This window comes from Geodermatophilus sp. URMC 64 (assembly GCF_053502555.1).
Window position 1 is genome coordinate 5,616,276 of record NZ_CP199955.1, and the last position, 41,244, is coordinate 5,657,519.

The 41,244-nt window shown below is 74.7% G+C and carries 47 protein-coding genes (1 of these 47 cut by a window edge); 28 read left to right on the forward strand and 19 right to left on the reverse strand.

Annotated elements, in window-relative coordinates; all coding sequences use genetic code 11:
• From ACWIYF_RS27530 to ACWIYF_RS27545, 4 genes are all read left to right on the forward strand, one after another.
• Positions 1 to 1,250 carry the 3' portion of an HD domain-containing phosphohydrolase gene (locus tag ACWIYF_RS27530; RefSeq protein ID WP_448626012.1) on the forward strand. It extends 304 nt beyond the left edge of the window, so only the last 1,250 of its 1,554 coding nucleotides appear in the window; its start codon lies beyond the left edge, outside the window; its stop codon occupies positions 1,248 to 1,250.
• A 91-nt stretch (positions 1,251 to 1,341) separates the two neighbouring features.
• Positions 1,342 to 1,761, forward strand: a complete 420-nt coding sequence (locus ACWIYF_RS27535; RefSeq protein WP_448626013.1) for an ester cyclase — start codon at positions 1,342 to 1,344, stop codon at positions 1,759 to 1,761.
• Positions 1,762 to 1,814: 53 nt separating this feature from the next.
• Complete coding sequence (locus ACWIYF_RS27540; RefSeq protein WP_448626014.1) at positions 1,815 to 2,324, forward strand: PH domain-containing protein; 510 nt, start codon at positions 1,815 to 1,817, stop codon at positions 2,322 to 2,324.
• On the forward strand, positions 2,321 to 3,775 hold the full coding sequence (locus tag ACWIYF_RS27545) for a PH domain-containing protein (RefSeq protein WP_448626015.1): 1,455 nt from the start codon (positions 2,321 to 2,323) through the stop codon (positions 3,773 to 3,775). Before ACWIYF_RS27540 ends, ACWIYF_RS27545 begins: the two co-directional genes overlap by 4 nt.
• On the opposite strand, the gene ACWIYF_RS27550 is transcribed toward ACWIYF_RS27545, so the two are convergent.
• From ACWIYF_RS27550 to ACWIYF_RS27560, 3 genes are all read right to left on the reverse strand, one after another.
• Positions 3,765 to 4,994, reverse strand: coding sequence for a glutamate mutase L (locus ACWIYF_RS27550; RefSeq protein WP_448626016.1), 1,230 nt, complete (start codon positions 4,992 to 4,994; stop codon positions 3,765 to 3,767). The genes ACWIYF_RS27545 and ACWIYF_RS27550 overlap by 11 nt on opposite strands.
• Positions 4,991 to 6,091: a saccharopine dehydrogenase family protein gene (locus ACWIYF_RS27555; RefSeq protein WP_448626017.1), complete on the reverse strand. Its 1,101-nt coding sequence runs from the start codon at positions 6,089 to 6,091 to the stop codon at positions 4,991 to 4,993. The genes ACWIYF_RS27550 and ACWIYF_RS27555 overlap by 4 nt, the downstream gene beginning before the upstream one ends.
• A gap of 62 nt (positions 6,092 to 6,153) precedes the next feature.
• Positions 6,154 to 6,846, reverse strand: a complete 693-nt coding sequence (locus ACWIYF_RS27560) for a response regulator (protein ID WP_448626018.1) — start codon at positions 6,844 to 6,846, stop codon at positions 6,154 to 6,156.
• Positions 6,847 to 6,908: 62 nt separating this feature from the next.
• Here ACWIYF_RS27560 and ACWIYF_RS27565 point away from each other — a divergent pair, with 62 nt between their 5' ends.
• From ACWIYF_RS27565 to ACWIYF_RS27580, 4 genes are all read left to right on the forward strand, one after another.
• Positions 6,909 to 7,637, forward strand: a complete 729-nt coding sequence (locus tag ACWIYF_RS27565) for an ATP-binding protein (protein ID WP_448626019.1) — start codon at positions 6,909 to 6,911, stop codon at positions 7,635 to 7,637.
• A gap of 124 nt (positions 7,638 to 7,761) precedes the next feature.
• On the forward strand, positions 7,762 to 8,316 hold the full coding sequence (locus ACWIYF_RS27570) for a hypothetical protein (protein WP_448626020.1): 555 nt from the start codon (positions 7,762 to 7,764) through the stop codon (positions 8,314 to 8,316).
• A 293-nt stretch (positions 8,317 to 8,609) separates the two neighbouring features.
• Positions 8,610 to 9,212, forward strand: coding sequence for a hypothetical protein (locus ACWIYF_RS27575; protein ID WP_448626021.1), 603 nt, complete (start codon positions 8,610 to 8,612; stop codon positions 9,210 to 9,212).
• A 270-nt stretch (positions 9,213 to 9,482) separates the two neighbouring features.
• The gene (locus ACWIYF_RS27580; RefSeq protein WP_448626022.1) at positions 9,483 to 10,343 is read left to right on the forward strand and encodes a manganese catalase family protein; all 861 of its coding nucleotides are present in this window, start codon (positions 9,483 to 9,485) and stop codon (positions 10,341 to 10,343) included.
• A 107-nt stretch (positions 10,344 to 10,450) separates the two neighbouring features.
• On the opposite strand, the gene ACWIYF_RS27585 is transcribed toward ACWIYF_RS27580, so the two are convergent.
• Together ACWIYF_RS27585 and ACWIYF_RS27590 are read right to left on the reverse strand one after the other, a co-directional pair.
• Positions 10,451 to 12,085, reverse strand: coding sequence for a solute symporter family protein (locus tag ACWIYF_RS27585; RefSeq protein WP_448626023.1), 1,635 nt, complete (start codon positions 12,083 to 12,085; stop codon positions 10,451 to 10,453).
• Positions 12,078 to 12,452 carry a DUF485 domain-containing protein gene (locus ACWIYF_RS27590; RefSeq protein WP_448626024.1) on the reverse strand — a complete coding sequence of 125 codons (375 nt, stop codon included), beginning with the start codon at positions 12,450 to 12,452 and terminating at the stop codon, positions 12,078 to 12,080. Before ACWIYF_RS27590 ends, ACWIYF_RS27585 begins: the two co-directional genes overlap by 8 nt.
• A 144-nt stretch (positions 12,453 to 12,596) precedes the next feature.
• Here ACWIYF_RS27590 and ACWIYF_RS27595 point away from each other — a divergent pair, with 144 nt between their 5' ends.
• Positions 12,597 to 13,904, forward strand: a complete 1,308-nt coding sequence (locus ACWIYF_RS27595) for a Rieske 2Fe-2S domain-containing protein (RefSeq protein ID WP_448626025.1) — start codon at positions 12,597 to 12,599, stop codon at positions 13,902 to 13,904.
• A 3-nt stretch (positions 13,905 to 13,907) separates the two neighbouring features.
• Here the strand turns inward: ACWIYF_RS27595 and ACWIYF_RS27600 are convergent, their stop codons facing one another.
• Both ACWIYF_RS27600 and ACWIYF_RS27605 read right to left on the reverse strand, forming a co-directional pair.
• Positions 13,908 to 14,063 carry a hypothetical protein gene (locus tag ACWIYF_RS27600; RefSeq protein ID WP_448626026.1) on the reverse strand — a complete coding sequence of 52 codons (156 nt, stop codon included), beginning with the start codon at positions 14,061 to 14,063 and terminating at the stop codon, positions 13,908 to 13,910.
• A complete protein-coding gene (locus ACWIYF_RS27605) occupies positions 14,060 to 14,527 on the reverse strand; it encodes a MarR family winged helix-turn-helix transcriptional regulator (protein ID WP_448626027.1) in 468 nt (155 codons plus the stop codon). Before ACWIYF_RS27605 ends, ACWIYF_RS27600 begins: the two co-directional genes overlap by 4 nt.
• Before the next feature lie 142 nt (positions 14,528 to 14,669).
• Between ACWIYF_RS27605 and ACWIYF_RS27610 the strand changes: the two genes are divergently transcribed.
• The 3 genes from ACWIYF_RS27610 (at position 14,670) to ACWIYF_RS27620 (ending at position 17,828) form a co-directional block, all read left to right on the forward strand.
• Positions 14,670 to 15,206, forward strand: a complete 537-nt coding sequence (locus ACWIYF_RS27610; RefSeq protein WP_448626028.1) for a 2,4'-dihydroxyacetophenone dioxygenase family protein — start codon at positions 14,670 to 14,672, stop codon at positions 15,204 to 15,206.
• Positions 15,207 to 15,290: 84 nt separating this feature from the next.
• Positions 15,291 to 16,568 carry a cytosine deaminase gene (locus ACWIYF_RS27615; protein WP_448626029.1) on the forward strand — a complete coding sequence of 426 codons (1,278 nt, stop codon included), beginning with the start codon at positions 15,291 to 15,293 and terminating at the stop codon, positions 16,566 to 16,568.
• Positions 16,569 to 16,676: 108 nt separating this feature from the next.
• Positions 16,677 to 17,828: an MBL fold metallo-hydrolase gene (locus ACWIYF_RS27620; RefSeq protein ID WP_448626030.1), complete on the forward strand. Its 1,152-nt coding sequence runs from the start codon at positions 16,677 to 16,679 to the stop codon at positions 17,826 to 17,828.
• Here the strand turns inward: ACWIYF_RS27620 and ACWIYF_RS27625 are convergent.
• The 4 genes from ACWIYF_RS27625 to ACWIYF_RS27640 form a co-directional block, all read right to left on the reverse strand.
• On the reverse strand, positions 17,812 to 19,236 hold the full coding sequence (locus ACWIYF_RS27625) for a purine-cytosine permease family protein (protein ID WP_448626031.1): 1,425 nt from the start codon (positions 19,234 to 19,236) through the stop codon (positions 17,812 to 17,814). The two genes, ACWIYF_RS27620 and ACWIYF_RS27625, sit on opposite strands and share 17 nt — an antisense overlap.
• A 95-nt stretch (positions 19,237 to 19,331) precedes the next feature.
• Positions 19,332 to 20,069, reverse strand: coding sequence for a haloacid dehalogenase (locus tag ACWIYF_RS27630; protein ID WP_448626032.1), 738 nt, complete (start codon positions 20,067 to 20,069; stop codon positions 19,332 to 19,334).
• On the reverse strand, positions 20,066 to 20,920 hold the full coding sequence (locus ACWIYF_RS27635; protein WP_448626033.1) for an Fpg/Nei family DNA glycosylase: 855 nt from the start codon (positions 20,918 to 20,920) through the stop codon (positions 20,066 to 20,068). The genes ACWIYF_RS27630 and ACWIYF_RS27635 overlap by 4 nt, the downstream gene beginning before the upstream one ends.
• A 58-nt stretch (positions 20,921 to 20,978) precedes the next feature.
• On the reverse strand, positions 20,979 to 22,475 hold the full coding sequence (locus ACWIYF_RS27640) for a malic enzyme-like NAD(P)-binding protein (RefSeq protein WP_448626034.1): 1,497 nt from the start codon (positions 22,473 to 22,475) through the stop codon (positions 20,979 to 20,981).
• 143 nt (positions 22,476 to 22,618) lie between these two features.
• Between ACWIYF_RS27640 and ACWIYF_RS27645 the strand changes: the two genes are divergently transcribed.
• Positions 22,619 to 23,512, forward strand: a complete 894-nt coding sequence (locus ACWIYF_RS27645) for a CPBP family intramembrane glutamic endopeptidase (RefSeq protein ID WP_448626035.1) — start codon at positions 22,619 to 22,621, stop codon at positions 23,510 to 23,512.
• A 4-nt stretch (positions 23,513 to 23,516) separates the two neighbouring features.
• On the opposite strand, the gene ACWIYF_RS27650 is transcribed toward ACWIYF_RS27645, so the two are convergent.
• Genes ACWIYF_RS27650 through ACWIYF_RS27660 form a run of 3 tightly spaced genes read right to left on the reverse strand, consistent with a single transcriptional unit; the run spans position 23,517 to position 25,261 of the window.
• A complete protein-coding gene (locus ACWIYF_RS27650; protein WP_448626036.1) occupies positions 23,517 to 23,960 on the reverse strand; it encodes an SRPBCC domain-containing protein in 444 nt (147 codons plus the stop codon).
• Positions 23,961 to 23,973: 13 nt separating this feature from the next.
• Positions 23,974 to 24,777, reverse strand: a complete 804-nt coding sequence (locus ACWIYF_RS27655) for a class I SAM-dependent methyltransferase (protein WP_448626037.1) — start codon at positions 24,775 to 24,777, stop codon at positions 23,974 to 23,976.
• A gap of 19 nt (positions 24,778 to 24,796) precedes the next feature.
• Positions 24,797 to 25,261: a DUF309 domain-containing protein gene (locus ACWIYF_RS27660; RefSeq protein WP_448626038.1), complete on the reverse strand. Its 465-nt coding sequence runs from the start codon at positions 25,259 to 25,261 to the stop codon at positions 24,797 to 24,799.
• A 174-nt stretch (positions 25,262 to 25,435) separates the two neighbouring features.
• Between ACWIYF_RS27660 and egtA the strand changes: the two genes are divergently transcribed.
• The 10 genes from egtA to egtE all read left to right on the forward strand — a co-directional run bounded on the left by egtA (position 25,436) and on the right by egtE (position 34,159).
• Complete coding sequence (egtA, locus tag ACWIYF_RS27665; RefSeq protein ID WP_448626039.1) at positions 25,436 to 26,698, forward strand: ergothioneine biosynthesis glutamate--cysteine ligase EgtA; 1,263 nt, start codon at positions 25,436 to 25,438, stop codon at positions 26,696 to 26,698.
• Positions 26,695 to 27,993, forward strand: a complete 1,299-nt coding sequence (gene egtB / locus ACWIYF_RS27670; RefSeq protein ID WP_448626040.1) for an ergothioneine biosynthesis protein EgtB — start codon at positions 26,695 to 26,697, stop codon at positions 27,991 to 27,993. The genes egtA and egtB overlap by 4 nt, the downstream gene beginning before the upstream one ends.
• 2 nt (positions 27,994 to 27,995) lie before the next feature.
• A complete protein-coding gene (gene egtC, locus ACWIYF_RS27675; RefSeq protein WP_448626041.1) occupies positions 27,996 to 28,688 on the forward strand; it encodes an ergothioneine biosynthesis protein EgtC in 693 nt (230 codons plus the stop codon).
• A 2-nt stretch (positions 28,689 to 28,690) separates the two neighbouring features.
• Positions 28,691 to 29,659 carry an L-histidine N(alpha)-methyltransferase gene (gene egtD / locus ACWIYF_RS27680; protein ID WP_448626042.1) on the forward strand — a complete coding sequence of 323 codons (969 nt, stop codon included), beginning with the start codon at positions 28,691 to 28,693 and terminating at the stop codon, positions 29,657 to 29,659.
• A gap of 138 nt (positions 29,660 to 29,797) precedes the next feature.
• A complete protein-coding gene (locus tag ACWIYF_RS27685) occupies positions 29,798 to 30,115 on the forward strand; it encodes an EthD family reductase (RefSeq protein ID WP_448626043.1) in 318 nt (105 codons plus the stop codon).
• An 87-nt stretch (positions 30,116 to 30,202) separates the two neighbouring features.
• Entirely contained in the window at positions 30,203 to 31,012 is an 810-nt protein-coding gene (locus tag ACWIYF_RS27690) for a DUF4397 domain-containing protein (protein WP_448626044.1), read from the forward strand.
• Positions 31,013 to 31,023: 11 nt separating this feature from the next.
• On the forward strand, positions 31,024 to 31,671 hold the full coding sequence (locus ACWIYF_RS27695; protein ID WP_448626045.1) for a class F sortase: 648 nt from the start codon (positions 31,024 to 31,026) through the stop codon (positions 31,669 to 31,671).
• A 44-nt stretch (positions 31,672 to 31,715) separates the two neighbouring features.
• Positions 31,716 to 32,300, forward strand: a complete 585-nt coding sequence (locus ACWIYF_RS27700; RefSeq protein ID WP_448626046.1) for an RNA polymerase sigma factor — start codon at positions 31,716 to 31,718, stop codon at positions 32,298 to 32,300.
• Positions 32,281 to 33,012, forward strand: coding sequence for an anti-sigma factor (locus ACWIYF_RS27705; protein ID WP_448626047.1), 732 nt, complete (start codon positions 32,281 to 32,283; stop codon positions 33,010 to 33,012). The genes ACWIYF_RS27700 and ACWIYF_RS27705 overlap by 20 nt, the downstream gene beginning before the upstream one ends.
• A gap of 28 nt (positions 33,013 to 33,040) precedes the next feature.
• Positions 33,041 to 34,159 (forward strand): ergothioneine biosynthesis PLP-dependent enzyme EgtE, encoded by a 1,119-nt coding sequence (gene egtE / locus ACWIYF_RS27710; RefSeq protein WP_448626048.1) that lies wholly within the window; start codon positions 33,041 to 33,043, stop codon positions 34,157 to 34,159.
• 36 nt (positions 34,160 to 34,195) lie between these two features.
• Here egtE and ACWIYF_RS27715 read toward each other — a convergent pair whose 3' ends face one another.
• From ACWIYF_RS27715 to alc, 5 genes are all read right to left on the reverse strand, one after another.
• Entirely contained in the window at positions 34,196 to 35,578 is a 1,383-nt protein-coding gene (locus ACWIYF_RS27715; protein WP_448626049.1) for an 8-oxoguanine deaminase, read from the reverse strand.
• Between the two features lie 21 nt (positions 35,579 to 35,599).
• A complete protein-coding gene (locus ACWIYF_RS27720; protein ID WP_448626050.1) occupies positions 35,600 to 35,917 on the reverse strand; it encodes a DUF4333 domain-containing protein in 318 nt (105 codons plus the stop codon).
• A gap of 87 nt (positions 35,918 to 36,004) precedes the next feature.
• Positions 36,005 to 36,172 carry a hypothetical protein gene (locus ACWIYF_RS27725; RefSeq protein ID WP_448626051.1) on the reverse strand — a complete coding sequence of 56 codons (168 nt, stop codon included), beginning with the start codon at positions 36,170 to 36,172 and terminating at the stop codon, positions 36,005 to 36,007.
• 6 nt (positions 36,173 to 36,178) lie between these two features.
• Positions 36,179 to 36,598, reverse strand: a complete 420-nt coding sequence (locus ACWIYF_RS27730; protein WP_448626052.1) for a DUF6529 family protein — start codon at positions 36,596 to 36,598, stop codon at positions 36,179 to 36,181.
• A gap of 74 nt (positions 36,599 to 36,672) precedes the next feature.
• Positions 36,673 to 37,791 (reverse strand): allantoicase, encoded by a 1,119-nt coding sequence (gene alc / locus ACWIYF_RS27735; protein WP_448626053.1) that lies wholly within the window; start codon positions 37,789 to 37,791, stop codon positions 36,673 to 36,675.
• A 60-nt stretch (positions 37,792 to 37,851) separates the two neighbouring features.
• Here alc and ACWIYF_RS27740 point away from each other — a divergent pair, with 60 nt between their 5' ends.
• From ACWIYF_RS27740 to ACWIYF_RS27760, 5 genes are all read left to right on the forward strand, one after another.
• Positions 37,852 to 38,007: a hypothetical protein gene (locus ACWIYF_RS27740; protein WP_448626054.1), complete on the forward strand. Its 156-nt coding sequence runs from the start codon at positions 37,852 to 37,854 to the stop codon at positions 38,005 to 38,007.
• 287 nt (positions 38,008 to 38,294) lie between these two features.
• Complete coding sequence (locus tag ACWIYF_RS27745) at positions 38,295 to 39,053, forward strand: PadR family transcriptional regulator (protein ID WP_448626055.1); 759 nt, start codon at positions 38,295 to 38,297, stop codon at positions 39,051 to 39,053.
• Positions 39,054 to 39,148: 95 nt separating this feature from the next.
• Complete coding sequence (locus ACWIYF_RS27750) at positions 39,149 to 39,511, forward strand: GntR family transcriptional regulator (RefSeq protein WP_448626056.1); 363 nt, start codon at positions 39,149 to 39,151, stop codon at positions 39,509 to 39,511.
• Entirely contained in the window at positions 39,508 to 40,413 is a 906-nt protein-coding gene (locus ACWIYF_RS27755; RefSeq protein WP_448626057.1) for an ABC transporter ATP-binding protein, read from the forward strand. Before ACWIYF_RS27750 ends, ACWIYF_RS27755 begins: the two co-directional genes overlap by 4 nt.
• The gene (locus ACWIYF_RS27760; RefSeq protein ID WP_448626058.1) at positions 40,410 to 41,111 is read left to right on the forward strand and encodes a hypothetical protein; all 702 of its coding nucleotides are present in this window, start codon (positions 40,410 to 40,412) and stop codon (positions 41,109 to 41,111) included. The genes ACWIYF_RS27755 and ACWIYF_RS27760 overlap by 4 nt, the downstream gene beginning before the upstream one ends.
• The last annotated feature ends 133 nt before the right edge of the window (positions 41,112 to 41,244 follow it).

Consider the following 41,244-nt stretch of genomic DNA (forward strand, 5'->3'; position numbering starts at 1 on the left):
TGGTGCAGCAGGTGGCGGCGGAGTCGCCTGTGCCGACCCGCCTCCGGCGGCTGGCGGAGTTCGGCGCGACGTCGCGCCGCCGCTTCCTCCAGGGCGTGCTCGGGCACTGCGAGGTCGCCCGGATGCTCGCGGAACAGCTCGGGATCGACACCGAGATCCAGGCGTTGCTGACCCAGGTCTTCGAGCGCTGGGACGGCCGCGGCATGCCCGCCGGCCTGCGCGGCGAGGAGATCGCGCTCCCGGCCCGGATCATGCACATCGCGCGCGACGCGGCCGCGGTCCATTTCGCGGCCGGACGTCCTGCAGCGGTGGAGGTGGTGCGTCGGCGCGGCGGGGGCGGGTTCGATCCGCGCCTGGCGGCCACGTTCTGCGCCCACGCGGCACACATCCTGGAGCCGCTGGACCGACCGTCGGTCTGGGATCTGGCCATCGGCGCCGAGCCGGGCGGCAGAGCGGTGCTGGACGACGCGGCGATCGACCGCGCCTGCGCCGCGATGGCCGACTTCACCGACCTCAAGTCCTTCCACACGCCCGGGCACTCACGCGCCGTCGCCGATCTCGCCGCCGCCGCCGCCGAGCGGCTCGGGTTGCCGGCGCAGCAGGTGTCGGCCGTCCGCCGGGCCGGCCTGGTGCACGACCTCGGCCGCGTCGCGGTTCCCGTCACCGTCTGGGACAAGGCCGGTCCGCTCACCCGGGACGAGTGGGAGAAGGTCCGGTTGCACGCCTACCTCACGGGGCGGGTGCTGGAACCCTCGCCATTCCTGCGGTCGCTCGCCACGACGGCGTCGAGCCACCACGAGCGGCTCGACGGCTCGGGGTACCACCGCGGCAGCCGGGCGGACGCGCAGCCTCTCGTCGCACGGCTGCTTGCGGCGGCCGACGTGTACCAGGCGATGACGGAGACCCGCGCGCATCGGCCACCGGTCCCCAGGCAGGCCGCGGCGCGGGGACTGCTGGACGGGGTGCGTGGGGGAGCCCTGGACGGCTCGGCGGTCGACGCCGTGCTCGCGGTCGCCGGTCATGTCTCCGCCAGCCGCCGGACGGCGCACGTCGCGGGGCTCACCGACCGCGAGACGGAGGTGCTCGTCCTGCTCGCCCACGGCCTCACCACCCGGCAGATCGCCCGCCGGCTGGGCATGGCGCCGAAGACGGCGGACCACCACATCCAGCGCATCTACGCGAAGCTCGGGGTCTCCACCCGCGCCGCCGCCACCGTGTTCGCGATGCAGCACGACCTCGTCCCGGCCTGATCGGGAGAACTCCCGATGTGCCGGCGTCCCCGCCGCCGCACGGTCGGGACGTCCCGGACGGGACATCCCGCGGGCGGATCGGGGAGGCATCGTGTCCATCGACGACAACAAGGCGCTCTACACGCGGTGGTTCGACAGCGTGGTGAACACCGGGGACCTGGCGCGGGCGGAGGAACTGCTCGCCTCGGACTACGTCCTGCACTTCCCGGGACTGCCCGGCCCGGCCGACCGGCGGATGCACCAGCAGCTCGTCGCGATGTTCCGGACCGGCTTCCCCGACTGGGTGGAGACCGTCGAGGACGTCGTCGCCGAGGGCGACCGGGTCGTCGTCCGGCTCGTCGGTCGCGGCACCCACCTCGGGGAGTTCCAGGGCATCCCGCCGACCGGACGGCGGGTCGAGGCGCAGGGAATCGGGATGGGCCGGATCGCCGACGGCCGGATCGCCGAGGCGTGGGCCGCCTACGACGCCCTCGGCCTCCTGCAGCAGATCGGGGCCCTGCCCGGCACCTGAGGCGCCGTCGCGCCGCGGCCGAGCCGCCGCGCGGCACTGCGAGGATGGGGCCGATGACCAGCACCTCCGCCCCCGTCCGGAAGCCGGCCTGGCCGCTGTCCCGGTCGGCGATCTGGCTCTGGGTGACCGGCGGGATCCTCGGCTCGCTGTTCGCCGGGGTCCTGGTGGCCGCCTTCCTGCTCTTCGCGCCCGCCGAGGGCGGCCCGCTGCCGCTGCTGCGCCGGCTGCTGCCCGCGCTGGCGGTGCTCTACGCCGTCCTGGCGATCGGGGTGCGGCCGGTCGTCCGCTACCGCGTGCACCGCTGGGAGGTGACCGACGAGGCGGTCTACACCCTCACCGGATGGCTGACCCGGACGTGGACGCTGGTGCCCATCGCGCGGATCCAGACCGTCGACGTCACCCGCGGCGTGCTGCAGCAGCTGTTCGGGCTGGCGTCGATCGCGGTGCTCACCGCGTCGTCGCAGGGCACCGTGCGGGTGCCGCACCTGGAGGTCGGCGTCGCCGAACGGGTCGCCGAGGACCTCGCCCGGCGCGCGGAGCAGGTCCGGGACGAGGCGACGTGACGGAGGCGCCGGGCCGGCGGACGTCGCCGCTGATCGTGCTCGTCCACACGGTCACCTTCCGGCAGGCGCGGCAGTTCGTCCCCGCGGCGATCGGCCTGGGTGCGGCGGTCGGGTTCAACGGCGGGACGCCGGCCGTCGTCGCCCTCGTCGTCGGCGTCACCCTCGTCTCCCTGGCCACGGCGGCCCTGTCGTGGTGGCGCTTCGGCTACGTCGACGGGCCGACCGCCGTCGTCGTCACCCGCGGCCTGCTGGCCCGGTCGGTGCGGACGGTGCCCAACGACCGCATCCGCGGCGTCGAGGTGGAGACGCCGGTCCTGCACCGCCTCTTCGGCCTGGTGCGGGTGCGCATCGACGCCGCCGCGGGCGCGGTCGCGGGCAAGGAGGAGGAGCTCGTCGTCGACGGCGTCCCCCGGGCCGAGGGCGACCGGCTGCGCACGAGGCTGCTGACCCGCCGGCCCGCGCCCGTGCCCGACGCCCCGGAGCCGCCGCCGGAGCCGGTCGAGGAGGAGTTCGCCCGGTTCGAGAACCGCTGGCTGCTCTACGCGCCGCTGGTCGGCAGCTACCTGGTCCTGCCGCTGGCGGCGGTCGGTGCGCTCTTCCGGCTCCTCGACGAGCTGCCGGAGCGCCTCCGGCCCGACCTGCCGGGCCCGGACGTCGTCGACGGCCGCGTGGTCACCGTCACGATCGCGGGCGCGCTGGTGCTGCTGGCCGTCGGGGCGGTGGTCGGCGCCGCGGTGGTCAACTGGGGCTTCCGGCTGGTGCGGCGTGGCGGTTCGCTGATCGCCGTCCGCGGGCTGGTCACCCGGCGGCACACCGAGCTGGAGATCGACCGGATCCGCGGCGTCACGCTCGCCGAGGGCCTGGGCATGCGGCTGGTCCGCGCGGCGCGGGCGAGCGCGCTGGTGACCGGGCTCGGCGACGCCACCCGGCGCGGGCAGCTGCTGCCGCTGGGCCCGCGATCCGAGGCTCTGGCGGTCACGCACCGGCTGGCCGAGGACCCCGGACCGCTCCTCCGGCATCCTCTCGCCGCCCGGCGCCGGCGGGTGGCGCGGGCGCTCGCATCCGGCGTCCTGGTCACCGTTGCCGGCGCGGTCACCACGCCGGCCCTCGGCTGGTGGTGGCTGCTCGCCGCCGGCGTCGTCCTCACCGTGCTCGGGGTGCCGCTCGGGCTGGGCCGGTACGCCTCGCTGGGCCACGCGGTCGGCGGGACGACGTTCAGCGTGCGCAGCGGCTGGCTCGTGCGAGAGCAGGCGGTGCTGCAGCGCCGCGCCGTCGTCGGCTGGACGGTGCGGCAGTCGTTCTTCCAGCGCCGGGCCGGCCTGGCCACCGTGGTGGCGTGCGTCGGGGCGGGCAGCGGCGGCTACGCGGCCGTGGACATGGCCGCCGACGAGGTCGTGGGGTTCGCCGTCGCCGCATCCGACGGCGGGTGGGCGGCGACGCTCAGGGGATGAGGCCGGCCACCAGGCGTTCGGCCGCGGCCGGGTGGTCGGGGGCGAGCAGGCCGGCGGCGGCCAGCACGTAGCGGCGGTCGAGGACCACCTGGCTGCCGGCCAGCACGCTGCCCGCACCGCCGGCGTCGGCGGCGATCCGTTCGACCACCGCCTCGACGGCGCCGGCTTCCGCGTGGCGGAAGACGCCACCGGAGAGGACGACGAGGCGGGCCGACCGCGCGCTCGCGCCGCCGGCACCGTAGGCGGCCTCCGCGCGCAGGTGCCGGCGCAGCGCGACGGTCGCCGCCGCCTCGCCCAGCGCGAGCGGGTCGTCGCCGGGGTCGGGGAGGGCCTCGGCGCGGGCGGCGGCCCGGAGGTCGTGCACGCTCGCGCTCACCCCCAGGTCGCCCTCGACGGTGCGCCGCCGGGCCGGGACGCCCACGGCCTCCCGCTCCAGCGCGGCCTGCTCGGCGTCCGGGTCGGGGACGGAGTAGACGTCGGTGGTGGCGCCGCCGACGTCCAGGACGACGACACCGCCGGGCGCCGCCCCGGCCAGGACGGCCACCCCTTCGAGGACGGCGTCCGGCGTCACCGCCCGGACCCAGGTGCGCAGCCGCGGATCGGCCGACAGCCGCGATCCGCCGATCACGTGCTCGAGGAAGACCGCGCGGATCGCCGTCCGCGCCGACTCGGGCTCCAGCCGGCCGATGTCGGGCAGCACGTTGCCGGCCTCGGTGACCGGGAGGCCGCCGTCCCGCAGGATCGCGGCGACCTCGTCCCGGACGGCGGCGTTGCCGGCGAGGACGACCGGGACGGACCGGTCCGCCGCCGCGAGCACCGCCGCGTTGTGCCGCAGCACACCCGCCTCGCCGCCGTCGGTGCCGCCCACCAGCAGGACGACGTCGGGGGCCACCTCCTGCAGCCTGGCCAGAGCGGCGTCGTCCAGCCGGCCGGCCGCCACGTGCACGACGCGGGCGCCCGCCGAGAGCGCCGCCCGGTGCCCGGCCTCGGCGCTGATCAGCTCCTCGTAGCCGACGACCGCGAGCCGCAGCCCCCCGCCGGCGCTGGAGCAGGCCACGACCGGCGCGTCCCAGCCGGCCGTGGCGGCGAGCACCCCCGCGACGACGTCGTCCTGGGTGGTCGGGGACTGGGCGGTCGCGAGCAGCTCGCCGTCCGGGAGGCCGACCAGCGCGGCCTTGGTGTACGTGGAGCCGATGTCGACGCAGGCCAGGCGCGTCACGCGCGCACGAGCCCGGCCTCGGCCGCGCCGGCGGTCAGCTCGTCGAGCCCGAAGGCCCGGACCGGCCCCGCGGCTCCGGTCGCACGGACGCCGCCGTCGGCGGCCGTCGTCGCGCCCCACGCCAGCATCGCGGCGGTGAAGCCGTAGGGCTCCGGGCCGGTCAGGACGACGCGGGAGACCAGGTCGCCGCCGGCGTCCCGGACCTCGGCGACGGTGACGGTGCGGGCGTGCGCGACGCTGGCCTCCGACGGGGCCTCGCCGACGCGCCGGCCGACCGCCTGCGCCAGCCGCTGGGCGGCTCCGGCGGCGCCGGGGATGCGTGCGGTCAGCCCCAGCAGCGGCGACAGCGCGCTGGCCGCGGCGGTCGCCGGGCCGAACCAGTCCAGGTGGACGGCGACTTCCCGCAGGCCCGGTGCGAGGGCGGGCAGCGTGAAGTGCTCGGAGCCGCCGATGGAGAGGCCCAGCCTGCTGCGCCCGCCGGCGTCGAAGCGCCAGGTGCGCCGGCCGGGGGTCTCGGTGGTCAGCCGGCCGCCGGTGAACGCGAACCCCGGCTCCAGGAAGACGCCCATCGCCGAGAGCATCGTGCCGCGCGAGAACGCCTGGCCGGAGCCGCCCTGCAGGCTGTAGCCGACGTCGATCCGGCGGGCGCGGTCGCCGGCCTCGCGCAGCGCCAGCGCGCCGGCGAGGTTGCCGGGCACGTAGTCCAGGCCGAAGGCGGTGACGAGCGTCGCGCCGGTCGCCGCCGCGCGCGGGCCGAACTCCTCGAACACCCGCCGCACGAACGGCGGCTCGCCGGTGGAGTCCAGGTAGACGGCGCCCGCGTCGGTGGCGGCGGCGAGGGCGGGCTCACCCAGCTGCAGGAACGGCCCGACGGTCGTGACGAGGACGTCGCCGGGTTCGAGCAGCGCCCGGATGCCGGCGGGGTCGGTGACGTCGGCGCGGGCGGTCTCCAGGCCGCCGAGGCGCGCGGCGAGGGCGGCCAGCTTGTCCGCGTTCCGGCCGGCGAGCAGCGGGCGGGCACCCCGCGCGACCAGGGCCTCCGCCGTCCGGGCGCCGGTGTAGCCGGTGGCGCCCAGCAGAACGATCCGTGAACTCACCCGGCGGACCTTAGCCGGGCCGATTCAGGGTAGGGCGCGCAGCGATGAGGGTCTCGGGCGGCTCAGCCGAGCCGGTCGCGCGCGGGCAGACCGACGCGGCCGGCGAGGGCGGCGGCCTCGACGCGGGTCGAGACGCCGAGCCGGCGGAGCAGGTTGGCGACCAGCCGCTTCCCGGTGCGCTCCGAGACGTGCAGCGTCGTGGCGATGTCGACGGTGCTCGCGCCGTCGGCGACCAGCCGCCACAGGCGGCGCTCGTCGCTGGTGAGCCGGGCGACGAGGCCCTCGTCGCCGGTGGGGGCGGAGGCGTCGAGCAGCTCGCGGAGCAGCGGTTCGGGGACCACCGACCAGCCGTCGAGGACGGCGAGCAGCGGGCGGACCAGCGCCTCCGGGTCCGCGGTCTTCGGCAGGAAGCCGGCCGCGCCCGCCCGCAGCGCCTCCAGCGCGGCGTCGGCCTCGGCCAGTCCGGAGAGGGCGACCACCCGCACCATGGGGTCCGCCCGGCGGATCGCGGCGATCGCCCGCGCGCCGCCCGGCGGGGGCATGTGCAGGTCCACCAGAGCGACGTCGGCGTGCTGCCGGCGGACGAGCGCGGCGGCGGCGGAGGCGTCGTCCGTCGTCCCGACGACGCGGATGCGCCCGTCGCTGACCCCGTGCAGGAGGAGGGCCAAGCCGCGGCTGAACAGCGGGTGGTCGTCCACGACCACCACGTCCACCGGCGACCCGCCCCAGGCAACGGCGGCGGCGTCGTCTCCCACGTCTCTCCCGGTGATCGTCGTCGTCCCGGCGCTGCTCACCGGATCCGCGCAACGAGGTGCCCATGACCCTGTCGGCCGACACGCCTGCGACGACGCGTTCCCGAGGCCTGCTGCTCGACCTCGCGCACGTGCTCCGGACCCATCTGCATCGCGCGCCGCACGTGCCCGACGAGGTCCCCACCCCGCAGGATGCCCTGCTCAGGGCCATGTGTCACGACATGCGCAGTCCGCTGGCCGCGCTCGAGGCCGCGCTCGGCCGGCTGGACGGCGGCGATTCCGAGCGGGGCGAGTGGCTCGAGCTGGCGCAGGCGCAGGCCGAGCACCTGTCCTCGATGCTCCGGACCGCCGCGGCCACCGGTGGTGCAACCCGGCGTCCGCCGAGCAACCGGCTGCTGCGGGACGTGCTGCTGGCGTCGCTGGGGGCGTCCGGCCTGCCGTCGTCCCAGCTGACCGTGGAGGTGCGCGGGGACGCCGGGGAGGTGCCGGTCGCCGACGCGCGGGTGCAGCGGATCGTGACCAACCTGCTGGAGAACGCCCACCGGCACGGCGGCGGGGCGCCGGTGCGCCTGGTCGTGCGCCGGCGGCGGGGCTGGGTGGACATCGCGCTCACCCAGGCGGGCCTCGGTCCGGACCGGATCGCCGACCACCTGCGGACGCCGCGGCCGCCGGTCGACCTCACCGGTCTCGGGCTGTGGTCGGTGCAGCGGCAGACCCGCGAGCTCGGCGGCCGGATCGTCTGGGAGGACGACGGCGCCTCGCTCACGCTGATCGTGGCGCTGCCGGACCGCTGATTCACCCCTTCGCGCGGGTATCCACAGCCCGGGCGCCGTCGGGTTAGTGATCTGCGTAGTCTCCCCGGGACCGGTGACCATCCACGGGAGGACGACGGTGCGGCGGCGGTGGACCCTGCGGCTCGTGGCCGGACTGGCCGTATCGGCGGCGCTCGTCAGCGGGTGCTCCAGCCCGCAGCAGGCCAACGAGACCCTGCCGAGCGCGGCGGAGACGTCGGCGTCGCCGGAGCTCGAACCCTTGGGTCCTCCGGACTTCCCCGTCCCCGACGAAGCTCGCACTCAAGACGCCGCCGGCGCCGAAGCCGCGCTGCGCTACTACCTCGACTTGGTCACGCACCAGCATGCGGAATCCGGACAACCCCTCCGTGATCTGAGTCGTGATTGCAGCCTATGCATGTTCCTGGCGGATCGGGCGGATCAAGATGCAGCAGCGGGCTACGTCGTCGACGGCGGCGGAATCACCGTCATCGACATGCCAACGCCAGCTGTCGACGGGGCGCTTGCCGAGTTCAGCTTTTCTGTCAGCCAGGGACCGGTCGAGGTCCGCGGGCCTGACGGCGCTCCCGTCCCTGGTCGCGGCTCCGAAGCAGCTCCCGTACTCATAGGTGCCGCAGCGATGGAGTGGAGTTCGACGAATCGCGCCTGGATCGTGACCCAACTCTTTTTCAAGCAGCCGTGACTCGCAGAGCTCTATTGACCTTCACGGCTCTGTGCTGCCTGAGCGTCATCGCTTCAGTTCCCGCTATCGCCTGCGAGGGCCTCCTCTGCGAACCACCCGAACCGGAGGTCGTCTTCGCGCCCGGGAGTCTGACTGCGAGCAGTGTTAGCGGCGTACCTGGAGAGTCAAACCGCGCCGCGAGCAGGGCACCGAGCTTGCGGACATACACGCTGTTAACCCCGTGCCAATTCTCTGACCCGCGTGAAGGGGGCTGCCTACCCGGTGACTTCACCTGCCCTGCCGTCCCCGGCCGGGTGATCGCCTACTACTACGTCTTGAGCCAGCGGCTCGTACAGGAGGACCGGCGGGAAATCGACGGCCTGGCACCGGCCCTTGGCGACGCGGTGGGCGCACCCTACGGGCCGACGGTCAACGAGGGTCCATCGTGCGTGGACGTGACGGATCTGAATCCACCGCCGTCGCCGGGAGAGGTCTACCGCTACTTCCGGACCCTGCCGCTGCCGCAGCTGTCCACCCGCCAGCAGCCACCCGGCAACGGCCTGGTCGGCCTGCCGGTCATCTTCTACACCGACAGCCCCACCACCCAGACCTTTACCCTCGACATCCGCGGTTTCACCGTCGTCATCGCCGCCAACGCCACTGGCTACACCTGGCACACCGGCGACGGCACCGATCTGACCAGCACGGACCCCGGCCGTCCCTATCCCAACCAGACGATCACCCACGACTACCGCGCCGGCACCTACACCGCCTCGCTCACCACCACCTGGAGCGGCACCTTCACCGTCGACGGTGGTGCGCCCGCCGACGTCCCCGGTACCACCACCACCGACGGACCCCCGGTGACCTTCACCGTGCTGCAGGCCCGCCCAGTCCTCACGAATCCGTTCGACTAGCCGACTCCCAGGGTGGAACTCGCGCTTCCGGGGTGCTGCAGGACCCCAGGAGCACGAACTCGACCCCAGCAGCGCCCGCCTCTGCGGTGTTCCACCCGCTCTTGCGGTCGTGCACCACCGCAGAAGCGCCAGGAACACCGCAAGAGCACTCCGCGGCCGGCGCAAGGTTGGCACCGGCGGGCCAGCGCTCGGCACCGGGAGGCCACCGCCCCGGGCAGATCTACGTCGACACCGCACGCCGCGGTGCCGCTGTCGACGCGAGGAGAGTCCGTGTTCACCCACACCCACGCCCTGCAGTACGAAGCCAAGCCGGACGGCCCCGACCCGACATTCGCCCGCCGGATGCAGGAGATCCTCGGCGGTCAGTGGGGCGAGATGACGGTCGCCACCCAGTACCTGCTGCAAGGCTGGAACTGCCGGCTCCCCGGCAAGTACAAGGACATGCTGCTGGCCATCGGCACCGAGGAGCTGGCGCACGTCGAGATGATCGTGACGATGATCGACCGGCTGTTGGACCACATCCCGCTCAAGCCGGACTCCGCTGACCGGACCAAGGAGGCGGCTGCCGGCTACGGGCAGACCAACCCGCAGCACGCGATCGTCAACGGCGGCGGCGCCTACTTCAAGGACAGCATGGGGCTGCCCTGGAGCGGCGGCTACGTCACCGCCAGCGGCAACCTGATGGCGGACTTCCACTACAACGCCACGGCCGAGATGCAGGGCCGGCTGCAGGTGGCCCGGCTCTACAACATGACCGACGACCCCGGCGTGAAGGACCTGCTCCGGTTCCTGCTCACCCGCGACCACTACCACCAGCAGCAGTGGCTGGCCGCCATCGAGCAGCTCAAGGAGGACCGCCTCGAGAACATCCCCGTCCCCGAGGCGTTCCCGCTGGAGGAGGAGGTCGGCGACCTCGGCTACGTCTTCATCGACGCCTCCGACGGCCCCGAGGCGGCCAACGGCCGCTGGGCGACCGGCCCGGCCCTCGACGGCCGCGGCCAGTTCAGCGCCCGCCCGATCGAGGCGACGGCCGACGCCCCGATCCTGCCGCCCGGCGACCCGCGCCTGTACGGCACGCCGCAGAGCGACACGAAGAACCTGCTGCAGAAGGCCAAGGACGCGCTGACCTGAGCTCGGAACGCCACGTCCTGGCTCACGCCAGAGGGTCCTGGCTCACCTCCCACGGTGAGCCAGGACCCTCGGCGATCAGCTGAGCTGATCCCGGGCAGGCGCCGCCCTCAGTGCGGGACGGCCTTTTCCGCGCCGATCCCGGTGAGCGAGCGGACCTCGAGCTCGGCCCACTTGTCCTCGTCGGCCCTCTCCTTGGTCAGCACGGTCCCCAGCCAGCCGAGCAGGAAGGCCAGCGGGATCGACACCAGGCCCGGGTTGTTCAGCGGGAACCAGGAGAAGTCGACGTCCTGGATCATCGAGGTGGACTTGCCCGTCGCGGGATTCACCGGCGCACCGGAGACCACCGGCGAGAAGATGATCAGGACGACGGACGAGATCAGCCCGCCGTAGATCGACCACAGCGCGCCCTGGGTGGTGAACCGCTTCCAGAACAGCGAGTAGAGGATCGTCGGCAGGTTCGCCGAGGCGGCGATCGCGAAGGCGAGCGCGACCAGGAACGCGATGTTGAGGCCGGCCTGCAGCGCGAGGATGCCGAGCCCGATCGCCACCGCGCCGATGACGATCGCGGTGACCCGGGCGACCTTCACCTCGCCGTTGGGCGGCACCTCACCTTTCTTGATCACGTTCGCGTAGACGTCATGGGCGAAGGACGCCGACGCGGTGATCGTCAGCCCGGCGACCACGGCCAGGATGGTCGCGAACGCGACCCCGGCGATGATGCCGAGCAGCACCGTGCCGCCCAGCTCGAACGCCAGCAGCGGCGCCGCCGCGTTGACCGCGCCCGGGGCGCCGAGGACCCTCTCCGGCCCGACCAGCGCACCCGCGCCGTAGCCGATCACCAGGCTGAACAGGTAGAAGATGCCGATCAGCCAGATCGCCCAGACCACCGAGCGGCGGGCGTCCTTCGCCGTCGGCACGGTGTAGAAGCGCATGAGAACGTGCGGCAGGCCCGCCGTGCCGAGCACGAGGGCGATCGCCAGCGAGATGAAGTCCAGCTTCGACACGTCGGTCAGCCCGTACTGCTGGCCGGGGCTCAGCACGCCCTCGCCGGCGCTCTCGGTCGCGCCCCCGAGCAGCGACGAGAGGTTGAAGCCGTACTTGCCCAGCACCCACAGCGTGATGACCAGCGCGCCGGCGAGCAGCAGGGTGGCCTTGATGACCTGCACGTAGGTGGTGCCGCGCATGCCACCGACCAGCACGTAGAAGATCATCAGCGCGCCGACCAGGATGACGACGATCGCCTGCGCCGCCTCGCCGGTCACGCCCAGCAGCAGGGTGACCAGGCCGCCGGCGCCGGACATCTGCGCCAGCAGGTAGAAGATCGAGACGACCAGGGTCGAGATCGCGGCCGCCATCCGCACCGGTCGCTGGCGCATCCGGAAGGCCAGGACGTCGGCCATCGTGAACCGGGCGGTGTTGCGCATGAGCTCGGCGACGAGCAGCAGCGCCACCAGCCAGGCGACCAGGAAGCCGATCGAGTAGAGGAAGCCGTCGTAGCCGTACACGGCGATGGCCCCGGCGATGCCGAGGAAGGACGCGGCCGACAGGTAGTCACCGGCGATGGCCAGGCCGTTCTGGGTGGGGTGGATCGTGCGGCCGGCCGCGTAGTAGTCCGCGGCGCTGCGATTGGTCCGGCTGGCCCGGAACGTGATGAACAGCGTGATGAGGACGAAGACGCCGAAGATCGAGATGTTGATCGCGGGGCTGCCGATCGTCTCCTCGGCGGCGAGCAGCTCAGGCACGGCCCGCCCCCTCGTCCGAGCCGGCGGCGAACTCGTGGTGGTCGAGGCGCTGCCGCATGTCGTCGGCGATCGGGTCGGTCGACCGGGCGGCGTGGCGGACGTAGAGCTGGGTGATGACGAACGTCGACAGGAACTGCCCCAGGCCCAGCAGCAGCCCGAGGTTCACGTTGCCGAAGACCTGCGTCTCCATGACCGATGGGGCGTACGTCGACATGAGGACGTAGAAGAAGTACCAGGCCAGGAACGCGACGGTCATCGGGAGGACGAAGCTGCGGAAGCGCCGGCGCAGCTCGGCGAACTCGGGGGAGTTCTGCGCCTCCCGGTACTCCTCCGGCGTCAGCAGGCGCCGGTCGTTCTGTGTTGTCACTGGTCAGCCCTCCTGTGCGGTAGCTGTGTGATCGGCGTCACCGTAAGTCCGCCGCGCGCCTGGCGCAGAGCGGTGAGTCCGAACCGTTGCGCAAGCGTCCGCCGGCCGTAACCGCCTGGGAACGCGGGCACGCTGCAATGCGTCATGGCCGCTCTCGCGAAGAGGACCACCGCCTGGTTCCCCGTGGCCCGGGGCGCCGACGTCGGGACCACCCCGGTCCCGGTCGGCGCCGACGGGCAGTCCTACGTCGTCGTCCGGCTGCGTCCGGGCGGGGAGGTCAGCGCCTTCCCGGCCCGCTGCCCGCACCGGCTCGTCCCCCTCACCGCCGCCACCGTCGTCGACGGCCGGCTGCAGTGCCCCTACCACGGCTGGCGGTTCGACGCCGAGGGCCGCTGCGTGGAGATCCCCTCCCTCGGCCCCGACGGCACGCCTCCCCCGCGGGCCGACCTTCGGGTGCCGTGGGCGGTCGAGGAGCGCGGCGGCTGGATCTGGATCGCCCCCGCCCCGACGGCGGAGCGCTGCCCGGCGAAGGACGGCGTCGACCCCGAGCCGGCGCCGCCGCCCGAGCCGCCGGCCGGGCGGGTGTTCGGCAACCTCGACGCCGCCCTGGAGCACGCGTGGCACCCGGTGGCGCTCTCCCGCGAGCTGCGCCCCGGCGGCTGGCTGCAGGTCCGCCTGCTCGGACGGACCTGGATGCTGCGCCGCACCTCCGACGGCCTGGTGGCCGATCCGCCCGCGTTCGGGGTGCACGAGCGCCTCGGGCTGGTCTGGCTGGCGCCGGCCGAACCGCTCGACGTCCCCCTGGAGGTGCCCGAGGCGGGCGACCGCCGGTTCGTGGCCGGCTGGCTGACTCCGGAGCGCTCGGTCGGCCCGGCCGGCCCGCTGGCCGACAACTTCCTCGACGTCGCGCACTTCCCGTTCGTGCACGCCGCGACGTTCGGGGCCGCCGACCGGGCCGAGGTGCCGGCGTACGAGGTCACCGAGCAGCCCGGCGGCTTCGAGAGCGTGCAGGAGCAGTGGTTCGACAACGTGACGGACCCGGGCGTCGCCACGGGCGAGCGCCCGCTGCGGCAACGGCGGCGGGCCACGTACGTCTACCGGGCGCCGTTCCAGCTGCGGCTGCGCCTGGACTTCCTCGACTCCGGCGCCACGACGACGATCCTGTTCCTGCTGCAGCCCGAGGACGCCGACTCCACCCGCATCTACTCGTGCCTGCTGCTCTCCGCCGGGCCGGGCCGGCCGCTGCCCGACCCGGCGGCGGTGGCCGCGGAGGTGGCGTTCGAGGGGCGGGTGCTGGCCGAGGACCTCGCCCTGCAGGCCCGCATGGCGAGCACCGGCCTGCCGCTGGTCATGCGCGACGAGCTGCACGTGCGCTCGGACCGGCTCGGCGTCGCGCTGCGGCGGGCGCTCACCGACTTCGACGTCTCCACCCGGGCCCGCCCGGCGGCCTGACGCTCACGCCTCCGGGATCTCGGCGCCGCAGCCGGGGCACCGGGTCGGTGGGTCCTCGTCGGCCAGCCGGCCGCAGGCGGGGCAGACCCGGTGCAGCCAGCAGGCCGGGTCGCCGCCCTCGTCGGCCGGCTCCGGCCGGGACGACGCCGTCTCGGTCACGGGGCCGGAACCGGGATCGGGTGGGGTGCTGGGATCGGGTGCGGCGCCGAGGCCGCGGCGCCGAACTCCAGCAGGGCGGCGAGGACGTCGTCCCGCCGCTCCTCGGGCAGCCCGGTCAGCCCCGCACGCAGGCCGTCCAGCCGCAGGTCGTCGTAGCGGTCGAGCGTGACGGCGCCCGCGGGGCTGACCGTCAGCTCGATCTCGCGGCGGGTGCGCGGTGAGGTGCGGCGCTCGACCAGCTCCGCGGTGACCAGGCGGTCGACCAGCCGGCTGGTGGTCGAGACCGTCACGCCCAGGCCGTCGGCCAGCTGCCCGAGGTTCGCCGCGCCGAGCTCGCGCAGCACGGTGAGGGCGCGCAGCTGGACCACGGAGATGTCGCCGAGCTGCTCGGCCGCCCGCGTCGAGATGCCCATCACCGCGCGGGCGAGCAGGAGCAGGGCCTGGTCCTGCGCGGAACGGACCATGCCGCCTCCCGAGAGCGCATTTGGCCGACGCCAACAGTCTGCCCCACCGCGACGCCGGTGTCGCCCGTCGAGGTGCCCCGGTCGCCGGGCGAGGACGACGATGTGACCCTCGACCGTTCCGTCCTCCCGCGAAGGAGCCGTCATGACCTCGACCGAGCAGGGCACCGAGTTCTGGAGGGACATCAAGCCGATCGAGCGGGTGTTCCGCAAGGACGCCGCACCCGAGGTGTACCTCCCGGACGGCGCGACCGACGACGACCGCTACTACATCCCGCTGTCCGAGACCGTGGGCAGCCGGCCGCTGTGGATCTCGCTGCAGCAGAACCGCTGGGCCGACGTCCTCATGGCGCGCACCGCCGGGCTGGTCAACCGGCACTACCACCCGCACCAGGTGTTCGCGTACACGCTGTCGGGCAAGTGGGGCTACCTCGAGCACGACTGGGTCGCCGAGCGGGGTGCGTTCGTCTACGAGACACCCGGCGAGGCGCACACCCTGGTCGCCTACGAGTCCGACGAGCCGATGCGGGTGCACTTCAACGTCACGGGCCCGCTGATCTGGCTGGACGAGGACGGCAACCCGAACGGGACGTTCGACGCCTACGACTACCTGGAGCTCGCCCGGTCCCACTACGAGAAGGTGGGCCTCGGCGCCGAGCTCGTCGAGCGGCTCATCCGCTGATCCCGGGGCGCTCGTGCCCTGCTCGCAGCGGTAGGCAGGGCACGAGCGTCGACGGAGGACACCCCGCGCTGCCAGGGTGGCAGCGTGATCGACCTGCTGCTGCGCAACGCCGTCCTGCCCCGGAGCACCGGCCCGGGGGGCCCCGCGAAGGTGGACATAGCGGTCGACGGCGGTGTGCTGGTTGCCGCCGAGGGCCAGGAGGCGCGCGAGACGATCGACCTCGGCGGCCGGCTGGTCACACCGCCGCTGGTGGAGCCGCACATCCACCTCGACGCCGTCCTCACGGTCGGGCAGCCCCGGCCCAACGTCAGCGGCTCGCTGTTCGAGGGCATCGCCGTCTGGGCCGAGCGGGTCAAGGACCTGACCGTCGAGGACGTCCAGGCCCGTGTGCGGCGTGTTCTGCGCTGGCAGGTGGCCAACGGCGTGCAGGCGGTGCGCAGCCACGTCGACGTCTGCGATCCGGAGCTGACCGCGCTGCGCGCCCTGGTGGAGCTCCGCGAGGAGGTCCGCGAGATGGTCGACCTGCAGCTGGTCGCCTTCCCGCAGCAGGGCATCCTCGGCTTCCCGGACGGTCAGCAGCTCATGCGCCGGGCCGTCGAGCTGGGCGCGGACGTCGTGGGCGGCATTCCGCACTACGAACTCACCCGCGAGGACGGCGTCGCCTCGGTGCAGTTCGCGATCGCCCTCGCCGACGAGCACGGCCTGCGGGTCGACATCCACTGCGACGAGACCGACGACGACCACTCCCGCTTCGTGGAGGTGATGGCCGCCGAGACGATCCGCCGCGGCATGGCCGGCCGGGTCACCGCCTCGCACACGACCGCGATGCACTCCTACAACGCCGCCTACGCCTCCCGGCTGATCGCCAACATCGCCCGGGCCGGCCTGCACATGGTCACCAACCCGCTGGACAACGCCGTGCTGCAGGGCCGCTTCGACACCGGCCCGATCCGGCGCGGGCACACCCGCGTCAAGCAGCTGCAGGAGGCGGGCGTCAATGTCGCGATCGGTCACGACTCGGTGATGGACCCCTGGTACCCGCTCGGCTACGGCGACCCGCTGCAGGCGGCGTTCGTGCTGGCCCACCTCGGCCACATGAGCGGCGCCGACGAGCTGCCGCGGCTGCTCGACATGATCACCGTCGACCCGGCCCGGGTGCTCGGCCGCCCCGAGAACCGGCTGCGCGCCGGCGACCCGGCCGACCTGGTCGTCTTCGACGCGCCCACCGACGTCGACGCGCTGCGGCTGGTCGCACGCCGCACGCTGGTGCTCCGGGGTGGCCGGGTGGTGGCCCGCGCCGAGCCGGCCCGCAGCACGGTCGTCTGGGACGGCGCGGAGGAGGAGGTCACCTTTCTCCGGTGAAAAGGACCCCCTTGCCCCCCACCGCTCACACGCTCGCGGCGGGCCCCTGCACGGGGCCACCCCCACGGGTGACCCGGCTCGGCGCGTCGGGCTGGGATGCTGGACGGCGTGGTCGCTTCCGCACTCCGCCGCACGGCCGTCGCCGCCGCCGTCCTCGCCCTGCCGGTCAGCTGGGTCGTCCGGGCCGCCTGGGGGCTGCCGACGGCGCTGGGTGCCAGCCAGCGCCGGCTGCGCCCGACGGTGACCGGGTCCGACCACTTCTTCGGCGGCAAGTTCCACAACACGCTGCCCACGCCCGCGCTCAAGCCGGCGAACGCCCGCGACGGGCTGCTGCGGCAGTGGCACGAGCAGCGGCACAACGGGCACCCCGGCGGCCCGGTGCCGCTGACCCGCGACGAGTTCCCGGCCGAGGCGGGCGAGCTGGCGGTCACCTGGTTCGGTCACGCCAGCGCGCTGCTGGAGGTCGACGGGCAGCGGGTGCTGGTCGACCCGGTGTGGGGCGAGCGGGTCTCGCCGTCCCCGCTGCTCGGGCCCACCCGGCTGCACCCGGCGCCGGTGCCGCTCGAGGAGCTCCCGCCGCTGGACGTCGTCCTCATCTCGCACGACCACTACGACCACCTGGACCTGCCGACGGTGCGCTGGCTGCTGGCGCGGTCGGCGGCTGCGTTCGTCGTGCCGATCGGCATCGGCGTGCACCTGCGCACCTGGGGCGTGCCCGAGGAGCGGATCGTCGAGCTGGACTGGAACGACAGCACCACGATCGGCGGGCTCATCCTCACCTGCACCGAGGCCCGGCACTTCTCCGGCCGGTTCTTCGCCCGGGACACCACGCTGTGGGCCTCCTGGGCCATCGCCGGCCCGCGGCACCGCGTCTTCTTCGGCGGCGACACCGGCTACACGCCGGCGTTCGCCGAGATCGGCGCGCGGCTCGGCCCGTTCGACCTGACGCTGCTGCCGGTCGGCGCCTACAACGAGGCGTGGCAGGCGATCCACATGAACCCGGAGGAGGCGGTGCGGGCCCACGGCGACCTCGGCGGCCGGGTGCTGCTGCCCATCCACTGGGCCACCTTCAACCTGGCCTTCCACCGCTGGGCCGAGCCGGTGCAGCGCACCCTGGCGGCCGCCGAGCGCTCCGGCGTCCCGGTGGTCGTGCCGAAGCCCGGCGGCCGGGTCGACGTGCTCGACCCGCCGGAGCTCAAGGACTGGTGGACGGCGGTGGGCTCGCAGTCCGACCACGAGCGGGTCAGCCCTCCGGCGTGACCAGCACCGCCTCCTCCGGCTCGCGGCCGCGCTCGGCGGAGTGGATGCCTGCGTAGAGCGCGGCGGCGATGACGAAGCCGACGAAGAACGCGATGTCGCCGAAGGACGGCCACCGCGCAGGGACGACGCCGACGTAGAGCGTCTGGTCGGCGAACAGCCACACCGAGAGCACCATGCCCACCAGCATCGACAGCCAGCCGGCCAGCGGGCGGTGCCGGCGGTCGAACAGGAAGCCGCTGACCTGGCGTCCCCTGCGCAGCACCCAGTCGGCGAACACCACGCCGAGCCACGGGCCGATCCAGTAGCTGATCACCAGCAGGAAGTTCTCGTACTCCTGGATGTTGTCGAGGAACACGAACGCGACGACCAGCCCCAGGACGCCGAAGGCGACGGCGGTGATCGCGCGGGCGGTGCGCAGCGGCAGGTGGAAGCCCATCGCGGTGAACGACAGCGCGCCGGAGTAGACGTTGATCGCGTTGGCCGCGATCGCACCGAGGGTGATGGCGAGCAGCGTGAGGTCGCCGACGACGGTGCCGAGGTAGGACGTGAAGGCGCCGGTGGGGTTGTCCAGGTCGAGCGCGACGCTGACCGACGCGGCTCCGGCCAGCTCGAGGATCACGCCGGAGAGGAAGACGCCGAGACCCGCGAACAGGCCGGTGCGCAGCCGGGAGGCATCGGGCGGCAGGTAGCGGGTGTAGTCGGCGGCGTACGGCGTCCAGCCGGCGGTGTAGCCGAAGGTGGCCCCCACGATGATGAGGAATCCGCCGATGCCGGCTCCCGTCCCCGGCCCGGAGTAGTCGGCCTTGACGAAGGTGATGGTGCAGGCGACCGCGAAGATGAGCGCGAGGACCGGCGCGGCGTACCGCTCGAAGACCTGCACCAGGTTGTGCCCGAAGTAGGCGATGACCACCTGGGCGACCACGACCACGAGCAGGCTGAGCCACTTCGGCAGCCCGGTGAGCGCGTTGAGCGCGAGGGCGCCGCTGACACTGTTGACCGCGAACCAGCCGACGCCGGCGACCACGGCGTTCAGGCCGGCGGGCAGCGCGTTGCCGAACCAGCCGAACGGGATGCGGGAGAGCACCATCTGCGGCACGCCGTGCGACGGGCCGCGCGCCGAGAGGAACCCGTGCCCGACGGCGCCCAGGCCGGTGCCCAGCACGATGGCGGCGGCCGCCTGCCAGAACGACAGCCCGATGATCCCGACGGCGAGGACGCCGAGGAACACGGTGGCGAACTCGAGGTTCGGGGACAGCCAGGTCCACAGCAGCTGGGCCGGGCGGCCATGGCGCTCGCGCAGCGGGACGAACTCGGCCCCGCCCGGCTCGACGGCGATGACCTTGGTGCCGTAGTCACCGGGGCGGACCTCGGCGACGACGGTCTCGGACGAGGACGAAGTGGTGGCCATGGCCGTGTCCCCTCTGTCGGTGGGCTCCGACAACGTAGGGCCGACGACGGTTCGGCTGGTTTCCGGACCGTTTCCGGCCGCGCAATTGTGATCCGTCAGTCCCCGATGCGGTCGAGAACCTTCCGTACTGCAGGCAGATCCGCGGCCTCGCGGTCGGGCTGCGGCCCGTCCGGGTCGAGCCGGTGGCCGGGACGGCGCAGCCGGACGACATCGATGCCCGCCTCCAGTGCCCCGCGGACGTCGCGCGCCGAGGTGGCGACGTGCACGAGCCGCCCGCCGGCGCGGTCGCGGGCGGCCCGGTAGATCTCCGGCCCCGGCTTGTACGCCCGGAGCCGCTCCGAGGTCAGGACGGCGGTGTCGTCCACCAGCGGCGCGACCCGCGTGCGGGCGAAGACGGCGTCGTCCACGTTGGACAGCACCCCGACCCGGAAGCGCTCCGCGACCAGCGGCAGGCCGGCCTCGACGTCGGGCCAGAGCGGCCAGTCGGCGACCGAGGCGAGCAGCCGCTCGGTGTCGTCGTCGGCGTCCGCGGCCCGGCGCAGGTCGACATAGGTCGCGGCCAGCGCGCGGCGGCAGTGCTCGGCGAACGGGACCCAGGTGCGCAGATCGCGCTGGGAGGCCTTGTTGTGCGCGTCCCACCGGTCGTAGAGCTCCTCGCCGGCGACGTCCCAGCCGTGGGCGCGGGCGATCTCACCGAGCGCGGCCGCCCCGCCGGTCCGCGAGTCGATCAGCGCGCTGAACAGGTCGAAGGTGACGAGGGGAAGGACCCCGCTGCCCCCTACGCCTCGCACGCTCGGCGCGGGCCCCTGCAGCGGGGCCGGTTCCTCGCTCACCGCAAGAGCTTGGAGAGCCTGCGGTCGGCCAGCGGCTTGCCGCCGGTCTGGCAGGTCGGGCAGTACTGCAGCGAGGTGTCGGCGAAGCTGACCTCGCGGACGGTGTCGCCGCAGACCGGGCACGGCAGCCCCGTGCGGGCGTGCACCTGCAGCCCGGAACGTTTCTCGCCCTTCATCGTCGCCGCCTTCTGGCCGAGCTGGCGGCCGAGGGCCTCGGTGAGCTCGGCGCGCATCGCCTCGTAGAGGCGGACCAGTTCGTCCTCGTTGAGCTTGTCGGCCATCTTGAACGGCGACAGCCGGGCGGCGTGCAGGATCTCGTCGGAGTAGGCGTTGCCGATGCCGGCGAGCAGGGTCTGGTCGGTGAGCGCGCCCTTGAGCTGGCCGGAGCGCCCGCGCAGCAGCGCGGCGAAGTCCTCGAACGGCACCTCGAGCGCGTCCGGTCCGAGCCGGGCGACGCCCGGGACCTCGGCGGGGTCGCGCACCACGTACACGGCCAGGCCCTTGCGGGTGCCCTGCTCGGTGAGGTCGAAGCCGTTGCCGTCCTCGAGGTGCACGCGCAGCGCCAGCGGGCCCTTGCCGGGCTTGGGCGGCGCGGGCGGCAGCCCGGTGCGCCAGTGCAGCCAGCCGGCGCGGGCCAGGTGCACGACCAGGTGCACGCCGGAGACGTCGAGGTCGAGGAACTTGCCGTGCCGGGCGACGCCGGTGACCTCGAGCCCGCCGAGCGCGCTCAGCGGCGGGTCGAACGTCTTGATCGCCTGGACGGCGGCCAGGTCGACGCGGGTCACCACCCGGCCGACGGCGTTCTCCCGGAGGAACTCCGTCAGGGCCTCCACCTCGGGCAACTCGGGCACGGACCCTTGATACCTGGGATCGGGGCCGAAGTGGCCACTTCGGCCCCGATCGGGTGCATCAGGTGAGGCGGGTGCGGTCGGTGACCTCCGCGGTCGCGCCGGGCTCCTGGCGGGCCTGCTCGGCGACGGCCGCGGCGACGGCCTTGGTGACGGCGGGGTCGAACACGCTGGGGATGATGTAGTTGGCGTTGAGCTGGTCGTCGCGGACGACGGCGGCCAGGGCCTCGGCCGCCGCCAGCAGCATCCCGGTGCTGATCTCCGTCGCCCGGGCGTCGAGCAGGCCGCGGAAGACGCCCGGGAACGCCAGCACGTTGTTGATCTGGTTCGGCAGGTCCGAGCGGCCCGAGGCGACGATCTCCACGTACTGCCGCGCCCGCACGGGGTCGACCTCCGGCGTCGGGTTGGCCATCGGGAAGACCACCGCACGATCGGCCATCGCCGCCAGGTCTTCCGCCGACAGCACGTTGCCCGCGCTGACCCCGATGAAGACGTCGGCGCCCTGCAGCGCCTGCGGCAGCTCGCCGCGCTCGCACGCCGGGTTGGTGCGGCGGGCCAGGTCGAGCTTGGCGCCGGAGAGCCGCTGGTCGTCCGGCGAGAGGATGCCCTCGCGGTCCCAGACCAGCACCGACCCGACGCCGGCCTCCAGCAGCAGCGACACGATCGCCGTCCCCGCCGCGCCGCCGCCGGCGACGACCACCTTGACCTCGGTGAGCTCCTTGTCCACCACCCGCAGTGCGTTGCGCAGCGCGGCCAGCGCGACGATCGCCGTCCCGTGCTGGTCGTCGTGGAAGACCGGGATGTCGAGCTTGTCCCGCAGCCGGCGCTCGATCTCGAAGCAGCGCGGCGCCGCGATGTCCTCGAGGTTGATGCCGCCGAAGCCGGGGGCGAGCAGCTCCACGGTGCGCACGATCTCGTCGACGTCCTGGGTGTCCAGGCAGATCGGCCAGGCGTCGATGCCGGCGAACCGCTTGAACAGCACGGCCTTGCCCTCCATGACCGGCAGCGCCGCCCCCGGACCGATGTCGCCGAGGCCGAGCACCGCCGAGCCGTCGGTGACGACGGCGACCGTGTTGCCCTTGATGGTCAGCCGGCGCACGTCCTCCGGGTGCTCGGCCAGCGCCATGCACACCCGCGCGACGCCGGGCGTGTAGGCCATCGACAGGTCGTCGCGGGTCTTGAGCGGCACCTTCGACGCGACCTCCAGCTTGCCGCCGAGGTGCAGCAGGAACGTCCGGTCGCTGACCTTGCGCACCTTCACCCCGGGGACGGCGCGCAGCGCATCGACCATCTCCTCGGAGTGCGCCGCGTCGGCCGCCGAGCACGTCACGTCGACGGTGAGCCCGTCCGAGCGGCTGTCTACTACGTCGATGGCGGTGACCGCGCCGCCGGCGGACCCCACGGCGGTGGCGATGCGGCCGATGCTGGCCGGGTCGCCGTCGGCGGTCAGCCGGACGGTGAGCGAGTAGGACGCCGAGGTGACCGGGCCGCGCGGAGGTGTCGCGGGCTCGCCCAGGGCGGTGACGTCGGAGCTGGCGGATGTCGTGTCGGTGCTCATGGCGTTGCTCATGGTCCCACCGGGGCTCCGGCGCGGCAGCGCCGCCTCTCGCGGGTCGGAAGTGAGCGGCAAGTCACCGGCAAGCCCCCTCCCCGACGGTCCGTGCCGACAACGCACCGACCAGCCCAGGAGAACCAACCGCCATGACCACCCAGCTCGAACCGGCCCCTCCCCTCGCGCCGGCCCTCCGCACCTCGCCGTGGAAGGAGATCGGCGTCTTCCTCGGCACCACCGTGGCGCTCACCGCCACCACGACCACGATCGCGCTCGCCGAGCACGCCGACGTCCGCGCCGTCGAGGACGCCACCCCGCTCGCCCAGGCCGCCCTGTACGGCCAGGCCCTGATCCCCGGCATCGCCGCCGTCGTCGCCAAGCTGTCCACCGGCTCGCTGCGCCGGCCCGGCTTCGGCTTCCGCCGGACGTCCTGGCGCAGCCTCGGCATCGCCTGGGCGTGGTCGCTGCTGTCGGCGCTGACCGCCGGAGGCATCGTCTGGGCCACCGGCGCCGGCGGCTTCCGCACCGAGGGCCTCGACGTCATGGTCCCGCTCGGCCTGACCGTCCTGGTCCTGCCGTACGTGCTGCTCGCGATCGGGGAGGACGTCGGCTGGCGCGGCCTGCTGGTCACCCGGCTGGCCGAGGTCGCCGGCCCGCGCACGGTGGTGCTGGTCGGCGGGCTGATCTGGTCGGCCTTCCACTGGCCGCTGATACTCGTGCTCGGCGGCGCCCCGACGGGCGTCGCGGAGTGGTGGGCGCTGCTGTGGTTCACCGTGGGGACGACGGCGCTCGGCGCGGTGCTGGCCGGCATGCAGCTGCGCTGGGGCCTGTGGCCGGGGGTGCTCGCGCACGCCGTCGTGAACGCCGCGCTGTACCACGTCCTGGAGCCGCTGACCGAGGACACCGGCCGCACCAACTGGTTCGCCACCGAGACCGGCCTGGTCCACGGACTGGTGCTCGTCGTCGCCGCCGCCGTCTTCCTGCGGTTCTTCCCGCTGGCCAGGGCCGGGAACGGCGGAACGGTCGCCGCCGGACGACGCTGAGCCGTCAGGGCCGGGCGCCGGTCGCCGACCGGCGCTCGGCCTGGACCTTCAGGCCGGCGCAGAACTGGCGGAACGAGGGGTTGAGGTCCGGCGTGCTGCGCTCGGTGAGGAAGGACAGCGGGCCGGTCTGCTGCTCGCGGACGGTCACCACCGTGCTGCCGTCGTCCTGGGCGTCGAGGGAGTAGGTCCGCTCGATGACCGCCAGCCCGAACGGCAGCCCGCCGCGCCAGCGCATCGCCTCCGGCGGGCGCAGCTCGACGACGGTCACCGGGAACGGCCGGGTGCGGATCATGGTCGCGTAGATCGTCAGCCGCTCGCCGAGCGCCACCCGGCCGTCGACGCGGTCGACCCCGGACTCCCAGTCCCGCCAGCCGCCGACGTCGGTGAGGATCTCCCACACGACCGACGCGGGCGCGTCGATCCGGGTGGCCGCCTCGTAACTGCGCACGGGTCCTCCTCGGTCAGGGCCGGACGCCGATCACCTGCAGGTAGGTGTTGGGCACCAGGACGCCGGGGGAGCCACGGCTGTAGCTGCCCCACATGTCGACGAACTCGTCGTGGAACGCCGTCCGGCCGGCCTCGTCGAGCCGCTCCCAGGCCACCCGCACCGGGGCGTACCAGTCGACGTAGCGCTGCCACTGCACCTCGACCGAGGGCGCCGTGAAGTCGACGGCGCGCTCGGTGTAGCGCAGCTTCACCCCGCGCCGGCCGAGCAGCTGGTCCACGCCGTCGCGGGTGCCCCAGCGCAGCAGGTCACCGGGGTGGTCGCCGGGGTCGTGCCGGCGGATGAGCTCCAGCAGCTTGCCGCCGGGCGCCTGCGGCACCCAGCAGGTCAGCCCCAGCCGGCCGCCGGGCCGGAGCACGCGCACCAGCTCGTCCGCGGCCCGGTCGGCGTCCGCGGCGAAGACCACGCCGATCGTCGAGGTGACGACGTCGAACGAGCCGTCCTCGTACGGCAGGTCCTGCGCGTCGGCGATCTCGGTCTCGAAGGACAGCCCCTCCAGCTCCGCCCGCCGGCGCGCGTGCTCCAGGAGCTCCGGGACGATGTCGGTGCAGAGGACGTCGGCGTCCCGCCGGGCGGCGGCCAGCGCGGTGTTGCCGGTGCCGCCGCCGACGTCGAGCAACCGCTCCCCCGGCCGGACCTGCAGGTCGGCGACGAGCTGTTCGCTTGCGGGCACCAGACGGACGCCGACGCGCTGGTAGTCGCCCACCGCCCACAGCTCGCGGATCCGCTCGGCGCTCGGGACGGTGGACGCGGAGACCATGCCCGCAGTGTGCTCCGCGTCACAGAGGGGCGGAAGTCGGGCGAAGGCGCGGCGGGGTGCCGGTGCCGCCGTCCTGCGCCCAGCGGACGAGCGCCGCGACGGCGATCCCGTGCGGCGGATCGGCCGCGTAGCGCGCGAGGTTGCCGGCGCCGCGCTCGATCAGCGTCGCCGCCCCCCTGGTGTTGCCGCGGGCGGCGTGGGTGAGGCCGACGGCGAGCTGGGCCAGCCCGCGCCACAGCTGCCGCTCGGCCTCCGGCGCGCTCTTCCACGCGTCCTCGAGCACCTCGTGCGCGTGGAAGGGCCGGCCGGCGTCGAGCAGCGCCTGCGCCTCGGCGAGCGCGGCGTCCGGCGTCCGGACGACGCCCTCCGGCGCCCGCTCCTCCCCCTCCGCGCCGTACGGCAGCGGCCGGCCCAGCGCGTCGCGGGGCCGGGCGTTGCGGGCCCGGCCGGCGGCGTCCCGGTCCCGGTCGGTCGAGGAATCCACGGACCGATCCTCTCCCGAACACGGTTCGACCACTGTTTCCGTCAGAGGGGCTTGATCCCATGACGGAGCGGGGGAGGATGGCTAGCCGAGGACGGCCGCGCACGACCTGGGCCGCCCCCGCACCGACCCGCGGTCGAAGGTTGACCGGTCCGGACCTGGAGGGGGTGGGGCCCCGTGGCCCCCGTTCCGAGAACGTGTCCCGCGTCGTTCCGCTCCGCCCTCGGCGAGGCGGTCGAGCACGTCACCCGGGCCGCGCTGCGGCCCAGACCGGTCGGCCCCGTCGGCCTGGAGCTGGAGGGCCACCTCGTCGACCTGGCCGCCCCCGGCCGCCGGGTGACCTGGCCGCGGATCCGCGCCGTCGTCGACGCCCTCGGCCCGCTGCCCGGCGGCAGCCGGGTGACCCTCGAGCCCGGCGGGCAGGTCGAGCTCTCCGGTCCGCCGCTGGCCGACGTCGCCGCCGCGGTGGCCGCCCTGCGCGCCGACCGGCGCGTGCTCGCCGCCGCCCTCGCCGAGGACGGGCTCGGGGTCGCGCTGCTCGGCACCGATCCGCTGCGGCCGCCGGCGCGGGTGCACCCCGGCCCCCGCTACGCGGCGATGGAGCAGCACTTCACCGCCGTCGGCTGCCGCACGGCCGGACTGGCGATGATGACGTCGACGGCGTCCCTGCAGCTCAACCTGGACGCCGGCCCGGAGTCCGGCTGGCGGGAGCGCGTGGCACTGGCCCACCGGCTCGGTCCGGTCCTCATCGCGGTCTCGGCCTGCTCGCCACTGCTGTCGGGACGGCGGACCGGCCGGCGGTCGAGCCGGCAGCACGTCTGGGGCGAGCTCGACCAGGCCCGGTGCGGGCCGCTGCTCGGGCGGGGCGACCCGGCCGGCGAATGGGCTGCGTACGCGCTGTCCGCGCCGGTGATGCTGGTGCGCGACGGCGACGGCGGCGCGCGGCCGGTGCGCACCCGCACCGCCTTCGCCGACTGGCTCACCGGTGAGGCCGATCTCGGCCGCCGTCCGACCACCGAGGACCTCGACTACCACCTGACCACGCTGTTCCCGCCGGTCCGGCCGCGTGGCTTTCTCGAGATCCGCTACCTCGACGCCGCGCCCGAGCCGTGGTGGCCGGCCCTGGCCGCCGTCACCGCGACCCTGCTCGACGACCCGGTCGCCGCCGACCTCGCCGCCGCGGCCGGGGAGCCGGCGGCCGGCGCGTGGGACCGCGCCGCGCGGGACGGCCTGGCCGACCCCGTGCTGCGCCGGGCCGCCATCGGCTGCCTGGGGGCCGCGCTCGACCGGGTCCCCGCACCGCTGCGGCCGGAGGTCGAGGCGCTGGCCGCGCTGGCCGAGCGCGGCGCGAGCCCGGGTGACGCCGTCCTGTCCGCCGCCGAGCGGGGCGGCCCGGTCGCCGCCCTGCTGTCCGCCACCGAGATCCCGGAGGCCGCATGACCGTCGTCGACGACCTCGCGCACCAGCTCGCCGGTGCGCGCGACCGCACGCTGGCGCTCACCGACCAGGACGAGCCCGAGCTGCTGCGCCAGCACGACCCGCTGATGAGCCCGCTGGTGTGGGACCTCGCGCACATCGGCCAGCAGGAGGACCTCTGGCTGCTGCGCCGCGGCGACGCCCGCCGGGAGGGACTGCTGCCGCCGTCGGTCGAGGCGCTCTACGACGCGTTCACCCACCCCCGGGCGGTACGGGACAAGCTCCCGCTCCTGCCCCCGGTGGAGGCACGCGCGCTCTGCCGGGAGGTGCGCGGCCGGGTGCTCGACCGGCTGGAGCACCTGGGCTCGGACGACGACCCGTTCGACTTCGCGATGGTGGCCAGCCACGAGCAGCAGCACGACGAGACGATGCTGCAGACCCTGCAGCTGCGGTCGGGGCCGCCGCTGCTGGGTTCCGGCGCGCCGCTGCCGCCAGGACGGCCGGGTGTGGCCGGCACCTCGGTGCTCGTCCCCGGCGGGGAGTTCGTGCTCGGCGTGGACGCCGCCGACGAGCCGTTCTCACTGGACAACGAGCGACCGGCGCACCGGGTGGACGTCCCGGCCTTCCGCATCGGGCGCGTGCCGGTCACCAACGCCGAGTACGCGAGATTCGTCGCCGACGGCGGGTACGCGACCCGGCGCTGGTGGTCCGACCGCGGCTGGGCGCACCGGGTGGAGGCCGGGCTGCAGCGCCCGAAGTTCTGGGGTCTGGAGGGCACCCGCACCAGATTCGGGATCGTCGAGGAGCTGCCGCCGGACGAGCCGGTGCAGCACGTGACCTTCTTCGAGGCCGAGGCCTACGCCGCCTGGGCGGGAGCCGGCACTGCCGCCTGGGCGGGAGCGCGGCTGCCCACCGAGGTCGAGTGGGAGAAGGCCGCGGCGTGGGACCCCGCCACCGGCCGCCGGCGCCGCTTCCCGTGGGGCTCGGCCGAGCCGACGCCCGCGCTGGCCAACCTCGGCGGTGCGGCGCTGCGGCCGGCGCCGGTCGGCGCCTACCCGGCGGGCGCCTCCGCGTACGGCGCCGAGCAGCTGATGGGCGACGTCTGGGAGTGGACGTCGTCGCCGTTCCGGCCCTGGCCGGGCTTCCGGCCGATGCTCTACCGGCAGTACTCCGAGCCGTTCTTCGACGGCGACTACCGGGTGCTGCGCGGGGGCTCGTGGGCCGTCGCGCCGTCGATCCTGCGGCCGAGCTTCCGCAACTGGGACCACCCGATCCGCCGGCAGATCTTCAGCGGCATCCGGCTGGCCTGGGACGCCTGAGCATGTGCCGCCACCTCGCCTGGCTCGGCCGGCCGAAGACCCTCGCGGAGCTGGTGCTGGAGCCGCCGTCGTCCCTGCTGGTGCAGTCCTACGCGCCGCGGCGGCAGCGCTACGGCAGGCTCAACGCCGACGGCTGGGGCGTGGGGTTCTACGTGCCCGGCCGCAGCGAGCCCGCGCGCTGGCGCTCGGCGCGGCCGCTGTGGGGCGACGCGTCGTTCGCGTCGCTGGCGCCGGTGATCTCGTCGGGCTGCGTGCTGGCCGCCGTCCGGTCGGCGACCGTGGGCATGCCGATCGAGGAGTCCGCGGTCGCCCCGTTCAGCTCCGGCCGGTGGCTGCTCTCGCACAACGGCCGGGTCGAGCGGGCGGTGCTGCACCCGGCGCCGGACCCGGAGTCCACCGTCGACAGCGCCCTGCTGGCCGCGATGGTGTTCGACCGGTGCGCCGAGGTCATGGGCCGGACGGTGCTGGAGGTGGCCGCCCGCGACCCGGTCGCGCGGCTGAACCTGGTGGCCACCGACGGCACCCGGCTGCTGGCCACGACCTGGGGCGACACCCTGTCGTTCCTGATCACCGAGGACGGCACCGCGCTGGCCAGCGAGCCGTGGGACGACGACCCGGCGTGGACCGACGTCCCCGACCGGCACCTGGTCGAGGTCACGCCGGACGGCGTCTCGCTCACCCCGCTGGAGGACTGACCGTGCAGCTGACGTACCACCTCGATCCGGACGACGCGGCGGCCGAGCTGCGCGCCGACGCGCTGGCCGGGCTGACCGCGACGCCGAAGTCGCTGCCGCCGCGGTGGTTCTACGACGAGCGCGGCAGCGAGCTGTTCGACCGGATCACCCGGCTGCCGGAGTACTACCCGACCCGGGCGGAGCGGGCGATCCTCGACACCCGGGCCGGCGAGATCGCCGCGGCGTCCGGCGCCGACGTGCTGGTCGAGCTGGGCAGCGGGACGTCGGAGAAGACCCGGCTGCTGCTCACCGCCCTGCGGGAGGCGGGCACGCTGCGCCGGTTCGTGCCCTTCGACGTCGACCCGTCGGTGCTGCAGCTGGCCGGCGCCGCGCTCGTCGAGGAGTACCCGGGGCTCGAGGTGGAGGGCGTGGTCGGCGACTTCACCCGGCACCTGGGCGAGCTGCCGCGGGCCGGCCGGCGGATGGTGGCGTTCCTCGGCTCGACGATCGGCAACCTCGAGCCGGCCGAGCGGGCCGCGTTCCTCGCCGACCTGGCCGGCACGCTGCGGCCGGGGGACTCGTTCCTGCTCGGCACCGACCTGGTCAAGGACGTCGACCGGCTGGTCCGCGCCTACGACGACGCCGACGGCGTGACCGCGGAGTTCAACCGCAATGTGCTCGCCGTGCTCAACCGCGAGCTCAAGGCCGACTTCGACCTCGACGCGTTCGCGCACGTCGCGCGCTGGGACGCCGAGTGCGAGTGGATCGAGATCTGCCTGCGGTCCTCGGTCGACCAGGTGGTCCGCGTGGCCGAGCTCGACCTCGAGGTGCCGTTCGCCGCCGGCGAGGAGATGCGCACCGAGATCTCGGCGAAGTTCCGCCGGGACGGCGTGGCACGGGAGCTGGCCGCGGCCGGCCTGCGGATGACCGCCTGGTGGACCGACCCGGACGGCGACTTCGGCCTCTCCCTGTCGGTGCCCGCCGGGTCCTGAAGGGCCGCCTGCATCCTCCGGTAGCCGCGGCCCTGCACGCCGCGACGGCGGGCCGGACGGCGGCCGTCGGCCCGGTGTCGCGCGCCCCGCGAAGACCTAGCGTGGTGCGGCCACCGAGACCGAGAGGTAGGGACGCCCGTGTTCACCGTTGCGTTCGTGCTGTACGAGAAGGACGGCATGCCCCGCGAGGAGGCCCTTCGGTACTGGCGCGAGGCCCACGGCCCGCTGGTCGGCAAGGTCCCCGGCGTGCGCCGCTACGTGCAGCAGCACGCCACGGGCGCACCGGAGGGCGAACCGCCGTTCCTCGGCCTGGCGAGCCTGTACTTCGACGACCAGGAGGCCTTCGCCGCCGCTGCCGCCTCCCCGGAGTTCGCCGCGGCCGTCGCCGACGTCGACAACTTCGCGAACCCGCAGCTGCCGACCGCGTTCGTCGAGGACGTCACGATCGTGGGCTGACCGGGCCGGGACGGCGGCCTGCATCCAGGTCCCGGGTCCCTGAGGAAGAGGCGGGTGACAGACCCCCTCGACCCGGAAGGAACCCCTGTGACCCGGACCCGCACGGTCGCGCTCGCCGCCGGCGCCGTCGGCACGCTGCTCGTGCTCGGCGCTCCGCCGGCGCTGGCCGCGGACACCGCGACCGTCTCGATCCTGCACGCCGTTCCGAACACGCCCGTCGACGTCTACGCCAACGGGCAGGAGCTGATCCCCGACTTCCAGCCGGGCACGCTCACCGACCCGCTGGAGCTGCCGGCCGGCTCCTACGACGTGGCCGTCTACCCGGCGGGCTCCGAGCCGGCCACCACCGAGCCCGCCATCAAGGCCGACGACGTGACCGTGCCCGCGGGCGCGAACGCCACCGTGGTCGCCCACCTGGACGAGGGCGGGGCCCCGGTCCTCACGCCCTTCGTCAACGACACCTCGCCGGTCCCCGCCGGCCAGGCGCGAGTCGTCGTCCGGCACACCGCCGCGGCCCCGGCCGTCGACGTCCGCGCCGGCGGCACGCCGGTGATCCAGGGCCTGGCCAACCCGGACGAGCGGTCCCTGACCGTGCCGGCCGGATCCGTCAGCGCCGACGTCACCCTGGCCGGCACCGAGACGGTCGCCATCGGCCCGGCCGATCTCGACCTGGCCGAGGGCGCGACCACGATCGTCTACGCCTGGGGCTCCCAGGACGCCGGCTTCCAGCTCGCGGTCCAGACGCTGACGGGCATGTCCTCCGCGCCGTCCGGCATGCCGGCCGGCAGCGGCGGCCTCGTGGACGACGACCTGCCGCTGCCGCTGGCCGGCGTCGCGCTGACCGGGCTCGCCGCCGCGGTGCTCGCCGGCCGGCGGCTCGTCGCCACCCGGGCCTGAGGACGACGACCGTGCGACCCGCCGCTGCCGTCGCCGTGCTGGGCGCCGCCCTGGCCGTCGGAACCCCGGCCGCCTGGGCGCTGGCCCGGCCGGACGCGGCGGCGGGCGCACCGGTCGCCGAGGTTCTCGGGATCCCGCCGGCGCCGGTGGTCCCGGACGGCACCGTGCCCCCCGTCGCCGTCCGGGACGCCGCACCGGCCCAGGCCGACGCCGTCCCGGCGCCGGTGCGGCTCACCGTCCCCGCCCTGGGGATCGACGCCCCGGTCGACCCGGTCGGGGTCGCCCCCGATGGGCAGATGGAGATCCCGGCCGACGTCTCCCGGGCGGGCTGGTACCGCTTCGGACCGCCGCCCGGACGCGAGGGCAACGCCGTGCTGGCCGGGCACGTCGACGACGCCGAACAGGGGCTGGGCGCGCTCGCCGCGCTCCGCGAGATCGCCGTCGGCACGGAGGTGCTGGTCGGCGACGCGGACGGCGCCACGAGCAGATGGCGGGTCGTGGGCCGGGAGTCGATCGGCAAGCAGGCGCTGCCGACCGAAGCGCTGTTCGCCCGCAGCGGACCGCCCCGCCTGGTGCTGGTCACCTGCGGCGGACCGTTCCTCGCGGACTCCGGCCGCTACCGGGACAACGTGGTGGTCGTCGCGGAGCCGGTCCGGTGACCGGCGTCGCGCTCCATGGCCCACGACTCGGTAGCGTGCGACCCGTGGCGACCGAGGACCTGCGCTGGTCCGCCGAGCCGGACGACGACGAGGTGGCCCGGCGCTTCGCCGCCGGGGACGAGCAGGCGCTGGCGTGGGCGTACGAGCGGTGGGCCGGCCAGGTGCACGGCATGGCGGTGCGCGCCTTCGGTCCCGGCCCGGACGCCGAGGACGTCACCCAGCAGACCTTCGTCTCGGCGTGGACGGGGCGGACCGGCTACCGCGCCGACCGCGGTCCGCTGCCCGCCTGGCTGGTCGGCATCTGCCGGCACAAGATCGCCGACACCTGGGAGCGGCTGGACCGCCAGCGCCGCGCCGCCGAGGCCGCTGCCGCCGCCGCCGGCGCACCCGCGCCCACCGGAGCCATCGACACCGCCGTCGCCGACCGGGTGCTGCTGCTCGGCGAGCTGGACCAGATCGGCCAGCCGCAACGCGGCATCATCGAGCTGGCGTTCTACGAGGACCTCACGCACGCCCAGATCGCTGACCGGACCGGGCTGCCGCTGGGCACGGTCAAGAGCCACATCCGGCGCACACTCGAACGCCTGCGGACGCGGTTGGAGGTGGACGGTGCAGCACTGCACGCCTGAGCAGCTCGCGCTGGCCGCCCTCCGCGAGCCACTGCCCGCGGCGGACGCCGAGCACCTCGCCGGCTGCGCGCGGTGCCGGCAGGAGGTCGCGTCCCTGCGGCGCCCGGTCGACGCCCTCGCGGTGCCGGAGCTGGCCCCACCGTCCGGCTCGGTCCCGCCGCCGCCCTCGGTGTGGGACGCGATCGCCGCGCAGACCTCCGTGACCGCCCGGCCGCGGCCCGAGGTCGTCGCCTCGCCGCTGCTGCCTGCACCCGAGCCGCCGCCCGCCACGGTGACCCCGCTCCGGCGGCCGGTCAGGCCACGGCTGCTCGTCGCGGCCGCCGCCGTGCTGGTCGTCGCCGCCGGCACCACCGCCGTCGTCCTGGCCACCCGGGACGACGCCAGCGTCGTCGCCGCCACGGCGCTCGACCCGCTCGACGACGCGCCGGCATCGGGCACCGCCCGGGTCGTCGAACGGGACGGCGAGCGGCTGCTGGAGGTCGACCTCACCGCGCCCGCACCCGACGACGGCTTCTACGAGGTGTGGCTCATCGACCAGGGCATCCAGGGCATGTACCCGGTCGGCGTGGTCCGCGAGGGGACGACGGACCTGCCCCTCCCCGACGGGATCGACCTCGGGCGGTACCCGGTGGTCGACGTCTCGGTGGAACCGCTCGACGGCGACCCCGCGCACTCGGGCGACTCGGTCGCCCGGGGCGTCCTGGAGAGCTGACCGGCGCCCGTCGCCTAGCGTCGGACCCGTGGCGCAGCTCCCGCACGAGGACCTCGGCGACTCCTGGCGCGCCGCCCGCCCCCGCCCGGCCGGGCGGCACCTGGACAGCGCGGCGTGCAGCCGGCAGAGCTCCCGGGCGCTGGACGCCGCCGCCCACCACGCGCGGCACGAGGCCGAGCTCGGCGGCTACGTGGCCGAGGCGACCGCCGACGACCTCCTGCAGCAGGGCCGCTCGGTGTTGGGCGGGCTGGTCGGGATGGCCGCCGCGGACGTCGCGTTCGTCGAGTCGGCACAGTCGGCCCTGATCGCGCTGCTGACCGGCTGGCGGCTGCCGCCCGGGAGCCGGGTGGCCTGCCTGCCCGGCGAGTACGCCCCCAACGTCGCCCAGCTGCGAGCCTTCGGCCTGCGCCCCGAGCCGATGCCGGTGGACGGGCTCGGCCGCGCCGACGTCGACGGCCTCGAGCGCCTGTTGGACACCGATCCGCCCCGGTTCGTCCACCTCACGCACGTCGGCAGCCACCGCGGCGTGCTCCAGCCCGCGGCCGAGGTGGCGTTCCTCTGCCGCGAGGCCGGCGTCCCCCTGGTGATCGACGCCGCCCAGTCCCTCGGGCACGCCGACGTCGACGTCGGCGCCGACGTCGTCTACTTCCCGTCCCGCAAGTGGCTGGCCGGGCCGCGCGGGGTGGGCGTGCTCTGCGTACGGCCCTCGCTGGCCCGGCAGCTCACGCCGGTGCTGCCCGAGCCAGAAGGGGTGCCGCCGCTGCGCGCGTTCGAGTCGGGGGAGGCGCACGTCGCCGGCCGGGTCGGGCTGGTCGTCGCGGTCGGCGAGCACCTCGCGGCCGGCCCGGACCGGGTGCGCGAGCGGCTGGCCGCGCTGGGCCGGGCGACCCGCGAGCTGGCCGACGGCGTGCACGGCTGGGCGGTCGTCGAGCCGGTGGACGAGCCGACGGCGATCACCACGCTGCGCCCGCCGGACGGCGTCGACGTCGTCGCCACCCGCACGCGGCTGCTGGCGGAGCACGGCATCGTCACCACCGCGATCGGCCCCGAGCGGGCGCCCGGCGAGATGACCGGGCCCGTGCTGCGCCTCTCGCCGCACCTGGACGCCACCCTCGACGACCTCGAGGCCGTCACCACCGCCCTCTAGGAGCTTTTTCGGGCTCGAGCGCGGCGCTTTCTCGGGCTAAACCACGCCCGGGACCCCCTGAATGCGGGCGGCGACCCGGCGGTGGACGGCGAGCTGCTCGTCGAGGCCCGCGTGGACGGGGACGCCGTCGGAGACCACGAGCCGCCCGGCGACGACGGTGTGCCGCGCCGCCACCGGCCCGCAGCGCAGCCAGGCCTCGACCGGGTCCGACAGCGCCCCGGCGAACGCCACTCCGGTCAGCGGCCACACCACCAGGTCCCCGCACGCCCCCACCGACAGCTGGCCGATCTCCCCGGCCCGCCCCAGCACCGCCGCCCCGCCGCGGGTCGCGATCTCCAGCGCGTCCCGGGCAGACATGGTGGCCGCGCCGCCGCGCAGCTTGCCCTGCAGCAGCGCCGTCCGGGCCTCCAGCCACAGGGACGCCGAGTCCGCGGACGCCGAGCCGTCGACGCCCAGCCCGACCGGCGCGCCGGCCGCCCGCAGCTCCGCCACCGGCGCCAGCCCGCTGCCGAGGATCATGTTCGACGACGGGCAGTGCGCCGTCCCGACCCGCGCCGCCCCGAGCCGCTCGACCTCGCCGGCGTTGGGCCACACGGTGTGCGCCAGCCACACGCGGTCGCTCATCCAGCCGACGTCGGCTAGGTACTCCACCGGCCGGCGGCCGAAGCGCTCGAGGCAGAAGGCGTTCTCGTCCTGCGTCTCGCACAGGTGGGTGTGCAGCCGGACGTCGAGCTGCTCGGCCAGCTCGGCGGTGCGGGCCATCAGCGACGTGGAGACGCTGAACGGCGAGCACGGGGCGAGCGCGATCCGCGTCATCGCCCCGGGCGAGCGGTCGTGGTGGGCCTCGACCAGCCGCGTCGAGTCGGCGAGGATCTCGTCGTCGTCCTGGACGACGGCGTCCGGCGGCAGCCCGCCGTCCTTCACCGACAGCGACATCGAGCCGCGGGTCGGGTGGAAGCGCATGCCGAGGTCACGCGCCGCGGCCACCTCGGCCGCGATCAGGTCACCGGCGCCGCGCGGGTGCATGTAGAGGTGGTCGGTCGAGGTGGTGCAGCCGCCCAGCGCCAGCTCGACGAGGCCCACGTAGGCGCTGACGTACGCCGCCTCCTCGTCCAGCCGCGCCCACAGCGGGTAGAGCGTGACCAGCCACTCGAACAGCCCGCCGGTCAGCGCGGGGGCGAAGGCGCGGGTCAGGTTCTGGTACAGGTGGTGGTGGGTGTTGACCAGCCCCGGCGTCACCAGGCAGCCGCGGGCGTCGAGGGTGCGGACGGCGTCCGGCCGCGGGTCCGTGCCTGCCCCGACCCCGCTGATCCGCCCGTCGGTGACGGCCACCCAGCCGCCGGCGAGCTCCCGGCGGGCGTCGTCGACGGTGGCCACGAGGTCGGCGTCGGTGACCAGCAGGTCGGCGCGCTGCTCCACGGCCCGGGTCCTGTCGAACGCTCAGCCCTGCGGCTGCTGGTCCACCTGGACGTCGAAGCTGGCCGTGTCGCCCTCCACCTTCGTCACGGTCACCGTGACGCCGTATTCGCCGTCGAGGCCGTCGGCGGTCAGCGTGCAGCGCGCCGTGGCGCCGACCTTCGCCTCGAGGTCGTCGGGGCAGGTGACGTCCGGACGCGCGCCCACCTGCTCCTCCAGCGTGTCCTCGGCGGCGGTGGCGACGTCGTCGGCTGTGACGGTGGCGGTACCGCACCCGGCGAGGCCCACCAGGACGGCGGGGACGGCGGCGGACAGGACCAGTCTGCGGCTGCGGCGGGGCACGGCGCACTCCTCGGCAGGGACGGCGGGGGAAGCGGCGACCCTAGCCGTCCCCGGGGCCGCCGCGACACCGCTTCGCCGATGCCGCGCTCAGCCGTCGCCCTGGGTGGTGCTCTGCGTGGTGCTGTAGCCCCCGCACGTCGCGGCCGAGCGCAGCGCCGCCGTGGCGATCCCGCCGGCGCCGAGCACGAGCAGCAGCGCCACCAGCAGCGACAGGAGCAGCTGGACGCCGTATCGGGGCGGTCGCTCGTCGCGCATTCCGCATCACCCTCCGAGCACGAGCCGGGCCGACGTGGCCCACAGGACGATCAGCAGCGCCAGCAGCGCGGTGCCGAGCAGCGGCAGCAGCCGGCCCAGCCGCGGTCCGCCCCAGCGGACGACGGCCACCTTCGCCAGGAGCAGCAGGAGGAGACCCCAGCCGGCGAGCGAGTGGACCAGCACCCGGGTCTGGTAGGTGGCGAAGAGCCCGAACGAGGCTATGCAGACGGCGGCGACGGTGAGCGCGACCGCGGCGACGGTGTCCCCGATGGCCCGGTGCGACCGGCTCGCTGCCCGCGGCGAGAGGACCCGCAGCCGCACCCGGCCGTAGCCGACCAGCATCAGCAGTATCTGGTAGACGGCGAGCACGACCAGGACGGTCGCCAGCACGGCCTTGAGCCCCGGCACGACCGAGGCGTCGAACACGGTGGGCTCCTCCGGCGGAGCGGAAGGCGATCGGACGGGAGGCTAGCGCTCGCCGCCGCCGTCGTCGTCCCGGCTCAGGCCGGTCCGTCCAGCAGCCGGGCCACCGCGGGCGGCAGCGGGTCCGCCAGGGGACGACGGCCCACCAGCCGGCCGGCGTCCGCGGGCGGCACGCCTTCGGCGCCGAGCACCTCCAGCGCCTGGACATCGGGCAGCGCGTCGAACCAGCGGCGGCCGAGCGCCGCGCGGCCGGCCGGCGTCGGGCGGCCCCACAGCCGCAGCCGCGCCATCCCGCCGTCCGGGAAGACGTCCAGCCGCACGGTGGAGACCCCGGGGACGGGCGGCAGCACGAACCGGTGCCGGGTGTCGGGCTGCAGCCGCGTGCGGGGCAGCAGGGTCACCTCGCCGCCGTCGGCGAGCCCGGTGAGCGCGGCGCTGCCCGGCGCGTTGCCGAGGAAGTAGGAGGTGTCCAGTTCGGCCAGGGTGACGACGCCCTCGCAGGCCAGGGTCACCTCGACCCAGTCGTGGCCGGAGTCCCGACGGCGCGCGGTCTCCCAGCCCTCGCCCATCGACCGTGCCCGCCCCGGCGCGATCAGCTGCGACGGGCGGCCGTAGAACTCGTCGCTCACCGCGCTGACCCGCCCGCCGTTCTCCAGCGCCGCGAGGTCGAACGGGCCGGCGTCGAGCAGCCGGGGATCCGGGACGGCGATCCCGTGCACCCGGAGCCGTGCCACGCCGCCGTCCGGGTGGATCGAGAGCCGGACGTGGGTCAGCCGCCGGTCCGAGTCGACGGCGAAGGCGTTGGCGGTGTCACCGGCGAGGGGGGAGAGCGGCAGCAGCGGCTGCCAGTCGGCCTTCTCCAGCTCGACGACCGTGGGATGGCCTTCCACCGCGGCGCCCTCCACCGCCGCCCGTGGCGGGAAGTTGCCGGTGAAGAACGCCGTGTCGACCACGACGCCGGCGACGATCCCCGGCGTCCCCAGCCGCACGATCGCCCAGTCGTGCCCGGGCGAGCGGCGCCGCCGGGTCTCCCAGCCGTCGTACTCCTTGCCCTTGTGCCCGAACTCCGCCCGCGCGACGGGCGGCGCGTCCAGCACCAGGTTCTCCTTGGCCGCGAAGAGCTCGTCGTTGGCCGCGACGACCGCGCCGCCGAGGGAGCGCGCGGCCAGGTCGGGGAGCCTCCGGAAGTCGCTCATCGCGGGTCACTCTCGCACGAGGCGGGTAGGGGCGGACGGTCCGCGACCCGAGGAGGCACCGTGACCACGCCCGACGACGACCTGCGCGAGCGCGCCCGCGAACACGTTCAGCAGCTGCCCGCCGAGACCGCCCTGGGCAATGCGGACCCGGCCGGAGGTGTGGACGACGACCCGAAGGTCCTCGACCAGGCGGCCGAGGAGGAGGACCAACAGTAACCCCGGTTCACGCGACGGCGGCCCAGCGGCCGCCCGATCGGGGCGCCGTCGGCGAGCTGTCCGCGCGGCCGGGTGCGGCGCCGACGGCGAGCGCGGCCCGGTCCCCACCGTCAGCCGTGGGACCTGAAGCGAGGCACCACCGCGGCACCGGGCCGCGAGCCCAGGAAGCGCGCGTAGCTCGAGCCCTCAGGGGGACACCCACGGCTCCCGACCCACGTCGAACGGGTCTTGTCAGACGACATAACGCGATATATCGTGAGTGCGTCACTACGACTAGGAGATGTGCCATGAGGCCCACAACCCCGTGGTCGCGGCACAGCCGCCGCGACATCCCGTTCGACGCGCCGGGCCCCGAGGGACGCCGGCGCCACCCCGGCCGCGACTGGGCGGACCGCCCGCACGGTCACCGCCACGGCCGGCCCGGCGCCGGTTTCGGCGGCCCCGGCGTCCCGCCGATCCCCCCGGTGCCCCCGGTCCCCGGGTTCGACCCGGAGTTCGGTCCCGGCTTCGGACCGCACGGTGAGCGCGGCCGTGGTCACCGCCGAGGGCGGCCCGGCCGCGCCGGCCGCGGCGACGTCCGCACGGCGATCCTGAAGCTCCTCGCCGAGGAGCCCATGCACGGCTACCAGCTCATGCAGGCGGTCGCCGACCGCACCAGCGGCGCCTGGCGGCTCTCGCCCGGCGCGGTCTACCCGACCATCGCCCAGCTCGAGGATGAGGGGCTGGTGCAGGTCAGCACCGAGGGCGGGCGCAAGCTCGTCACGTTGACCGACGCCGGCCGGGCCCATGTCGACAGCCTCGGCGACGTCGACCCGTTCGCGGCCTTCGGCGGGGACGGGGAGCGCGTCGACCTGCGCGGCGCGATCGGCGAGCTCATGGGTGCGGCCGGCCAGTTGGCCCGGGTCGCGGACCCCGAGCAGCTCGCCGCCGCGGCCAAAGTGCTCGCCGACGCACGCCGGGCGCTCTACCTCATCCTGGCCGGCGAGCCGGGGACGGCCGGCGGCCACGCCGGCGAGCAGTCCGGTGAGGAGCCCGCGTCCAGCTGACGGTCTTGCGGGGCAGAGCCCGGCGGTTCTATCGTTCATTACGTGAGTAATGAACCGATGAGCCGCCGGGCTCTTCTCGTGTGCGCCGAGGCGGCGTGAACGAGGACGGCGGTCCCATCTTCCGGCAGATCGCCACCCAGCTCGAGGACGCGATCGTCGACGGCTCCCTGCCCGAGGAGAGCCAGGCGCCGTCCTCGAACGAGCTGGCGGCATTCCACCGGATCAACCCCGCGACCGCGGCCAAGGGGCTCAACCACTTGGTGGCCGACGGCGTGCTCTACAAGAGACGAGGAGTAGGGATGTTCGTCGCCACCGGCGCCCGCGACCAGCTGCTGAAGCGACGGCGCAGCGAGTTCGCCGACCAGTACGTGGTGCCACTGCTTGCGGAGGCCGGCAAGCTCGGCATCTCCGTGGCCGAGGTGCGCGCGATGCTGACCGAGAAGGGCGAGCACGAGTGACCGCCGCCGTCACGCTCGAGGGCGTCACCATGCGCTTCCGCGACCAGCTCGCGCTCGACGACGTCAGCGCGGTGATCGAGCAGGACAGCATCACCGGCCTGCTGGGCCGCAACGGCGCCGGCAAGACGACGCTCATGCAGCTGATCACCGGGCACCGGGTGGCGACCCGCGGCCGCGTCGAGGTGTTCGGGGACCGTCCCTACGAGAACGACGCCGTCCTGAGCCGGACGGCGTTCATCAAGGAGGGCCAGCGCTACCCCGATCACTTCCGGGTGCGCGACGCGCTGGACGCAGCGGCGATGCTCTTCCCGAGCTGGGACGACGACCTGGCGCACTCGCTGCTGCGGGACTTCGACCTGCCCGAGAAGCGGCCCGTCAAGAAGCTCTCCCGCGGCATGAACTCCGCCGTCGGCATCGTCATCGGGCTCGCCTCACGTGCTCCGCTGACCCTGTTCGACGAGCCCTACCTGGGACTGGACGCCGTCGCACGGCAGCTCTTCTACGACCGGCTGCTCGCGGACTACGCAGAGCACCCGCGGACGATCCTGGTCTCCACGCACCTCATCGAGGAGATCGCCGACCTGCTCGAGCACGTGCTGCTCATCGATCGCGGACGGGTCCTGCTGGACGACGGTGCGGAGAGCCTGCGCGCCGGCGCGGTCACGGTCGCCGGCCCACGCGAGCGGGTGGAGGCGTTCGGCGCCCGGCACGACGTCCTGCACGCGGAGTTCATGGCCGGGTCCGGTCGCGCCGTCGTCCGTCTGGTAGGTGAGGACGACGCGACCGCCGCCGGTCTGTCCGTGGAGCCGACGTCCCTGCAGCAGCTGGTGGTGGCCCTCAGCCGCCGCACCGCCGAGCACGACCGCGCGCCCCGCACCGACCTCGAGGGGATCTCCCGATGAACCGCATCGTGGCGGCCGCACGGCTGCACCTCGTGCACCCGCTCGTGGCGCTGGGCGTGCCGTGGCTGGTGGTCTCCTGCAGCTTCGCCATCAGCTGGCTGATCTGGAAGCTCGCCCGCATCCCGGACATCCCGGACTCGGGCAACTTCACCGGCGGCGTCGCGGCGCTCTACATCACCGTGATGATCGTGTACGTCCAGGCGGTGACCCAGTTGCTGCCCTTCGCGATGGGGCTGAGCCTCAGCCGGCGCACCTTCTACCTGGGCACGGCGCTGATGGGGGTGGCAGAGGCACTCGGGTGCGGCGTCGTCCTGGCGGTGCTGACGGAGGTGCAGCGCGCCACCGGCGGCTGGGGCGTCGGGCTGCGCTTCTGGGCCCCGGCGGGCCTGGATGTGCACAACTTCCCGCTGCAGATCGCGGTGTCCGGGGCGCCCATGCTCGCCTTCATGGCCGCCGGTGTCGGCATGGGCGCGGTCTACAAGCGCTGGGGCCAGAGCGGGGTGTGGGGGCTCAGCGTGGGCGGGATCCTCGTGCTCGGCGGCATCGGAGTCCTCCTGACGTGGCTCGACGCCTGGCGGACGGTGGGGGCGTGGTTCGCCGACCAGTCGGTGATCACCCTGGCCGTCGGCCTTCCACTGGCCCTCGCCGCGGTCCTCGGCCTCCTCGCCTTCGCCGGCCTCCGCCGCGCCGTCCCCTGACCCACTCTCAGGGCCCAACCCCGCGCCGTCTCGGGCGGACTCCTGGCGCTTTATCCCGATGAAGCGCAGGGGGTGCGGGCATGGCGAACGGGGCCCGCAGCCTGGTGGCTGGGGCCCCGTTCGGGAGGTGGTG

Coding starts and splice junctions, on each gene's coding strand:
- ACWIYF_RS27540 (WP_448626014.1), top strand. CDS start 1,815: ATGACCAGCACCTCCGCCCCCGTCCGGAAGCCGGCCTGGCCGCTGTCC.
- ACWIYF_RS27565 (WP_448626019.1), top strand. CDS start 6,909: ATGACCCTGTCGGCCGACACGCCTGCGACGACGCGTTCCCGAGGCCTG.
- ACWIYF_RS27595 (WP_448626025.1), top strand. CDS start 12,597: ATGGCCGCTCTCGCGAAGAGGACCACCGCCTGGTTCCCCGTGGCCCGG.
- ACWIYF_RS27605 (WP_448626027.1), bottom strand. CDS start 14,527: ATGGTCCGTTCCGCGCAGGACCAGGCCCTGCTCCTGCTCGCCCGCGCG.
- ACWIYF_RS27610 (WP_448626028.1), top strand. CDS start 14,670: ATGACCTCGACCGAGCAGGGCACCGAGTTCTGGAGGGACATCAAGCCG.
- ACWIYF_RS27625 (WP_448626031.1), bottom strand. CDS start 19,236: ATGGCCACCACTTCGTCCTCGTCCGAGACCGTCGTCGCCGAGGTCCGC.
- ACWIYF_RS27640 (WP_448626034.1), bottom strand. CDS start 22,475: ATGAGCACCGACACGACATCCGCCAGCTCCGACGTCACCGCCCTGGGC.
- ACWIYF_RS27645 (WP_448626035.1), top strand. CDS start 22,619: ATGACCACCCAGCTCGAACCGGCCCCTCCCCTCGCGCCGGCCCTCCGC.
- ACWIYF_RS27655 (WP_448626037.1), bottom strand. CDS start 24,777: ATGGTCTCCGCGTCCACCGTCCCGAGCGCCGAGCGGATCCGCGAGCTG.
- egtB (WP_448626040.1), top strand. CDS start 26,695: ATGACCGTCGTCGACGACCTCGCGCACCAGCTCGCCGGTGCGCGCGAC.
- egtC (WP_448626041.1), top strand. CDS start 27,996: ATGTGCCGCCACCTCGCCTGGCTCGGCCGGCCGAAGACCCTCGCGGAG.
- ACWIYF_RS27725 (WP_448626051.1), bottom strand. CDS start 36,172: ATGCGCGACGAGCGACCGCCCCGATACGGCGTCCAGCTGCTCCTGTCG.
- alc (WP_448626053.1), bottom strand. CDS start 37,791: ATGAGCGACTTCCGGAGGCTCCCCGACCTGGCCGCGCGCTCCCTCGGC.
- ACWIYF_RS27745 (WP_448626055.1), top strand. CDS start 38,295: ATGAGGCCCACAACCCCGTGGTCGCGGCACAGCCGCCGCGACATCCCG.
- ACWIYF_RS27760 (WP_448626058.1), top strand. CDS start 40,410: ATGAACCGCATCGTGGCGGCCGCACGGCTGCACCTCGTGCACCCGCTC.